Origin of the sequence: Variovorax sp. OV084, assembly GCF_900111625.1 — a bacterium.
Taxonomy (GTDB): domain Bacteria; phylum Pseudomonadota; class Gammaproteobacteria; order Burkholderiales; family Burkholderiaceae_C; genus Variovorax.
On record NZ_FOII01000001.1, the window covers coordinates 217,904 to 273,545 of the forward strand.

Annotated in this window: 55 protein-coding genes (1 of these 55 only partly in view); 26 read left to right on the forward strand and 29 right to left on the reverse strand. The window is 65.5% G+C overall.

Annotated elements, in window-relative coordinates; all coding sequences use genetic code 11:
* The 8 genes from BMW87_RS01140 to BMW87_RS01175 all read left to right on the forward strand — a co-directional run.
* A protein-coding gene (locus BMW87_RS01140) for an FAD-dependent monooxygenase (RefSeq protein ID WP_093073573.1) crosses the window boundary here: on the forward strand, positions 1-985 show its 3' portion. It extends 173 nt beyond the left edge of the window; 985 of the gene's 1,158 nt are visible here — the last part of the coding sequence; its start codon lies off the left edge, out of view; the stop codon is at positions 983-985.
* 35 nt (positions 986-1,020) lie between these two features.
* Positions 1,021-1,245, forward strand: coding sequence for a recombinase-like helix-turn-helix domain-containing protein (locus BMW87_RS01145; protein WP_093055826.1), 225 nt, complete (start codon positions 1,021-1,023; stop codon positions 1,243-1,245).
* A 12-nt stretch (positions 1,246-1,257) separates the two neighbouring features.
* Positions 1,258-2,295 carry an aromatic ring-hydroxylating oxygenase subunit alpha gene (locus tag BMW87_RS01150; protein WP_093073575.1) on the forward strand — a complete coding sequence of 346 codons (1,038 nt, stop codon included), beginning with the start codon at positions 1,258-1,260 and terminating at the stop codon, positions 2,293-2,295.
* 19 nt (positions 2,296-2,314) lie between these two features.
* On the forward strand, positions 2,315-3,283 hold the full coding sequence (locus BMW87_RS01155) for a PDR/VanB family oxidoreductase (protein ID WP_093073577.1): 969 nt from the start codon (positions 2,315-2,317) through the stop codon (positions 3,281-3,283).
* A 37-nt stretch (positions 3,284-3,320) separates the two neighbouring features.
* Positions 3,321-4,427 (forward strand): porin, encoded by a 1,107-nt coding sequence (locus tag BMW87_RS01160; protein ID WP_093073579.1) that lies wholly within the window; start codon positions 3,321-3,323, stop codon positions 4,425-4,427.
* A 42-nt stretch (positions 4,428-4,469) separates the two neighbouring features.
* Positions 4,470-5,804 (forward strand): MFS transporter, encoded by a 1,335-nt coding sequence (locus tag BMW87_RS01165; protein ID WP_093073581.1) that lies wholly within the window; start codon positions 4,470-4,472, stop codon positions 5,802-5,804.
* A gap of 653 nt (positions 5,805-6,457) precedes the next feature.
* Entirely contained in the window at positions 6,458-8,695 is a 2,238-nt protein-coding gene (locus tag BMW87_RS01170) for a M1 family metallopeptidase (RefSeq protein WP_093073584.1), read from the forward strand.
* A 69-nt stretch (positions 8,696-8,764) separates the two neighbouring features.
* On the forward strand, positions 8,765-9,178 hold the full coding sequence (locus BMW87_RS01175) for a hypothetical protein (RefSeq protein WP_093073586.1): 414 nt from the start codon (positions 8,765-8,767) through the stop codon (positions 9,176-9,178).
* A 19-nt stretch (positions 9,179-9,197) separates the two neighbouring features.
* On the opposite strand, the gene BMW87_RS01180 is transcribed toward BMW87_RS01175, so the two are convergent.
* From BMW87_RS01180 to BMW87_RS01195, 4 genes are all read right to left on the reverse strand, one after another.
* Positions 9,198-9,932 carry a transporter substrate-binding domain-containing protein gene (locus BMW87_RS01180; protein ID WP_093073588.1) on the reverse strand — a complete coding sequence of 245 codons (735 nt, stop codon included), beginning with the start codon at positions 9,930-9,932 and terminating at the stop codon, positions 9,198-9,200.
* A gap of 40 nt (positions 9,933-9,972) precedes the next feature.
* Positions 9,973-10,803 (reverse strand): substrate-binding domain-containing protein, encoded by an 831-nt coding sequence (locus BMW87_RS01185; protein WP_177192707.1) that lies wholly within the window; start codon positions 10,801-10,803, stop codon positions 9,973-9,975.
* A 99-nt stretch (positions 10,804-10,902) separates the two neighbouring features.
* Positions 10,903-11,103 carry a type II toxin-antitoxin system antitoxin gene (locus BMW87_RS01190; RefSeq protein WP_093073590.1) on the reverse strand — a complete coding sequence of 67 codons (201 nt, stop codon included), beginning with the start codon at positions 11,101-11,103 and terminating at the stop codon, positions 10,903-10,905.
* A gap of 24 nt (positions 11,104-11,127) precedes the next feature.
* Positions 11,128-12,024, reverse strand: coding sequence for an SPFH domain-containing protein (locus tag BMW87_RS01195; protein WP_093073592.1), 897 nt, complete (start codon positions 12,022-12,024; stop codon positions 11,128-11,130).
* A gap of 206 nt (positions 12,025-12,230) precedes the next feature.
* Here BMW87_RS01195 and BMW87_RS01200 point away from each other — a divergent pair, with 206 nt between their 5' ends.
* The gene (locus BMW87_RS01200) at positions 12,231-12,719 is read left to right on the forward strand and encodes a Spy/CpxP family protein refolding chaperone (RefSeq protein ID WP_177192708.1); all 489 of its coding nucleotides are present in this window, start codon (positions 12,231-12,233) and stop codon (positions 12,717-12,719) included.
* 24 nt (positions 12,720-12,743) lie between these two features.
* Here the strand turns inward: BMW87_RS01200 and BMW87_RS01205 are convergent, their stop codons facing one another.
* From BMW87_RS01205 to BMW87_RS01215, 3 genes are all read right to left on the reverse strand, one after another.
* Positions 12,744-13,514 (reverse strand): TIGR04325 family methyltransferase, encoded by a 771-nt coding sequence (locus BMW87_RS01205; protein ID WP_093073596.1) that lies wholly within the window; start codon positions 13,512-13,514, stop codon positions 12,744-12,746.
* 90 nt (positions 13,515-13,604) lie between these two features.
* Positions 13,605-14,504: a response regulator transcription factor gene (locus tag BMW87_RS01210; RefSeq protein WP_093055847.1), complete on the reverse strand. Its 900-nt coding sequence runs from the start codon at positions 14,502-14,504 to the stop codon at positions 13,605-13,607.
* Positions 14,482-17,877, reverse strand: a complete 3,396-nt coding sequence (locus BMW87_RS01215) for a hybrid sensor histidine kinase/response regulator (RefSeq protein WP_256216616.1) — start codon at positions 17,875-17,877, stop codon at positions 14,482-14,484. Before BMW87_RS01215 ends, BMW87_RS01210 begins: the two co-directional genes overlap by 23 nt.
* A 257-nt stretch (positions 17,878-18,134) precedes the next feature.
* On the opposite strand from BMW87_RS01215, the gene urtA reads away from it, so the two are divergent.
* The 9 genes from urtA to BMW87_RS01260 all read left to right on the forward strand — a co-directional run bounded on the left by urtA (position 18,135) and on the right by BMW87_RS01260 (position 26,967).
* A complete protein-coding gene (gene urtA, locus BMW87_RS01220; RefSeq protein WP_093055851.1) occupies positions 18,135-19,400 on the forward strand; it encodes an urea ABC transporter substrate-binding protein in 1,266 nt (421 codons plus the stop codon).
* Positions 19,401-19,485: 85 nt separating this feature from the next.
* Positions 19,486-20,400 carry an urea ABC transporter permease subunit UrtB gene (gene urtB / locus BMW87_RS01225; RefSeq protein WP_093073600.1) on the forward strand — a complete coding sequence of 305 codons (915 nt, stop codon included), beginning with the start codon at positions 19,486-19,488 and terminating at the stop codon, positions 20,398-20,400.
* Positions 20,401-20,548: 148 nt separating this feature from the next.
* Entirely contained in the window at positions 20,549-21,742 is a 1,194-nt protein-coding gene (gene urtC / locus BMW87_RS01230) for an urea ABC transporter permease subunit UrtC (RefSeq protein ID WP_093055855.1), read from the forward strand.
* A 25-nt stretch (positions 21,743-21,767) separates the two neighbouring features.
* Positions 21,768-22,511, forward strand: coding sequence for an urea ABC transporter ATP-binding protein UrtD (urtD, locus tag BMW87_RS01235; protein WP_093073602.1), 744 nt, complete (start codon positions 21,768-21,770; stop codon positions 22,509-22,511).
* A gap of 212 nt (positions 22,512-22,723) precedes the next feature.
* A complete protein-coding gene (urtE, locus tag BMW87_RS01240) occupies positions 22,724-23,413 on the forward strand; it encodes an urea ABC transporter ATP-binding subunit UrtE (RefSeq protein WP_093075114.1) in 690 nt (229 codons plus the stop codon).
* Positions 23,414-23,451: 38 nt separating this feature from the next.
* Complete coding sequence (fmdA, locus tag BMW87_RS01245; protein ID WP_093055859.1) at positions 23,452-24,684, forward strand: formamidase; 1,233 nt, start codon at positions 23,452-23,454, stop codon at positions 24,682-24,684.
* 14 nt (positions 24,685-24,698) lie between these two features.
* Positions 24,699-25,040 carry a zinc ribbon domain-containing protein gene (locus BMW87_RS01250; protein WP_093055998.1) on the forward strand — a complete coding sequence of 114 codons (342 nt, stop codon included), beginning with the start codon at positions 24,699-24,701 and terminating at the stop codon, positions 25,038-25,040.
* A gap of 157 nt (positions 25,041-25,197) precedes the next feature.
* Positions 25,198-25,548: an alpha/beta hydrolase gene (locus BMW87_RS01255; protein WP_093055861.1), complete on the forward strand. Its 351-nt coding sequence runs from the start codon at positions 25,198-25,200 to the stop codon at positions 25,546-25,548.
* Between the two features lie 123 nt (positions 25,549-25,671).
* Positions 25,672-26,967, forward strand: a complete 1,296-nt coding sequence (locus BMW87_RS01260) for an aspartate carbamoyltransferase (RefSeq protein WP_093073604.1) — start codon at positions 25,672-25,674, stop codon at positions 26,965-26,967.
* Positions 26,968-26,989: 22 nt separating this feature from the next.
* Here BMW87_RS01260 and BMW87_RS01265 read toward each other — a convergent pair whose 3' ends face one another.
* From BMW87_RS01265 to BMW87_RS01280, 4 genes are read right to left on the reverse strand one after another with little or no spacing between them, the layout of a single operon-like run.
* The gene (locus tag BMW87_RS01265) at positions 26,990-27,340 is read right to left on the reverse strand and encodes a VOC family protein (RefSeq protein ID WP_093073606.1); all 351 of its coding nucleotides are present in this window, start codon (positions 27,338-27,340) and stop codon (positions 26,990-26,992) included.
* Positions 27,337-27,639 carry a hypothetical protein gene (locus BMW87_RS01270; protein ID WP_093073608.1) on the reverse strand — a complete coding sequence of 101 codons (303 nt, stop codon included), beginning with the start codon at positions 27,637-27,639 and terminating at the stop codon, positions 27,337-27,339. Before BMW87_RS01270 ends, BMW87_RS01265 begins: the two co-directional genes overlap by 4 nt.
* Positions 27,636-28,112 carry a GNAT family N-acetyltransferase gene (locus tag BMW87_RS01275; RefSeq protein WP_218149734.1) on the reverse strand — a complete coding sequence of 159 codons (477 nt, stop codon included), beginning with the start codon at positions 28,110-28,112 and terminating at the stop codon, positions 27,636-27,638. Before BMW87_RS01275 ends, BMW87_RS01270 begins: the two co-directional genes overlap by 4 nt.
* A 40-nt stretch (positions 28,113-28,152) precedes the next feature.
* Complete coding sequence (locus BMW87_RS01280) at positions 28,153-28,836, reverse strand: class I SAM-dependent methyltransferase (RefSeq protein WP_093075120.1); 684 nt, start codon at positions 28,834-28,836, stop codon at positions 28,153-28,155.
* A gap of 187 nt (positions 28,837-29,023) precedes the next feature.
* Here BMW87_RS01280 and BMW87_RS01285 point away from each other — a divergent pair, with 187 nt between their 5' ends.
* Positions 29,024-29,401, forward strand: a complete 378-nt coding sequence (locus tag BMW87_RS01285; RefSeq protein WP_093073610.1) for a hypothetical protein — start codon at positions 29,024-29,026, stop codon at positions 29,399-29,401.
* A 28-nt stretch (positions 29,402-29,429) separates the two neighbouring features.
* Here the strand turns inward: BMW87_RS01285 and BMW87_RS01290 are convergent, their stop codons facing one another.
* From BMW87_RS01290 to BMW87_RS01340, 11 genes are all read right to left on the reverse strand, one after another.
* Positions 29,430-31,715, reverse strand: coding sequence for a glycoside hydrolase family 3 N-terminal domain-containing protein (locus BMW87_RS01290; protein WP_093073612.1), 2,286 nt, complete (start codon positions 31,713-31,715; stop codon positions 29,430-29,432).
* Between the two features lie 88 nt (positions 31,716-31,803).
* Positions 31,804-32,793: a tripartite tricarboxylate transporter substrate binding protein gene (locus BMW87_RS01295; RefSeq protein WP_093073613.1), complete on the reverse strand. Its 990-nt coding sequence runs from the start codon at positions 32,791-32,793 to the stop codon at positions 31,804-31,806.
* A 52-nt stretch (positions 32,794-32,845) separates the two neighbouring features.
* Positions 32,846-33,823 (reverse strand): D-2-hydroxyacid dehydrogenase, encoded by a 978-nt coding sequence (locus BMW87_RS01300; protein ID WP_093073615.1) that lies wholly within the window; start codon positions 33,821-33,823, stop codon positions 32,846-32,848.
* Positions 33,820-34,803 (reverse strand): Bug family tripartite tricarboxylate transporter substrate binding protein, encoded by a 984-nt coding sequence (locus BMW87_RS01305; protein WP_093055879.1) that lies wholly within the window; start codon positions 34,801-34,803, stop codon positions 33,820-33,822. Before BMW87_RS01305 ends, BMW87_RS01300 begins: the two co-directional genes overlap by 4 nt.
* A 32-nt stretch (positions 34,804-34,835) precedes the next feature.
* Positions 34,836-35,624, reverse strand: a complete 789-nt coding sequence (locus BMW87_RS01310; protein ID WP_093055881.1) for a class II aldolase/adducin family protein — start codon at positions 35,622-35,624, stop codon at positions 34,836-34,838.
* A gap of 29 nt (positions 35,625-35,653) precedes the next feature.
* The gene (tcuB, locus tag BMW87_RS01315) at positions 35,654-36,883 is read right to left on the reverse strand and encodes a tricarballylate utilization 4Fe-4S protein TcuB (protein ID WP_093073616.1); all 1,230 of its coding nucleotides are present in this window, start codon (positions 36,881-36,883) and stop codon (positions 35,654-35,656) included.
* Entirely contained in the window at positions 36,867-38,294 is a 1,428-nt protein-coding gene (gene tcuA / locus BMW87_RS01320; RefSeq protein ID WP_093073618.1) for an FAD-dependent tricarballylate dehydrogenase TcuA, read from the reverse strand. Before tcuA ends, tcuB begins: the two co-directional genes overlap by 17 nt.
* A gap of 77 nt (positions 38,295-38,371) precedes the next feature.
* Positions 38,372-39,298 (reverse strand): LysR family transcriptional regulator, encoded by a 927-nt coding sequence (locus BMW87_RS01325; RefSeq protein ID WP_093055887.1) that lies wholly within the window; start codon positions 39,296-39,298, stop codon positions 38,372-38,374.
* A 7-nt stretch (positions 39,299-39,305) separates the two neighbouring features.
* Complete coding sequence (locus BMW87_RS01330; RefSeq protein ID WP_093073620.1) at positions 39,306-40,184, reverse strand: bile acid:sodium symporter family protein; 879 nt, start codon at positions 40,182-40,184, stop codon at positions 39,306-39,308.
* 107 nt (positions 40,185-40,291) lie between these two features.
* Positions 40,292-41,059: a class II aldolase/adducin family protein gene (locus tag BMW87_RS01335; protein WP_093055891.1), complete on the reverse strand. Its 768-nt coding sequence runs from the start codon at positions 41,057-41,059 to the stop codon at positions 40,292-40,294.
* Between the two features lie 18 nt (positions 41,060-41,077).
* Positions 41,078-41,668 carry an HD domain-containing protein gene (locus BMW87_RS01340; protein ID WP_093073621.1) on the reverse strand — a complete coding sequence of 197 codons (591 nt, stop codon included), beginning with the start codon at positions 41,666-41,668 and terminating at the stop codon, positions 41,078-41,080.
* Positions 41,669-41,788: 120 nt separating this feature from the next.
* Between BMW87_RS01340 and BMW87_RS01345 the strand changes: the two genes are divergently transcribed.
* A complete protein-coding gene (locus BMW87_RS01345; RefSeq protein ID WP_093075123.1) occupies positions 41,789-42,511 on the forward strand; it encodes a Crp/Fnr family transcriptional regulator in 723 nt (240 codons plus the stop codon).
* A 15-nt stretch (positions 42,512-42,526) separates the two neighbouring features.
* On the opposite strand, the gene BMW87_RS01350 is transcribed toward BMW87_RS01345, so the two are convergent.
* The 5 genes from BMW87_RS01350 to BMW87_RS01370 form a co-directional block, all read right to left on the reverse strand.
* Positions 42,527-43,693: an ABC transporter substrate-binding protein gene (locus tag BMW87_RS01350; RefSeq protein ID WP_093073623.1), complete on the reverse strand. Its 1,167-nt coding sequence runs from the start codon at positions 43,691-43,693 to the stop codon at positions 42,527-42,529.
* Positions 43,694-43,806: 113 nt separating this feature from the next.
* Positions 43,807-44,577, reverse strand: a complete 771-nt coding sequence (gene trmB / locus BMW87_RS01355; RefSeq protein ID WP_093073625.1) for a tRNA (guanosine(46)-N7)-methyltransferase TrmB — start codon at positions 44,575-44,577, stop codon at positions 43,807-43,809.
* Entirely contained in the window at positions 44,574-45,536 is a 963-nt protein-coding gene (gene gluQRS / locus BMW87_RS01360) for a tRNA glutamyl-Q(34) synthetase GluQRS (RefSeq protein WP_093073627.1), read from the reverse strand. The genes trmB and gluQRS overlap by 4 nt, the downstream gene beginning before the upstream one ends.
* A 7-nt stretch (positions 45,537-45,543) precedes the next feature.
* Positions 45,544-46,647, reverse strand: coding sequence for an NAD(P)/FAD-dependent oxidoreductase (locus BMW87_RS01365; RefSeq protein ID WP_093073629.1), 1,104 nt, complete (start codon positions 46,645-46,647; stop codon positions 45,544-45,546).
* 130 nt (positions 46,648-46,777) lie between these two features.
* Positions 46,778-47,731 (reverse strand): LysR family transcriptional regulator, encoded by a 954-nt coding sequence (locus BMW87_RS01370; protein WP_093073631.1) that lies wholly within the window; start codon positions 47,729-47,731, stop codon positions 46,778-46,780.
* Positions 47,732-47,891: 160 nt separating this feature from the next.
* Between BMW87_RS01370 and BMW87_RS01375 the strand changes: the two genes are divergently transcribed.
* From BMW87_RS01375 to BMW87_RS34650, 6 genes are all read left to right on the forward strand, one after another.
* Entirely contained in the window at positions 47,892-48,593 is a 702-nt protein-coding gene (locus BMW87_RS01375) for a pirin family protein (RefSeq protein ID WP_093055906.1), read from the forward strand.
* Between the two features lie 75 nt (positions 48,594-48,668).
* On the forward strand, positions 48,669-49,088 hold the full coding sequence (locus BMW87_RS01380) for a DoxX family protein (protein WP_093055908.1): 420 nt from the start codon (positions 48,669-48,671) through the stop codon (positions 49,086-49,088).
* Between the two features lie 34 nt (positions 49,089-49,122).
* The gene (locus BMW87_RS01385) at positions 49,123-49,674 is read left to right on the forward strand and encodes a flavodoxin family protein (RefSeq protein ID WP_093055910.1); all 552 of its coding nucleotides are present in this window, start codon (positions 49,123-49,125) and stop codon (positions 49,672-49,674) included.
* 30 nt (positions 49,675-49,704) lie between these two features.
* Complete coding sequence (locus BMW87_RS01390; RefSeq protein WP_093073633.1) at positions 49,705-50,628, forward strand: pirin family protein; 924 nt, start codon at positions 49,705-49,707, stop codon at positions 50,626-50,628.
* Positions 50,629-51,012: 384 nt separating this feature from the next.
* On the forward strand, positions 51,013-52,812 hold the full coding sequence (locus BMW87_RS01395) for a LysM peptidoglycan-binding domain-containing protein (RefSeq protein WP_093073635.1): 1,800 nt from the start codon (positions 51,013-51,015) through the stop codon (positions 52,810-52,812).
* A 1-nt stretch (position 52,813) separates the two neighbouring features.
* A complete protein-coding gene (locus BMW87_RS34650) occupies positions 52,814-53,365 on the forward strand; it encodes a hypothetical protein (protein WP_143062551.1) in 552 nt (183 codons plus the stop codon).
* A 139-nt stretch (positions 53,366-53,504) separates the two neighbouring features.
* On the opposite strand, the gene BMW87_RS01400 is transcribed toward BMW87_RS34650, so the two are convergent.
* Both BMW87_RS01400 and BMW87_RS01405 read right to left on the reverse strand, forming a co-directional pair.
* The gene (locus tag BMW87_RS01400) at positions 53,505-55,079 is read right to left on the reverse strand and encodes a tripartite tricarboxylate transporter permease (RefSeq protein WP_093073637.1); all 1,575 of its coding nucleotides are present in this window, start codon (positions 55,077-55,079) and stop codon (positions 53,505-53,507) included.
* A 4-nt stretch (positions 55,080-55,083) separates the two neighbouring features.
* The gene (locus BMW87_RS01405; protein WP_176928806.1) at positions 55,084-55,614 is read right to left on the reverse strand and encodes a tripartite tricarboxylate transporter TctB family protein; all 531 of its coding nucleotides are present in this window, start codon (positions 55,612-55,614) and stop codon (positions 55,084-55,086) included.
* Between the last annotated feature and the right edge of the window lie 28 nt (positions 55,615-55,642).

Sequence of the window (55,642 nt, forward strand, 5' to 3'; positions counted from 1 at the left end):
CGGCCTCGGCGTGGGCGAGGCGGCCCGCGTGACGGCAGCACGCCCGTCGCACCGCATCAGCCGCACCTACGACACCGGCGAAGAAACCTCGCGCCTGGAGATGGCCGACTCAGCTGAGCAGCGCTATGGCGCGCCGCAGCTCACCATCCACCGCGCCGACCTGCTGGCCGCGCTGGCCGACATGTTCCCGGCGGAGCAGGTCGCGCTCGGCAAGCGCGCCGAGACCATCGCCGCCGATGAAGCCGGCGTGACCATCGCCTTCACCGACGGCACCAGTGCCCGCGTCGGCGCGCTGATCGGTGCCGATGGCATCCACTCCTGCGTGCGCACCGCGATGTTCGGCGCAGAGAGCCCGCGCTTCACCGGCATCGTCGCGTACCGCGCCGTGGTGCCCGCAGAGCGCGTGGCCGGCGTGCCCAACCTGGGAGCCTTCACCAAGTGGTGGGGCCCCAATCCGCAGAGCCAGATCGTCACGTTCCCGCTCAACCGCGGCAAGGACATCTTCATCTTCGCCACCACGCCGCAGGACACCTGGCACCTCGAGTCGTGGACCGCGCCGGGCAGTGTCGACGAGCTGCGCGAGCAGTACGTGGCCTACCACCCCGAGGCGCGTGCCCTGCTCGACGCCTGCGACACGGTGCTGAAGACCGCGCTGTACGAGCGCGATCCGATGCCCGCCTGGGCGCAGGGCCGCATGGCGCTGCTGGGCGACGCCGCGCACCCGATGCTGCCCTTCATGGCGCAGGGCGCGGGCATGGCCATCGAAGACGCGGTGGTGCTCTCGCGCCACCTCGAAGGCGTGGCCATGGCCGACGTTCCGGCCGCACTGCAGGGCTTCGAGAAGGCGCGCATCGAACGCGCCAGCCAGGTGCAGCTCGGCTCGCGCGGCAACAACTGGCTGCGCGAAGGTGGCAATGCCGACTGGGTCTATGGCTACGACGCCTGGACCGCGCCGCTCGCAACCCCGGCCATGGCCGCCGCCTGATTCACTTCACCTCGCTCGCCCCACGGAGGCTCACGATGCAACCCCAAGACCGCTACCTGCAACCGCACCAGGCGCGCCAGCGCCCCGCGACCACTTACGAAGACCTGCTGGGCGACGTGATCGAGCGCGCCTTCGGCGATGGCATCCACGACCTGCCAGGGCTCGTGCAGCGGCTCAACGACAGCGGCCTTGCCACGCCAGGCGGCCAGCCCTGGACCGAGGCGCTGTACCGCAAGGAAATGGCCGCGCTGGCCGCCTGAGGAGTACCCACCATGACCATCGCCATCCAACCCGTTCCCGCCGATCCTGTCGATCATCTTCTGGAGATCGGCCTGAAGGACCTCTGGTATCCGATCTGCCCCTCGCACTTCATCAAGGAGAACCCCATCTCCCTGCGCCGCCTCGGCCGCAAGATCGCGCTGTGGCGCGACGGCGAAGGCGTGCTGCATGCGCTGGAAGACCGCTGCCCGCATCGCGGTGCGCCGCTGTCGCAGGGCGTGGTACTGGGCGACCGCCTCTCGTGCCCGTATCACGGCGTCGAGGTGCGGCATGACGGTGTCGTCACGCGCGTGCCCGGCAGCCCCGGCTGCAAGCTCGAAGGCTCGAAGGCGACTCGGCACTTCCATGTGCAGGAGCGCGCGGGTGCGGTGTTTCTCTACAACTCGAAGGAACCGGTCGACATTGCGCCGCCGCTGGTGCTGCCCGAGCAACTGACCGACGACGCCGAGTATTCGAGCTTCCTTTGCTACACCGAGTGGAAGGGCGACTACCGCTACGTGCTCGACAACGTGATGGACCCGATGCACGGCACGTACCTGCACAAGCAGTCGCATTCGATGGCCGAGGGCGACTCGAGTGCGAAGTTCGGCATTCGTCCGACCGACATCGGCTTCGTGTTCGAGAAGGAAGGCCAGCGCAACGTCAACTTCGACTGGACCGAGTGGGCTGACACCGGCATCCACTGGATGCGCCTGGAAATTCCGTACCCCAAGACCGGCGGCCCTGGCGGCAACTTCATCATCATTGGAGCCTTCTCGCCGATCGTGAAGGGCATGACGGCCACCTTCTTCTGGCGCGTGCGCAAGCTGGAGCCGGGCTGGCAGCGCGACACCTGGCGCTTTCTCTACAAGAACCGGCTGGAAGCGCGCCACTGGCACGTGCTGGAGCAGGACCGCGTGATGCTCGAAGAGATGGAGCCCGACGCCAACCAGCACGAGAACCTGTACCAGCACGATCTGGGCATCGTTCGCCTGCGTCGCCACATGCGCAACCTGGCGCAGGCCCAGCTGGCGGAAGCCGCAACAGCCTGAGCGGGAAGCGAGCATCGCCATGTCTTCTCCCACGCTCAACGCCCTCGTGCACACCATGCGCTACGAGGCCGACGGCATCGTGAGCGTCGAGTTCCGGCCGGCCACGCCTGCCGTGGACTTTCCTGCCTTCGAGGCCGGCTCCCACATCGACCTACACCTGCCCAACGGGCTTGTGCGCAGCTACTCGCTGTGCAACCCATCGAGCGACCGCCAGCGCTACGTGGTGGGCGTGCTCAACGACCGCAAGAGCCGCGGCGGCTCGCGCTACGTGCACCAGCAGCTGCGCGTGGGCATGACGCTGCCCATCTCGGCGCCCCGCAACAACTTCAAGCTGGAGGAGGGCGCGGAACGCTCGGTGCTCGTGGCCGGCGGCATCGGCGTGACGCCCATCTGGTGCATGTTGCAGCGGCTGGTGGCCATCGGCAAGCCGGTCGAGATCCTGTACTGCGCACGCACCCGCAAGGAGGCAGCCTTCTGCGACGGCATCGAAGCGCTGGCGAAAGAAAAGTCGGTGCAGCTGACCTGGCACTTCGACGACGAGAAGGGCGCGCCGCCCAACCTTGCCGAGCTGTTGTCGGGCAAGGGCAGCGCCAGCCACTACTACTGCTGTGGCCCCACGCCGATGCTCGATGCCTTCGAGAAGGGCTGCGAGCAACTGGGCTACACCAACGCGCACATCGAACGCTTCGCCGCCGTGCATGTGGAGGCGCCCAGCGCCACGCAGAGCTACGTGGTGCAGTGTGCGAAGAGCGGCAAGAGCGTCGAGGTGCCGGCGGGCAAGTCGATTCTCGACAGCCTGATCGACGCCGGCCTCAACCCCGACCACAGCTGCAAGGAAGGCGTCTGCGGCGCCTGCGAAACGGCTGTGCTCGAAGGCGAGGTCGACCATCACGACGGCATCCTCACCAAGATCGAACGTGCGTCCAACAAGACCATGATGATCTGCGTCTCCCGCTGCAAGGGCGAGAGGCTGGTGCTCGACATCTGAGGCCCGCGGCCAGAGAAAAACCACTCCCGAAAATCCAATGAAAAACTACTTGATCGCGCTGGCTGCGGCCAGCACGGCTGGCGGAGCGCTGGCCCAATCTTCCCTCACGCTCTTCGGCGTGGTCGACGCAGCCGTCACCTACACCAAGGGCAGCGGCAACGGTTCGGCCCACAAGACGCAGCTGACCAACAGCGGCAACATGTTCAGCCGCCTCGGTTTTCGCGGCACGGAAGACCTGGGCGGCGGCTACTCGGCCAACTTCTGGCTGGAGATGGGTCTGCAGAACGACAGCGGCACGGGCTTTCCGTCGAACTCCAACAACCAGGCCAGCGGCAACGGCACCGCGGGCGTGCTGAGCTTCAACCGCCGCTCCACCGTGAGCCTTGCAGGGCCGTTCGGCGAGCTGCGGCTGGGGCGCGACTATGTGCCGGCGTTCTGGAACACTGCCATCTTCGACCCCTTCGGCACGGGCGGCGGCATCGGCGCGAACCAGATCTACTTCTCGGGCCTCGGTGGCCTCGTCGCGCCCACGGGCACGCGTGCCTCGAACAGCATCGGTTACCTGCTGCCGGCCAGCCTCGGCGGCTTCTACGGGCAGGTGATGTACGCGATGGGCGAGAACGATTCCAACTCGGTGCTGCCTGGCACGCGGGTGTCGAACGAGCATGACGGCGACCACACGGGCGCGCGCTTCGGCTACCAGAGCGGCGGGCTCAACATCGCGCTGGCCACCGGCCGCACGCGCTATGCGAGCGGCGACCTGCGCGTGACGAACCTCGGCGCGTCCTATACCTTCGATGCGTCGCTCATGAACCTCAAGCTCACGAGCGAGCTGTACAAGGAGTCGAAGGGCTCGACCGATGCCAAGGGCGCGCTCGTCGGCTTGCAGCTGCCCATCGGGCCCGGCGAGATCAAGGCCTCGTATGCGCGCTACCGGCTGGAGCCTGTCGGTGCAGCGCTGAAGCCAACCTCGTCGAAGCTGGCGATCGGCTACGTGCACAACCTGTCGAAGCGCACCGCGCTGTACGCCACCATCGCGCGCATCAGCAACAGCAATGGTGCGTCGCAAGCTCTTTCGGGCGCTATCACCGCGCCGAACCGCGCCTCCAGCGGCACAGAGTTCGGCATGCGCCACATGTTCTAGGCGCACAGGCGCGTCACCACTCCCACATCGGCAGGACAGGTCATGCAGAGCAACAGCATCGGCAGTAGCAAGAACTTTCGTTGGTACGGTGTCATCACGCTGTTCGTGATCGTCGCGATCTCCTACGTGGACCGCATCAACATCGCGGTGCTGATCACCGATGCCGCGTTCCTGAACCATGTGGGCATCGCGGCCACCGACCGCGTGAGCCAGGGCTTCCTCGCGACGGCCTTCATGCTGGGCTACGGCGTGTCGGCTTTCGTGCTCACGCCGTTCTGCTCGGCGCTGTTCGGTGTGCGGCGCAGCCTGGTGTACGGCCTGATCCTCTGGGGCGTGGTGACGTGGGCCTCGCCGATGTTCCACAGCTACGGCATGCTGCTGGCCTCGCGCATCCTGCTGGGCGTGTCGGAGGGGCCGCTGTTCTCGCTGGCCTCTGCGTACATCAAGGCGCATTTCCGCAGCGACGAGAACGGCAAGCCCAATGCCTTCGTGAACATGGGCACGGGGCTGGGGCTGGCCATTGGCTATCCGCTGGTTGGCTATCTGCTCACGCAGTTCGCGTGGGACACATCGTTCCACGTGCTCGGCGTGTTGAACATCGTGCTCGGCATTCCGCTGGTGCTGGCCTTCGTGCGCATGCCGCCGGTGCATGCCGATGGCGTGAAGCCTTCGTCGTTCGGCGAGGCGATGGCGCGCGTGGGCGGCATCGTGAAGGGCGCGCTGCACACGCGGCACCTGTTCCTCATCACGCTGCTGACCTCGGCCGCGCTGGCCTACCTCTGGGGCAGCAGCAACTGGCTGCCGACGTATCTGCGCGAAGCGCGAGGCTTTTCGATGCGCGAGATGGGCTGGCTGGCCTCGCTGCCGCAATACGCCACGGTGCTCGCGGTGTTCGTGGGCGGCGTGCTCATCGACAAGGTCGGGCGCGAGCGTGTGCCCTTCATCTTCATGGGTGCGAGCTTGGGTGTGGCGCTGTCGGTGCTGATGGCCATCAACGCACGCGATCCATACGCGGCGGCAAGCTGCCTAGTGGCGGCCAACTTCTTCTGGGGCCTCCAGAGTCCGGCCATTCCGAGCACGGTGCAGTACTGCTCGCGGCCCGAGCACACGGCCAGTGCGTTCGGCGTGACCAATGGCGCGGGCAGCCTTGTGGCGGGCTTCATGCCGGCGCTGATGGGCGGCGTGATCGGCGCGGTGTCGCATGTCTCGGGCACCGCGAGCACGGCCGCTGCATCGGCGGCATCGGCCTCCGGTTTCTTCGCGGGCTTCGCGCTGCTGATCGGCACGCAGGTCGTGGTGTTCGCATGCGGCCTCTTGTTGTGGCTGCGCGACCGCATGCACGGCGCTGCAGCAGTCTCAGGTTCACAGCTTTCCTGAGCTTTTCTAAGGCTTGTACCTTCGTACTGTGGCCACGCAGTCACAGTGCATGGGGCCGATTTCTGTCATCTGCGTGAGCAGGTGTTTCGACGCTAGAACCATCTACATAGCGCACGGCGTGCGCTGCATGTCATGACGCCATTCGGCCTATGGCGCGCGAACATTTTGAGAGAGAAAAGTTCCGCGATTCGTTGAGCTGACTTGTTCGTTCAGCTAAAACTGGCGCACATCAATGGACGAGGGAATGCGCGTGAAATCAACGACAAGAGCCGCAGAAAGTCTTGCCATAACCGACATGGTTCGTGCTGCTTCCGCTTCGCGGAAACGCACCGCGCAGATGCGCCGGCACTGAGCGCGAGCCTTCGCACTACAGCCCCGCGCTTGCATCCCATCACCCCGCGTCTGACGGGAATGGAACCTCTTACGCCTCGCATCCTGGGACCACCGCCTCGCACGCGGTGTGACCTTGCATGACTGTGCGGTCCTGACGAACGAAAGCGTTCGCCGGGAGGGCAGTGTGTTGCCCGTTTTTCTTCCCAGATAACCCCGTTGTTCATCTCATCACCGCGCGCGTTACGCGCATCGCCGGCTATCCGCCGGGCGCATGCGGGACGGCGCATGTTTCTTCTTACCAAGAGTACTCAGAGGCGATCATGAAAAAATTCAGTACCCCGGTGGTCAATTATCTTGCCATCACCGCAGTGACCCTTGCCGTTCTGACGGCATGCGGCGGCGGCGGAGACAGTGGCGGCGCTTCGCTCGGCGGTGCCGGCACCGGCCTCAGCGCACCCTCGGACTCCGTTGTTTCGGCACCCGTGTCCGACCCCACCTCGAAGACGCCCGACGACGGCGTGCCCAATTCGGCGAATGCCGCCGTCGCAGCGGTCGATCGTTCGGCCAAGCCGATGGAGCTGCCCGACACCGTCTGGCCCAGCAACTACAAGCTGTGGTTCCGTCCCGATGCGGCGCTCAAGACTTTCGTGGGCCGTGGCGATGTGGAGATCGAAGTGCTCAAGCCGGTCGACGCCATCGTCGTTGCCGCGCACAACCTGAACTTTGCAAAGGGCCGCACCACGCTGCGCAAGGTGTCGAGCCCCGCCGAGGCGATTCCGCTGATTCCCACGCCGCAGACGCTGGGCGACTTCGTGCAGCTGCGCCTGAACGACGGCCAGATCGCAAAGGGCAAGTACCTGCTGCACATGGAGTGGGACGGCAAGATCCAGTTCTCCGACGCCGAGTACTGCCCGCCCGCGGAGGTGGCGCGCAACCCGTTCTGTTCGGCCGCCACAGGCATCTTCAAGGTGGGGCTCTCAACGCCCGAGGGCGTGAGCAGCGATGCCATCGTGACGCAGGGCGAAACCAACTACGCGCGGCAGTGGTTCCCGGGCTGGGACGAGCCGGCCTTCCGCCACACCTTCGAGATCTCGGCCGAGGTGCCGGGCGACTGGAAGACGGTGTCGAACGGCGCACAGACCGAGGCAACGAAGCTGCCCGACGGCTACCAGCGCGTGGCATTCGAGAAGACTCCCTCGATGCCGATGTACCTGACCTTCTTCGGCGGCGGCAAGTTCGACATATTGGCCGACAACTTCAAGAACCCGCTCGACGGCAGCGACATGCCGCTGCGCTGGTTCACGCCGCCGGGCCGCGCCGACTGGGCCAAGTTCGCGATGGAGTGGACCAAGGTGTCGATGGACTACTACTACAAGTACACCGGTATCCCGCTGCCCTTCAAGAAGTTCGACACCGTCGCGGCCAACGACAGCTACAACAACAAGCCCAACACCGGCTTCGGTGGAATGGAGAACTGGGGCTCGATCTTCGAGTTTGCCGATTCGGTGCTCACCAAGCCGGGCGACACGCCCACGCTGTACTCGGTGACGGTGGTCACGCACGAGGTGGCGCACCAGTGGTTCGGCGACCTGGTCACGCTCGACTGGTGGGACAACGTGTGGCTCAACGAGTCGTTCGCGCGCTGGTTCGAAAGGCGCACCACGATCAAGTTCCACCCCGAGTACTACAGCTTCTCCGACTACGTGCTGGACAAGCACAACGTGATCGTGGCCGACCTGAAGAACACGGCGGTGCCGGTGCAGCGCAACCTCAACGACGCGGGTTCGTTCGGCTTCATCAGCCCGTCGATCTTCGTCTACAACAAGGGCAGCCACGTGCTGGAGACCATCCAGAACTACATCGGCGAAGAGGCGATGCAGAAGGGCCTGCAGATCTACCTGAAGGACTACGCGTACGGCAACGTCACGCCTTCGCGGCTGTGGAGTTCGCTGGAGAAGGCCACCGACAAGAAGGTGAGCGACATCGGCGACAGCCTCATCCGCCAGACCGGCATTCCGCTGCTCACGGTCGACGCGCAGTGCGCGGGCAACAGCACCTACGTGAACATCACGCAGGAGTCGTTCCCCAACCAGAACGTGTACCCGGCCTCGACCTGGACCGTTCCCGTCACGCTGGCATACGGCGACGCGATGGAAAAGCGCCAGACCTTCGTGATGTCGAACAACAGCACGCAGATCGAGCTACCAGGCTGCACGGCCGTACTGGCCGGGCCGACCGGGCAGGACTACTACGTGAGCAACTACAGCGCGCAGTCTTGGAGCGCACTGCTGGCCAAGGCGCAGAGTTTTGCAAGCAACAAGCCGCTGCTGCTGAATATCGAGCGCGATGCGTTCCGGCTGCTGAGCGTGGGGCGCATCACGCAGGCGCAGTACGACCAGATCAAGGGTGTGGTCAACCTGCCGGCGACCTTGCTGGCCAAGACGCAGGTGAGCCAGCAGAAGATGGCGGCGGTCGATGCCGGGGTCGAGAAGGAAGAGTACCCGCATGCGCTGCGCTTCCAGGGCAGCCTGAAGCTGCGCGAGAACGACAAGCGCTGAGCATTGTTTGAACCGGCGCGCGCCGCCCGGCATATCGGTCGGTGCGCGCCTCATCGCACGAGGATCAACATGAACACAGCATTGAAATGGCTGGCCGCCGGGGCGTCGGCATTGCTGCTTGCCGCATGCGGCGCAAGCAGCAGCAGCGGACCCGAGGCCGAACTGGTCGGCACCTACGCCGTCAAGCAGAACGGCGCGCTCAAGGAACTGATCAAGATAGAGAAGCAGGGCGACCGCTACGTGATGCGCGACAAGGTGCGCACGCCCGAGTGGAGCGAACCGAAGATGCAGATGAAGCCGGTCACGCGCGAGCAATGGGCTCGCATCACCACCGACAAGGAGGGCACCGCCTTCGTTGGCATGGCGAGCGAGCAGCTAGGCATCTTCAAAGTGCCGGCGGGCTGGAAGAAGAACGGCTTCCAGACTTCGACGGGCTACTTTCTCTTCTACTCGCGGGGGCCGGTGGAGGCGTACAAGCTCTGACGGCTGAAGCGCCGGTAGGTCAGGCCGCGGGTGCCACGCTCGCGCCCTCGATGCGATGGCGCTTCAGCGCATCGGCCACGAAGCCGCTGGCCTTCATCTCTTCGACGAAGGCGGCGAGCAGCGCTTGTGCCGCGGCGCCGCGGCTGGCCGGCGTGCCCATGGCCTGCTGGATCACCATGAAGCGGCCCGGGAGCACGCGCACGCCGGGTGCGCGCTGCGCTTCGCCTTCGAGCATCTGGCGGATGCCGGCCGCCACTTCGACTTCGCCTGAACGCAGTGCTGCAAGCGCCGGGCCCGCGCCCTGCAGCCGCACGATCTCGGCTGCCTTGATCTCGCGCGTGAGGAACAGGTCGTAGGCGCTGCCTGAGCCGACCGAGATGCGGTGGCCCTTCGCATCGACCTGCGCGTTGTCGGCGAGCGCCGAAGCTTCGGGCACGAGGTAGCTACCCTCGATCAGCACATAGGGCGCGGTGAACAGCAGCCCTTCGCTGCGTGCCGGGTCGATGGCGAAGAAGCCGATGTCGGCCTTTTCGTTTTTTACAGCCTCGACCGAAGCCGCCGCCTTCTCGAACACCACCAGCTCGACGCCCACACCGAGCCGCCGTGCGAACTCTCGCGCCAGATCGATCGAGACGCCTACCGGCTCGCCGCTGGCCGCGTCCTTGTTGGCCAGGATGGGGTTGCCGAGGTTGATCGAGGCGCGCAGCGTGCCGCCGGGCGCGAAAGCGGAAACGAGGGCGGGGGAGATCGTCATGGCGTGTGTCGTCGATGAGAGCTGGGGGATGCGCGTCAGTTTACGGCGCGGTCAGTGGCTCCAGCCCCGTCTTGGCAATGGTGGGCGCGGCAGCGGGCGAGTTGAGATAGCGGATCAGCTGCCGTGCCGCATCGGGTTGTTTCGATGCGGTGGCCACGCCGGCAGAGAACACCGTCACCTGCTGCACTTCTGCCGGCAGCGGGCCGATGTAGTCGATGCCGGCGATGGGCAACAGCTCGCTCACCTGCTGCAGGCCGAGCGCTGCGTCGCCGCGCGCTACCACCGTGCCGACGCGCTCGCTCAGGATGCGCTTGCTCTTGGGCTTGACCTGGTCTTCGATGCCGAGCTTCTTGAGCAGCTCGGTCTCGTAGTAGGTGCCGCTTGCGCTGGCCGAGTAGGCGATGGACGGGGCCGCGAGCAGCGTGCGCTTCAGTGCATCGACGGAACTGATGTCTGGCTTGGGTGCGCCCTTGCGCACTGCGAAGCCGATGGCCGAGCGCACCAGGTCGACCTGGCTGCCGGGCACGACCTTGCCCTGTGCGACGAGTGCATCGAGCGCGGGGCGAGCGAGGATCACAACGTCGGCCGGCTCGTTGCGCGCGAGGCGGCTGGGGATCGAGTCGTCGGCATTGCCCATCGAGGCGCCGTATGCCGTTTTCACGGTGCGGCCGCTGCTGCGCTCGAACTCGGGGCGCAGGTCGTTGTAGGCGGCGGTGAAGCCGCCCGAGGTCATGACGTGGATGTCGCCGGTGGCGGGCTTGCTGCCGCCGCCGAGGCCGCCGCAGCCGGCGAGCGCGAGGGCTGCAATCAGCGGAAGGGCTGCGCGGCGGGTGAGGGTGCGAAAGGAAGAAGAAAGAATGGGCTTCGTCACGATGTCTCCAGGAGGAAGGAAGCGGCGGCGTGAGCGCTGCCTGCTACTGCCATCGTAGAAGCCGGGGCTGTCATTCGGCCTTCAGCGGATTCGGGGTTATCACTGAGGGGACGACGCAGGCTCGTCGGGCTTGCCTGCGTCCGCGGCGGGCAGCCTTCCTCGCCTGGCCAGCCCTTCGCGCAGCAGGAACTCGACCTGCGCGTTCGCGCTTCGCAGCTCCTGCGCCGCCAGGCGTTCGATCTCGGCCCACAGGGCCGGATCGATGCGCAGGGGGTAGGATTTTTTTCCGGGACTGGCCATCGGGTGCGGGTAGAGAGACGGGCTTCAGGTGTACAGCGTACCGGTGTTGACCACGGGCTGCGTCTCCCGGTCGGAGCACAGCACCACCAGCAGGTTCGACACCATCGAGGCCTTGCGCTCGTCGTCCAGCACCACGAGATTGCGCTCCGACAGGCCCTTGAGCGCTGCCTCGACCATGCCGACCGCGCCCGCCACGATCTGGTGCCGCGCACTGACGATGGCCACCGCCTGCTGGCGGCGCAGCATCACCTGCGCGATCTCGGGGGCGTAGGCGAGGTGGGTGAGCTTGGCGTCGAGCACTTCGACGCCCGCGCTGGCAAAGCGTTGGTTCAGCTCGTCCTTGAGTGCATCGGCCACCGTGTCGAGCCCGGCGCGCAGCGTGGTTTCTTCGCTCTGCAGGTCGTCGCCGCTGTCGTAGGCATAGAGAGTGGCAAGGTGGCGGATGGCTGCTTCGGCCTGGATGGCGACGAACTTGTTGTAGTCGTCGATCTCGAACACGGTCTGCGCCGTGTCGTAGACCCTCCATACCACCGCCGCGCCGATCTCCACCGGGTTGCCGCGCTTGTCGTTCACCTTCAGCGGCGGTGTGTTGAGGTTGCGTGCGCGCAGCGAGATCTTCTGGCCGCTTTGCAGCGGGTTGGTCCAGCGCAGGCCCTCGGTGCGGTCGGTGCCCTGATACTCGCCGAACAGCGTGAGGATGATGCCCTCGTTGGGCTGCAGCATGTAGAGGCCAGGGATCAGCACGAGGCCGATCACGATCAGCAGAATGCTCATGGGCAGCGGCATCAGGCGCTGCACCAGCGCCCATATGCCGACAGCGATCAGCAGCAGCACCACGGCCGACACGCCGTAGCCGTTGATCGACCGGTAGGGGCGCTCCTTGCGGACCTTGCGCGGTGTTGTGGGGGTCTTCTCTTGCATGTAGCCTCCGTTAAAAGTGATATCACTTTAATATCTTTTTGAAGGCCGTCAAGATGTTTTCGATGCCGATGAAGCGCTGCCTCGATCCAGAAGTAAAGACGGCCTGCTTTACCCCGGGTTTACGGGCTCGCAACGCCCGGGACAGCTGCCGCGCCTGAAATGCGCGGTGGTCCTTCGAGGGCCAGGCATCGAAAGAACCCGCAATGATGATGAATCGACCCCTGCAGCGCTTCGCGCTTGCCGCTGCCCTTGTCGCCGTGAGCGGCCATTGCTTTGCGCAATTCGGCGGTGGCGGTGGCGGTGGCATGGGCGGAGGCCGGCGCGGTACGCGGCCCGACAGCACGACGAGCCCGCGCACAGGCGACGGCCTGTCCACGCCGGCAACCGCTGCGGGCAAGATCCGCGACAAGCTCTACGACTTGCGCGTGCAACTCATGATCACGCCCGAGCAGTCACAGCTGTGGGACCGCTTCTCCGATGCGGTGTGGGACATGGCCAGCCGCGCCGGCATGACTGCCGCGGCGCCACCAGACGACCTGACCGCCGTGCAGTTCGCGCAGCAGCGCGCCATGCAGGCACAAGACCGTGCCCGGCGCACGCAGGCAGTAAGCGATGCGTTGTCGAAGCTCTACGACGCAATGACGCCCGAACAGCGCCACACGGCCGACCAGAACCTGCCGGCCGTCATTCCCTGACCGGGCCGATGCATCGGCGGGCGATCAGGTGATGAGGTCGAAGCAGCAGCCCGCGTAGTACGGCTTGTCCCCGCCGTCGACGAAGGGCACCTCGATAGGCTTGCCCTCGTTGCGCCACACATCGCGCTTCCTGTAGCCGGAGCGCGCGAGGTCGGCCAGGAGTTCGTCGTGGTGCTGGATGCGGTACGGGCACACGGCCACGCCGATGCTGTTGAGCGTGTAGATCGTGCGCTCGGGGTGCACGGCCGTGGTGTTCATGACGATGCGCCTGGGCTTCACGGCCAGTGCGGAAAGAATCGCGTCCATGCGGGTCGGCAGGTACTGCAGGCTGCCCGACACATACAGCACGTCGCAGCCGCTCGCATCGCGGTAGTCGGTGGTGAAGCCGAGTTGCTCGGTCGCTTCGCGCTTGACGGCCATCGCTCGGCCGCTCTCGACCACGCCAGGCACGTCGCACACCGTCCAGCGCAGGGTGTCGGGGTAGCTCAGCACGCGGCGGAAGGCGTAGTACTTGATGCCGACGTGTCCGCCCAGGTCGAACACGCGCGTCAGGCCCGCGTCGATGGAGCGGCCCAGCCAGAAGAGACCGGGATAGTCGTAGAAATAGATCTGCGGGCTGTAAAGCTCGCCCGCGTCGGCATTGGCGTAGCCAACGGCCTTGGAGGGCGGTGCGCCAGCCTCGGCCGCCGCGAAGCTCTCGAACGAACCCATGAACAGGTTCTCGTCCGTGTTGTTCAGGAACTTGCGCCTGTACGCACTTTCGCGGGGAGGAAACTGCAGAAGGCTTGAAAGCATCTATTTCTCCGGTGGCATGCCCATTCTGGGTGCAACCAGAGCATTCGAGGGCTATAGCCCAGTGCCGTTGGGGCGGTTACCCCATGGGGGTTACATACCGCTCGCCAGCGCCGCCGCAGCCGCCCGCGTTTCCACCCCCAGCTTCTCGAAGATGTGCTCCAGGTGCTTGTTCACCGTGCGTGGGCTGGTGCCCAGGATCTCGCCGATGTCGCGGTTGGTCTTGCCTTTGGCGAGCCAAGACAGCACCTCGGTCTCGCGCGGCGTGAGTGCGGCGTCGGCCAGGCGGGCGGCCGGCCCTTCGCGCTGGATGGCGAAGAGCAGCATCGTCTCGCCGAGTGCCGCCGCGCCGAGGTTGCGCACCGACAGCCGCATGCCCGTGGCGGTGCCTATGGCAATGGCCGCGCCCGGTGCGAGAGCCGGTTCCAGCGAAGCGGGCAGCAGGCCCGGCGCCACCGGGTCTTCCAGCGCATGCAGCCACAGCGCGGCCTGCGGCGAGCGCCACGCGATGCGCCCGCGCGTGTCGATGAACACCACACCCATGCCGGCCACGTCGACAGCGTCTCGCGCCATGCGCGTGATGCGCGCGTTGCGCGCATGCGTGTGCAGCCGCGCCAGCACCTCCTGCGCGCGGATCGGCTTCACCACGTAGTCGACGCCGCCGCATTCGAAGCCCTCGACCACGTGCGAGGTTTCAGAAAGCCCCGTCATGAACAGCACCGGAATGTGCGCCCATGCCGGGTTGGCCTTGATGCGCCTGCAGGTCTCGAAGCCCGAGAGGCCGGGCATCAGGCCGTCGAGCAAGATTGCGTCGGGCACCACCAGTTCGAGCCGCTGCAGCGCGGCCTCGCCGTCGGCCGCCACCAGCACGGTGTAGCCGCTGGCCTCCAGCGTGTCGCACAGCATGCCGAGGCTGCTGGGTGCGTCGTCCACCACCAGCACCACGGGGCGTTCGGATGATGATGGCGATTCAGGGGGCGAGGGTGTCTGCATCTTCGGCCAGTGCGTTGCGGAGGTTGTCGAGTTCGAAGCGCGTGACCATGCCGCGCAGCCAGGTGCAGGTCGATGCCGCTGCGGGCGAGGCGGCCGCCAGCCGGTCGAGCGCCGTGTGCAGGCCGCGCACATGGCCCATCTGCACGAGGCGCATGAGCTCGGCGCGGTCGTCTTCCGAAAGGGCAAGCTGGCGCGGGCGCTGCGGCACGTCTTCTGCAGCGGCGGGCGGCAACGCATCGCTGCCCGACAGCCATTCGAGGCCGAGGTGCCGCTCCAGCGTGGCGATCAGCGCCGACTCGATCACCGGCTTGCCCACAAAGGCCTGGCAGTCCGCCGCGCGCAGCCGCTCGCTCTGGTTCTCGAACATGTTGGCCGAGACGATGATGATCGGGATGTCGCGAAAGCCCGAGGCGCGCACCGACGCGGCGGTCTGCCAGCCGTCCATGTCGTCCATCGTCAGGTCGAGCAGGATGGCCGAGGGCAGCTCCTCGCGCAGGCTGTCGAGGCATTCGGTGCCGCTCGCAGCCTCGCGCACCTCGAAGCCCAGCGGCGCGAGCATGCCGGCGAGCATCTGGCGCTGCACGGGCTGGTCGTCCACCACCAGCAGCGTGCGGCGCGCGCCGATATAGCCCGACACGGGTTGCCGCAGCGCGCCGGCCTTGCTGGCCTGCGGGCCGGGGTCGGCCACTTCGCGCAGGTACACGCGTACGCTGAAGGTGCTGCCTTGCGAAGAGGTCGAGGCCAGCTTGAGCTCGCCGCCCATCAGCGAAGTGAGCAGCCCGGTGATCGTCAAGCCCAGCCCCGTGCCGGGCTCGCCGCGACGGCGGCCCGCCGCACCGCGCTCGAAGGGCAGGAAGATGCGCTGGTGGTCCTGCGCCGCCACGCCGATGCCGGTGTCGACCACGTCGAAGCGCAGCACCTCGCGCCGCGCATCCACATGCAGCGTGACGGTGCCGCTGTCGGTGAAGCGCACCGCGTTCGTCAGCAGGTTGATGAGAATCTGCCGCAGCCACTTCGCATCGGCATGCACCCATGGCGGCAACTGCCCGGCGTGCGTGAAGACGAAGGCCAGGCCCTTGTTCTCCGCCTGCGGCCGCACCATGTGCACGAGCTGGTCGAGAAAGGCCGGCAGCGCGAGCGGCGCGGGCTCCAGCTGCAGCCTGCCGGCCTCGATGCGCGCCAGGTCGAGCAGGCCGTCGATCAGGCCCAGCATGTGCTCGCCGCTGCGGTGAATGGTCTGCACCGCCTCGCGCGGCGGCGTCACGGCGTCGCCCTTCAGCAGGATCTGCGAGTAGCCCAGGATGCTGTTGAGCGGCGTGCGCAACTCGTGCGTCATGCCGGCCACATAGCGCGTCTTGGCCTGGTTCGCGGCCTCGGCGGCTTCCTTGGCGGTCTGCAGCGCAGCATCGGTGCGGCGGTGCGCCTCGATTTCGAGGGCCAGCAGGTTGTTGTGGCGGTTCGATTCTTCCTGCGCCATCTGCCGGCTTTCGCTGCCCAGCACCACCCACCACGCGGCCACAGCGGCCACGACGGAGAGCAATGCGAACACTTTGAGAAAGGCAGTGGCCATGACCGAATCGCTGGTGCCCGCCAGCGCCTCCTGCGCGTAGACCACGCCGACCACGGTGGCCAGCAACGCGATGAGCGAGGCGGCTATCAGCAGGTAGTGCGCCACGCGGAAGTTCAGCCGCGCCGACAGCGCCGGCGGCAGCAGCGCCTGCAGCCAGCCGCTCATCTGCTCGGCCGCGCGCGAGTTTGTCTTGCAGCGGTCGTGGCAGCGCGATTCGAGCGTGCAGCACAGCGAGCAGATCGGCGCGCTGTAGGCAGGGCAGTGCGCCATGTCTTCAGACTCGAAGCTGTTGTCGCACACCGAGCACTTCACGCTCTGGCCCGGCTTCCAGCGGTCGATGTCTGTGCGCGCGAGGTAGTAGCGCCCGCGCGTACGCCAGGCCAGCAGAGGCGACACGGCCATGGCCGTCACCAGCGCGATGAAGGGCGAGAAGGCGCGGGCCCAATGCCCCAGCACGCCGGAGTAGGCCAGCATGGCCAGCGCAGCCGCCACCAGCATCGCCATCAGCCCCACCGGGTTGATGTCGTACAGGTGCGCGCGCTTGAACTCGATGGTCTTCGGGCTCCAGCCCAGCGGCTTGTTGATGACCAGGTCGGCCACCAGCGCGCCGACCCATGCGATGGCGATGTTGCTGTAGAAGCCCAGCACGTGTTCCAGCGCCGCGAATACGCCCAGCGCCATCAGCAATATCGCGATGACCACGTTGAACACCAGCCACACCACGCGCCCCGGGTGGCTGTGCGTGAGCCGCGCGAAGAAGTTAGACCACGCGAGCGAACCTGCGTAGGCGTTCGTCAGGTTGATCTTCATCTGCGAGATCACCACGAACAGCACCGTGATGCCCAGCACCCAGGCCGGGTCGCGCAGCACGTACGAGAAGCCCGTGAGGTACATCTGCGTGGGCTCGATCGCGTGGTTGGCCGGTATCTCGTGCTGCAGGGCCAGGAAGGCGAGGAACGCGCCACCCATCATCTTCAGCATGCCCGGCACGATCCAGCCCGGCCCGGCGATGAGCACCGCGGTCCACCAGCGGCCACTGTTGGCGGCGGTCTTCTCTGGCAGGAAGCGTAGGTAGTCGACCTGCTCGCCGATCTGCACCACCAGCGAGAAGGCCACCGTGGCGGCGGCGCCGAACATCAGCGGATCGAAGCCGCTGCTGTCTGAGGTGCGTCCGACCAGGCTGGTGAAGTCGGCGTACAGCTCGGGCTTCTTCACCAGTACCGCGATGAACGGGCAGACGAACAGCACGATCCAGATCGGCTGCGTCCACAGTTGCAGCCCCGATATGAGCGTGATCCCCCGCGCCACCAGCGGAATGATGACGATCGACGACACCATGTACAGCAGCCATAGCGGCCAGTCGAGGTACATCTGCAGCGCCAGCGCGAGGATGGCCGCCTCCAGAGCGAAGAAGATGAAGGTGAAGCTCGCGTAGATCAGCGATGTGAGCGTGGAGCCAAGGTAGCCGAAGCCCGCGCCGCGCGTGAGCAGGTCCATGTCCACGCCGTGCCGGGCCGCGTAGTACGAGATGGGCAGGCCCGTGAGGAAGGTGATGAGCCCCACCACCAGGATGGCCCACAGCGCATTCGAGAAGCCGTAGCTCAGCGCGATGGCGCCGCCGATGGCCTCCAGTGCCAGGAACGAGGTGGCGCCGAAGGCCGCGTTGGCCACGCGGAACTCCGACCACTTGCGAAAGCTGCGCGGCGTGTAGCGCAGCGCGTAGTCCTCCAGCGTTTCGTTCGCGACCCAGGCGTTGTAGTCGCGGCGGATGCGAAAGATCTTCTGTCCGGAGACGGATTGCATGGCTGGTTCTCGCGGCGGCGGTGGCATGGGGCAGGTACAGCAAGAAGCGCTCCCTGTGCTTCTTTACCCTCGATGTTTTCCACCGATGTCTGGCTCGCGAGTCTGCGGGCAGGGCCGGCTCCCGCCGCTACGTTGAATGACGTATTCGCGCAAACCCGGGTGATTTCTAAAGTACCAGCCATGGTGCTCGAGGCACCGTCCGATGCACTGCGATGGTGCGCGGCTCTACTTTCCAACAACCTGCCTGGAGTTTCCTGATGTCGCGTGATTCAGATCTTTCTCTCGATGCCCTGGCATTGCGCCGCCGCCGTCTGCTGCAGGGCGCCGCCGCGCTGCCCGTGATGGGCCTGAGCGGCCTGAGCTTCGGCCAGGGGCAATTCCCCACGGCCAAGGTCAACACCACCAAGCTCGCCGTGACCGACACCGAGGTAACGGTGGGCCAGCTGCATTCGTCCACCGGCACCATGGCGATTTCGGAGACCGGCTCCATCCAGGCCGAACAGCTCGCCATCGACCAGATCAACGCCATGGGCGGCGTGCTGGGCCGCAAGATCAAGGTCATCAAGGAAGACGGCGCCTCCGACTGGCCGACCTTCGCCGAGAAGTCGAAGAAGCTGCTGGTCAACGATCACTGCGCGGCCGTGTTCGGTTGCTGGACCAGCGCCTCGCGCAAGGCCGTGCTGCCTGTGTTCGAGAAAGAGAACGGCCTCTTGTACTACCCGACCTTCTACGAAGGCCTGGAGCAGAGCAAGAACGTGATCTACACCGGCCAGGAAGCCACGCAGCAGATCATCTGGGGCCTGGACTGGGGCGCGAAGGAAAAAAAGGCCAAGACCTTCTTCCTGGTGGGCTCCGACTACATCTGGCCGCGCACCTCGATGAAGATCGCGCGCAAGCACATCGAGAACTTCCAGAAGGGTTCGGTCAAGGGCGAGGAGTACTACCCGCTGGGCCACACCAACTTCAACTCGCTGATCAACAAGATCAAGGTGGCCAAGCCCGACTGCATCTTTGCGGCCGTGGTGGGCGGCTCGAACGTGGCCTTCTACAAGCAGCTCAAGGCTGCGGGCATCACGGGCGACAAGCAATTCCTGCTGACGCTGGCCGTGACGGAAGACGAAATGACCGGCGTGGGCGGCGAGAACTTCGCGGGCTTCTACTCGTCGATGAAGTACTTCCAGACGCTGGACAACGCGAACAACAAGAAGTTCGTGGAAGCCTTCAAGGCGAAGTACGGCAAGGACGCGGTGATCGGCGACGTGACGCAAGCGGGCTACCTCGGTCCGTGGCTGTGGAAGGCGGCGGTGGAGAAGGCCGGCAGCTTCGACGTGGACAAGGTAGTCGCGGGTTCGCCGGGCATCGAGCTGAAGACGGCGCCAGAAGGCTACGTGAAGCTGGATGCGAACCACCACTTGTGGAGCAAGGCGCGTATCGGGCAGGGGCAGCTCGATGGCACGTTCAAGGTGGTGGCGGAGTCGGCTGAGCTGATCAAGCCGGATCCGTTCCCGAAGGGCTACCAGTAAGCCAGCAAGCAGGCCGTCGGCCCTCACCCCAACCCTCTCCCGCTGGCGGGAGAGGGGGCAACTCCAACATTCCGGACTTCCCGCCATGACTCTGTCGGACATGATGAACATCGGCCTCATGCAGGGCTTCGCGGGGCTGAGCCTCTTCGCGGTGCTGCTGCTGATGGGGCTGGGCCTGGCGATCATCTTCGGCCAGATGGGCGTGATCAACATGGCGCATGGCGAGTTCATGACCATCGGCGCCTATTCGATCTACCTGGCTGCACGCATCACCGAAAGCCTGGCGCCGGCGTTCATGCCGTACTACTTCCCGATCGCCATCGGGCTGGCCTTCGTCTTCGCCTTCGTCACCGGATGGATCGTGGAGTGGGTGCTGATTCGCCACCTGTACAAGCGACCGCTCGACACGCTGCTCGCCACCTGGGGCGTGAGCTTGGGTCTGCAGCAGATCTTTCGCACCTTCATCGGCCCGAAGGAAGTGAGTCCCACGCTGCCCGAATGGCTCATGGGCTCGTGGACGCCGCATGAAGGCCTGGACATCCCGATCAACGGCCTGTTCGTATTGGCGCTCACAGCGCTGGTCACGGGCGGCGTGCTCATCGCTCTGCACAAGAGCCGCTGGGGTCTGCGGGTGCGCGCCACAGTGGCCAACCGCACGATGGCCAACGCCACCGGCATCGACACGAAGAAGACCGACCGCCTGACCTTTGCCATCGGCTGCGGCATTGCCGGCATGGCGGGCGCGGCCTTCACCACCATCGGCTCGACCGGGCCGACCTCGGGTTCGCTCTACATCGTCGACGCCTTCCTGGTCGTCACCTTCGGCGGCGCGGCCAGCCTCTTCGGCACGGTGGTTTCGGCCTTTGGCATTGCGCAGACGCAGTCGATCTCCGAGTTCTTCATGACCGGCTCGATGGCCAAGGTGCTGACGCTGTCGCTGATCGTGCTGATTCTGATGATGCGCCCCCAAGGCCTGTTCGCCGTCAAGGTCCGCCGTTGAAGGCACGCATGAACCTACTGCGCGACCCGATCTCGCATCTGCGGTCCTCGCCGCACGAGAGTGCGGCTCCGGTCCTCAATGCGACCTCGGGCCGCTCGCTACGGTTCCTGCGCGCATTCAACTCCTCTTTTTTGCTTTGGAGTCATCGATGAATTTCATCAAGGCCTCGATCCAGCGCTACCAGCTCGGCAGCCTGCTGCTCCTGGTGCTGCTGCTCGCGGTGGTGCTGCCGCTGTCGCTCGACATCTTCCGCCTCAACCTCGTGGGCAAGTACCTCACCTACGCCTTCGTGGCCGTGGGGCTCGTCATGGTGTGGGGCTACGGCGGCGTGCTGAGCCTGGGGCAGGGCGTGTTCTTCGGCATCGGCGGGTATGCGATGGCGATGTTCCTCAAGCTCGAAGCCTCCGATCCCATCACGACCAAGATCCAGTCGACGCCTGGCATTCCGGACTTCATGGACTGGAACCAGATCACCGAGCTACCCACGCTGTGGCTGCCCTTCAAGAGCCTGCCGCTGAGCCTTGCGCTGGTGGTGCTGGCGCCGATGGCACTGGCCTGGCTCGTGAGCTTTGCGATGTTCAAGCGGCGCGTGGGAGGGGTGTACTTCGCGATCATCACGCAGGCGGTTGCGCTCATTTGCACCGTGCTCATCATCGGCCAGCAGGGCTACACGGGCGGCGTGAACGGCATGACCGACCTGAAGACGATGCTGGGCTGGGACACGCGCACCGACAGCGCCAAGTACGTGCTGTATTACGTCTGCGTCGGCTTGCTGGTAGCGAGCATCCTGCTGTGCCGCTGGGTGCAGACCAGCAAGCTGGGCACGCTGCTGCTTGCCATGCGGGACAAGGAAGACCGCGTGCGCTTCTCGGGCTACGACGTGTCGAACTTCAAGGTCTTCATCTTCTGCCTGGCGGCCGGGCTCTCGGGCATCGGTGGTGCGATGTTCGCGCTGCAGGTGGGCTTCATGTCGCCGAGCTTCGTGGGCATCGTGCCCTCGATCGAGATGGTGATCTTCTGCGCGGTAGGCGGGCGCATGAGCCTGGTGGGCGCGGTGTACGGCGCGCTGCTGGTGAATGCGGGCAAGACGCTGTTCTCCGAGAGCTTTCCGGACCTGTGGCTGTTCCTGATGGCCGGGCTCTTCATCGGCGTGACCATGGCCTTCCCGATGGGGCTTGCCGGAGTGTGGGAAGAAAAGATCCGGCCGTGGTGGAAGTCGCGTCGCCAGGCGCTGCGCGATGCAGCCGTCAAGCCGCCGGTTGCAGCCGCACCAGTGGCGCCGCCGACAGCATCACAACCCGAACCCACGCTGCCCGAAGGCGTCGGCAGCCAGCGCGCCTGACGACTGAACCCGGAGCCACACCCTCATGAGCAACACCGACTTCGCGCTCGCCGTGGAAGACCTCACCGTCTCCTTCGACGGCTTCAAGGCCATCGACGACCTCACGCTGTACATCGACCGCAACGAGCTGCGCGTGATCATCGGCCCCAACGGGGCAGGCAAGACCACGCTGCTCGACCTGATCTGCGGCAAGACGCGCGCAAGCGCGGGCAGCATCAAGTTCAAGAACACCGAGCTCACGAAGATGGCCGAGCACAAGCGCGTGCGGCTGGGCATCGGCCGCAAGTTCCAGACACCATCCATCTACGAGAACCTGAGCGTGTTCCAGAACCTGGAGGTGTCGTTCCCGAAGGGCCGCTCGGTGTTCGGCGCGCTGGCTTTCAAGTGCGACGATGAGGTCAAGGCCAAGGTGCAGGCGATTGCGGAAGAGATCGGCCTGGCCGACCGTCTCGACACAGAGGCCGGCCTGCTGAGCCATGGCCAGAAGCAGTGGCTTGAGATCGGCATGCTGCTGATGCAGGAGCCCGAGCTGCTGATGCTCGACGAGCCCATCGCCGGCATGAGCGCGCGCGAACGAGAGCTCACGGCCGACCTGCTCAAGCGCATCTGCCAGAACCGCGCGGTGATCGTCATCGAGCACGACATGGCCTTCGTGAAGCAGATCGCGCACAAGGTCACCGTGATGCACCAGGGAAAGATCCTTGCCGAGGGGCCTATGGAGAAGGTGCAGGCTGATCCCAAGGTCATCGATGTTTATCTGGGGCACTAGATGAAGGGCCGTCGTTCAGGGTGCGATCACGCCGACGGGGTACCTTGCTCCGCGAATGTCCCCCGCCCTTCGGGCTCCTCCTTTATTTCGCTGCGCAAGGCACCCCATCGACGTGATCGTTGGACAGAGCAGTCGTTGATCAGTCGTGCACCAGCGGCCTGTGCAAGCACCCCGAACACAACCCGAGAGAGTCCAAAGATATGAGCAACCTCATGCTGAAGGTAGAAGACCTGCACGTAGCCTACGGCCAGAGCGAGGCCCTGCACGGCATCTCCTTCGAGGGCCATGCCAACGAAACCATCGCCATCATGGGCCGCAACGGCATGGGCAAGACCACGCTGTTCAAGAGCCTCATGGGCGTGCTGCCGTTGAAGAGCGGGCGCATCGAAGTGGCGGGCCAGGACGTGTCGCGCGACGAGAGCTTCCGCCGCGTGGCAAAAGGCATTGCCTACGTGCCGCAGGGCCGGATGATCTTTCCGACACTGACGGTGGAAGAGAACATCCAGACCGGGCTCGAGAACTCGAAGACCCGCCGCATTCCCGAAGAAATCTACGCGCTGTTCCCCGTGCTGTGGGACATGAAGAGCCGCAAGGGCGGCAACCTCTCGGGCGGCCAGCAACAGCAGCTTGCGATTGCACGCGCCCTCGTCACCGACCCCAAGGTGCTGCTGCTCGACGAGCCCACCGAAGGTATCCAGCCTTCGATCATCAAGGACATCGCCAAGGCACTCAACGAGATCCGCAAGCTGCGCGGCATCACCATCGTCGTGTCCGAGCAGGTGCTCAGCTTTGCGATGGACGTGGCCGATCGGCTCTTCGTCATCGAAGGCGGCCGCCTCGTGCATGAGACCGCGCGCGACAAGACCGACGTGGACCACATCAAGGCCTACCTCTCCGTTTGATTTCCGTTCAACCACAACCCAACCAGGAGCCACTGCAAATGACGGACACGCTGATCAAGGTCGATCTGACCAAGTCGCCCACCGAGAACGAGTTGATTCACAACCGCTGGCACCCGGACATTCCGATGGCCTGCTGGGTCAACCCGGGCGACGACTTCATCCTCGAGACTTTCGACTGGACCGGCGGCTTCATCAAGAACAACGACAGCGCCGACGACGTGCGCGACATCGACCTGAGCACGGTGCACTACCTCTCGGGCCCTGTGGGCGTGAAGGGTGCAGAGCCCGGCGACCTGCTGGTAGTCGACCTGCTCGACATCGGCGCCAAGCAGGACAGCCTCTGGGGCTTCAACGGCTTCTTCTCGAAGAAGAACGGCGGCGGCTTTCTCACCGACCACTTTCCCGAAGCGCAGAAATCGATCTGGGACTTCAAGGGCATGTTCACCAGCTCGCGCCACATTCCGGGCGTGAACTTCGCGGGCCTCATCCACCCCGGCCTGATCGGTTGCCTGCCCGACAAGCCCATGCTCGACATGTGGAACGAGCGCGAGAAGGCGCTCATTGCCACCGACCCCGATCGCGTGCCCGGCCTTGCCAATCCGCCGTTCGCCGGCACCGCCCACATGGGCAAGATGACCGGCGAGGCGAGGGCGAAGGCCGCCGCCGAGGGTGCGCGCACCGTGCCGCCGCGCGAACATGGCGGCAACTGCGACATCAAGGATCTGTCGCGCGGCTCCAAAGTGTTCTTCCCCGTGTACGTCGACGGCGCAGGCCTCAGCGTGGGCGACCTGCACTTCAGCCAGGGCGACGGCGAAATCACCTTCTGCGGCGCTATCGAAATGGCCGGCTGGGTGCACATGAAGGTCACGCTCATCAAGGGCGGCATGGCCAAGTACGGCATCAAGAACCCGATCTTCAAGCCCAGCCCGATCACGCCGCAGTACAACGACTACCTGATCTTCGAAGGCATCTCCGTCGACGAGAGCGGCAAGCAGCACTACCTCGACGTGAACGTCGCCTACCGCCAGGCCTGCCTGAACGCCATCGAGTACCTGAAGAAGTTCGGCTACTCGGGTGCGCAGGCCTATTCGATTCTTGGCACGGCGCCGGTGCAGGGCCACATCAGCGGCGTGGTCGACGTACCCAACTCGTGCGCCACGCTGTGGCTGCCCACGGGCATCTTCGACTTCGACATCAATCCGAACGCCTCGGGCCCGGTGAAGATGATCGACGGCAGCATCAGCATGCCGCTGTCGCACGACCTGCGTTGAAAGACAGCCAGGCCATGCCCACTTACGACTACGCCTGCGGGCAATGTGGCGGCTTCGAGGCGCTGCGGCCTTCGGGCCTGCGCGACGAGCCCGCCGCATGCCCCGATTGCGGATGCGCCTCGCCGCGCGTACTTTCAGCCGCACCGCGGCTCGCGCTGATGGCCTCGGGCACGCGCCGCGCCATGGAGACCAACGAGCGCGCACGGCATGAGCCCGGCAGTTCGCGCGACTACGCGCGCTTCAAGCATCCGGCGGGCTGCGGCTGCTGCAGTTCGGGCAAGCGGGGTGCGACGGTGACGGCGCCCAACGGGGCCAAGTCCGCGCCTTCGAGGCGGCCGTGGATGATCAGCCACTGAGGCTGCCGTTTCATGGGGCAACCCCTATTGACCGGCTTCTTTTCAAGGCCCTGATTGTTTCAATCCTGTGAACGCCGTGGTTCATTTCGACGGCGTTTTTCAGGGCTCTTCAGGATCAAACTTCTCCTCACCAACCCATCACTTGAAGGAGATTGAAATGAATGCCTCGAAGATCCTCGCCGCTGCTGCCCTCTCGCTCCTGGCTGCTGCCGGAGCCCACGCAGAAACCTACGACGGCGTGCACGTCGTGAACTCTTCTGTGACCCGCGCTGAAGTCGCACCGCAAGCCGTTGCCGCCGCTCGTGCTGGCAACGAATACAGCGATGCCTCGGGCGCTGGCGCACAAGCCTTTACCTCGACCGCCAATCGCGCGACCGTGCAAGCCGAAGCCGTTGCCAAGGCACACGACCCGTTCGCCAGCCTCGACCGCCGCGCGTTCTACCGCGACGAAGTGCCGGCTGCGTACAAGAAGCCCAGCGTGTCGTTCACGCGCCAAGCTGGCCTGTAAGCACCGACCACGACACCTTCGGGTGTTGCAAAAGAAAGAACGGGCCCTCGGGCCCGTTTTTTCATGGCCGATCACTTTGTGGTTGTTGCCAAAATATACGCATTGAGTATATATTTGCGGCCCATGAACATGCCGCAACAGGTGCTCCTTCGCGACGCGATGCGTCAACTCAACATGACGCGTGATGCTTTCGCAGAGCGCATCGGCAGCCGCAGAAGGGCGCTCGACGCCTGGCTCCTGCCCGACGAATCCAATGAATTCAGGGCCATGCCCGAAGTCGCACGGCGCTTCGTGAGCGAAATCCTGGCTTCAGACGGGCGGCGCAGTGAATATACGCAAAGCGCACATGAAGGTGCCTTGCGCCAGGCGCTGGCCACTGAAGGCTCGCACCACCTGCTGTCGGTCAGCCAGTTCAACCGCGACGCCATCGACGAACTGTTCCAGTTGGCCGACGTGATGCAGCCCATCGCGCGCCGACGCAAGGTCAGCCGCGTGCTCGAAGGGGCCGTGCTGGCCAATCTGTTCTTCGAAGCCAGCACGCGCACCCGCGTGAGCTTCGGCGCGGCGTTCTGCCGGCTGGGCGGCTCGGTGTGCGACACCACGGGCTTCACTTTTTCGTCGATGGCCAAGGGCGAATCGATCTACGACACCAGCCGCGTCATCAGCGGCTATGCCGATGCGATCGTGGTGCGGCATCCGGAGCAGGGCTCGGTCGCCGAATTCGCGCGCGCCACCAACGTGCCGGTCATCAACGGCGGCGATGGCCCGGGCGAGCACCCCAGCCAGGCGCTGCTCGACCTGTACACCATCCAGCGCGAGTTCTCGCGCCTGGGCAAGCTGGTCGACGGCGCGCACATCGCGATGGTCGGCGACCTGAAGTATGGGCGCACCGTGCACTCGCTCATCAAGCTGCTCGCGCTGTACCGCGGCCTGAAGTTCACGCTGGTCTCGCCGCCGTCGCTCGCAATGCCCGCGGAAATCGTGGAGGCCGTGAGCCGCAACGGCCACGTCGTCGAGACCGCCGCCACGCCCGCGCAGGCGCTTGCTGGCGCGGACATCATCTACGCCACGCGCATCCAGAAAGAGCGCTTCGCGAACGACGAAGTGCTGGAGGGCTTCGACAACGCGTTCGAGATCAACCGCGCGCTCATCGAATCGGCCTGCAAGCCCGAGGTGGTCGTGATGCATCCGCTGCCGCGCGATGGCCGCCCCGGCTCGCACGACCTGAGCGTCGACCTGAACAACGACCCGCGCCTGGCCATCTTCCGCCAGACCGACAACGGCATCCCGGTGCGCATGGCGATCTTTGCCACGCTGCTGGGCGTGGAAAAACTCGTCAGCCGCTCGATGCGCGATGCTGCCTGGACGCCGCCCTCGCATATCGGGCCGGACGACAGCGTGTTTCACGGGCTCGATTGAGGCTCGCGAGAGCGCGTGGCCGTCAGGCGTGCGCGAGGATGTTGACCAGCTTGCCGAACGGATCGCGCACGTAGAAGCGGCGCACGCCCCAGGGTTCGTCCGCCGGGCCGTATTCGATGGCGAAGCCCGCGGCCTTCATGCGTTCGAAGGCCGTGTCGATGTCGTCGACCTCGATGGACAGATCGGGCACTGGCGTACCCGAGCCGCCTTCCGACGCGAAGCTGACCTGCAACGTCATCTCGGCCTGCGAGCCGTAGGTCTGGATCCAGCCGTGGTCCATGAGCAGATCGAGGCCGAGGATGTCCTTGTAGAAGACAGCCGCACGCGCGGGCTCGGGCGTTGCGAAGTTGGCGACCAGTCGTTTGACTTTCATGGGGTAGGTTTTCTGATCGTGAAGGTTTGGAGTTGGCCGTCGCGCTCGACGTGCAGCAGGCCGCCTTCGACGCGGATGCCGATCCAGCGTTCGATGCGCCCGTCCGAATGGATGATCTCGATGCTGTCGTCGGATATCAGGCGGTAGTTGAACAGCGGCCCGGCCAAAGGGCCGTTCTTCTTGCCGATCGTCGCGGTCACTCGGCCCGTCGATCGAAAGCAGTAGCTGTTGACCAGCGTGTCGGACACGAGGTCGAGGAAGTGGTCGATGGGGAGGGCGTGGTTGGGCGTGATCGTCATGGTGTTCGGATGCCCGCATCGTCGCGCTGGAAGTCTCTGCGGTACTTGACGAAGCCTTTCTTCTTCGAGCCTGCAAAGCCGCAGTGCTCGAAGAACCGGTGTGCTTCGCCGCGCTCGACTGAACTGAGCAGCATGATCTTGGAGCAGTCGTGCGCGATGCATTCGTCTTCGATGTGCCGCAGGAGTGCCGCTCCCGAGCCTTGGCCGCGAAACGCCTCGCCGACAACGATGTTCTCGACCACGGCGAAGGGCTGGGCCCTGTACATCACATCGGTGCAGAAGTTCAGCAAGGCCGTCGCGCGCAGCACGCCCTCATGCTCCAGAACAAGCAGCGCCGTTCGAGAGTCGTTCGCCAGTTCGGCGATGTGCTCCGGCAGGACGCACACGCGCGTGTCGCCGATCAGCTCGCAGTACAGCGCCTCGATGCCCTTGGCATCGTCCGGTCTGGCGCGTCGGATGTTCGTTGTCTCCACAAGGCAGCCTTCCGATTCAGAAGCGGCCGAATATAGAGCCTCAAACAGTCGCACGCCGGTACGTCAGCAACCGCCCCCGATACGCCGCCCGGCTCACGGTTGCGATCTGGTCCAGCCGCTCCTCGCACATGCCGAAGCCTTCGTCCGCCATTTGCCTGTTGAATGCCGACCGGTTGCCCCGGTCCGGGTCGACGATCCACACCTCGGCGGCGGGGCTGGTGTGGCGGGCGATGAAGGCGGCGAGCAGGCCTTCCGCATCGCGCTCGTACAGCAGGTCGCTGCCGATCACGAGGTCGAACAGGCCGTGCACGTCGCCGTCGGCGCCGGTCTCCTGCATGCCCCAATGGCCGCGCCTGTATTTCATGGGCGGCAAGGCGTTCAGCCGAAGGTTCTCCAGCAGGAAGCCGCCAGCGAGCGGGTGGCAGTCGCTCGCTGTCATGTCGTTGCCGCGCCGATGGCCGACCAGGCTTGCTAGCGCGAGGCCGCAGCCGATCTCGAGCACGCGCGCGCCCAGCACCACGGGGTGCAATGCCATGCGCGCGGCCAGTTGCGCGCCCGAGGGCCACAGCAGCCCGAACATTGGCCACGAGGCAGAAGAGATTCCCTGCGCGGCAGCCGTGCCCAAAGGGTCCGAGAACTGTTGCCGATCGAGCAGCGATTGAATGACGAGGTCGTCGGCACCCGCGATGGCGATGCGCTCCAGCTTGAGTAGATAGCCCGGCATCGAAAGGGGCAGGGTCTCGCGTGCGAGGCCCCGGTGCAGCAAAGGTGGGCCAGTATGCGCCCTTGCCGGTTGCGCGCCTTCTCACGCTCATCTAAGCAAACTCTCACTGCTGCGTAAGCGGCCTCTCACGGCCTGGTAAGTACCGCGTCCTAGAGTGAATTCATCGTCATCACTCAAGGAGACAACCATGAGATTTCGTATCGCAACCCTCTGCATTGCCGCCGTTCCGGCGCTGGTGCTGACATCGCTCGCGCACGCAGGCGGGCTGGCCGATCCCGACTATCCGCAGATCTCGCATTCGACCCAGTCGCGCGATGCGGTGGCCGAGGACGCCATGCGCGCCAACAACGGCATTCACGCAACAGAGGTTCTGGAATCGCAGGTGCAGGCGCCTGTGTCGGGCGCCGACCGTGCGCAGGTGCAGGCCGAGGCGATTCGCGCGAACACCGGCATCCATCCGACGGAAGTTCTGGAATCGCAGGTGCAGCCGCCGGTGGCTTCTGCGAACCAGCCGGATGCGGCGATGACACACGCCACCAACACAACTGGCGCGACCACCTACTGAGCCGCCGCGGCGCCTTGCACGCCCGGCGTCAATCGCGCGTGAGCACGAAGCGCCTGCGGATGCCGTTTGCGGCCGAAGGCGCCACCCACAGGTCGAACTCGCCGGGTTCGACGGTCGGCTTCATGTCGCGGCCGATGAACGCAAGGTCGTCGGCCGTGAGCGTGAACTCGACGACCGCTGAAGCTCCCGGCGCGATGCCGATCTTGCGAAAGCTCTTCAGCTCGCGCACCGGCCGCGTCACGCTTGCCGCGCGCTGGCCGATGTAGAGCTGCACTACTTCTTCCGCGTCGCGCTGGCCGGTGTTGGTGACGGTGGCGCGCACGCGCAGCGTTTCCGACATCGGCAGCCGCTCTGTACTCAGCTCGACGTTGTCGTAGCGCACCGGTGAATAGCCGATGCCGAAGCCGAAGGGGTAGAGCGCTTCGTTCGTCGCGTCCAGGTAGCGCGTCTTGAATGACGTGCCTGGCGCGTTCTCGGGCGACGGCCTGCCGGTGCGCTTGTGGGCGTAGTAGTAGGGCACCTGGCCGGCCGTTTGCGGAAAGCTCACGGGCAGGCGGCCCGAGGGGTTGAAGTCGCCGAACACGACGTCGGCGATCGCGTTGCCGGTCTGCACGCCGAGGAACCACGTGACGAGGATGGCGCGCGCATTGCGCACCGCGCCCTTGAGCGCCATCGCTCGGCCGTTGCTCAACAGCACTATCACGGGCTTGCCAGTGGCGGCCACGGCCTCGGCCAGGTCTTGCTGTGCTTGCGGCAGCCCGATGTCGCTGCGCGAGCGCGCCTCGCCCGACATCTTCTCGCTCTCGCCGATGGCGAGCACCACCACGTCGGCATCGCGCGCGGCCGCCACCGCGGCGTCGATGCCGCCGGGCAGCGTCGACTCGATGCCCGAGCCGCGCACCACGTTCACCGACGAGTTGGGCCCCAGCGCCCCGCGCAGGCCCTGGTCGATGCCCACTGGTGCCGACTGTCCGGGGAACAGGCTCCACGCGCCCATCAGGTCGACGGTGCCCTCGGCGAAGGGCCCGATCAGCGCGATCTTCGTGCCGGCCTTGGGCAGCGGCAGTAGCATGCGCTCGTTCTTCAGCATCACGATGGAGCGGCGCGCGCTCTCGCGGGCCAGTGAGATGAATTCGGGGTTCTCGGGGCGCTGCGAGGCGGGTGGGCCGTCGAGCCCGTGCATCGGGTCGTCGAACAGGCCCAGCTTCTGCTTGACGCGCAACACGCGGCGCACGGCCTCGTCGAGCCGCTCCATCGGCACTTCGCCCGAGGCCACGAGGTCGGGCAGGTAGCGCATGTACAGGCCGCTCTGCATGCTCACGTCGGTGCCGGCCATGAAGGCCTGCTTGGCGGCCTCGCGCGGGTTGGCGGCGTAGCCGTGCTCCACCAGCTCTTCGTCGGCCGTGTAGTCGGAGACCACGAAGCCCTGGAACTTCCATTCGTCGCGCAGCACGCCTGTGAGCAGCGAGTGGTTGGCGGTGGAGGGCACGCCGCCGATTTCGTTGAAGGCGCTCATCACCGAGAGCGCGCCGGCATCCAGCGCCGCGCGGAACGGCGGCAGGTACACCTCGCGCAGCGTCTGCTGCGAGATGTCGCTCACGTTGTAGTCGAGCCCGCCTTCGCCCGCGCCGTAGGCCGCGAAGTGCTTGGGCGTGGCCAGCATCGAGTCGGGCCGCGAAAGGTCCGACCCCTGGAAGCCGCGCACGCGCGCGGCGGCGAACTGCCGCGAGAGGTATACGTCTTCGCCCGCGCCTTCGAGGCCGCGGCCCCAGCGTGCGTCGCGCGCGATGTCGACCATGGGCGCGAAGGTCCAGCGGAAGCCGTCGGCCGTGGCCTCGACCGCCGCGGCGCGCGCGGTGCGCTCGGCCAGGTCCGGCTCCCAGCTGGAGGCCTCGGCCAGCGGCATCGGGAACATGGTGCGAAAGCCGTGTATCACGTCCGCGCCGAAGATCAGCGGAATGCCCAGGCGCGACTCGTTCACCGCAATCTGCTGCAGCCGCCGCTTGCCTTCGAGGCCGGCGTTGTTGAACAGGCCTGTGAGCCGGCCGGCGCGCACGTCGGCAGTCTCCTGCTGTGCATTGCGCCAGCCGGCCTGGGGGTTGTTGGGAGTGTCGATGTCGGCGGGGCCGTACAGGGTGAGCTGGCCGGCCTTCTCCTGCACTGTCATACGGGCGATGAGAGCCTCGATGCGGGCCTCGGGCGTCAGCGCTGCATCTGCCGCGGCAGGGGCAGCGGATGCAGGGGGAAGCAGGAGCGCGAGGGAGAGAAGGGCGGAGGCGGGAGCGAGAAAGGAAGCCGGGGTTCTGATGCGCATGGCCTCCTATTCTGCAGATAACGCCGCCATGCCCTCTCGGCGGGTTTCCGCGCTGGCCGTAGGTCTTCTCCGATAGCCGGGGCCGTGCTTACTCTGCGGTGGCGCCCGAATCCTTCGCTACCTTCACCCATTTCGTCGTCTCGCTGCCGATGAAGGTTGCGAGCTCGGCCGGCTTCATGCTGCCGCCCGTCACGCCCTGTTCCTCGAAGCGTTTCACCACGTCAGACTGCTGCAGCACGCGCGACACCTCGGTGTTCAGGCGCTGCACCAGTTCGGGCGGCGTGCCGTGCGGTGCCATGAGCGCGAACCAGGTGGTCATGTCGTAGCCCTTGAGGCCGGCCTCGTCGAGCGTGGGTACGCCGGGGTAGGCGGGCGAACGTGTCTTCGTGGTCACGGCCAGCGCCTGCACCTTGCCGGCGCGGATGTGCGGTGCGGCCGAGGGGCTGGTTTCGATGGCCATCTGGATCTGCCCGCCCATCAGGTCGGCCATCATCGGCGCGCCGCCCTTGTAGGGCACGTGCACGATGTCGGTCTTCGTCATTGAACGAAACAGCTCGCCCGAGATGTGCTCCGTGCTGCCGTTGCCCGCCGAGCCGTAGTTGACCTTGCCCGGGTTGGCCTTGATGTAGGCGACGAGTTCGGCCACCGATTTCACGGGCACCTTCTCGTTCACGATCAGCACGTTGGGCGTGGATGCCACCAGCGCCACCGGATCGAAGTCGCGCTGGAAGTCGTAGGGCAGGCGCTTGTAGAGGCCCGGCGCGATCGAATGTGCGATGGTGGCCATGAACAGCGTGTAGCCATCGGCCGGCGCCTTCGACGCGATGGCCGCGCCTACAGTGCCGCCCGCACCGCCGCGGTTGTCGATGATGACCGGCTGCTTGAGCGCTTCCGACAGCTTCTGGCCCACGGTGCGCGCGACGATGTCGGTAGTGCCGCCCGCCACGAAGGGCACGACGAGGGTGATGGGCTTGGCGGGCCAATCGGCCGCGCTGGAAGACGCCGCGGCGGTGGCCAGCAGCAGGGCGGCCATGCAGGTGCGCAGAAAAGTCGAGGGGTGCGGGAGGGAGGATTTCATGGTCTGGATGTCGTGGCGTCGTTGTTATTGGCTATTGAAAAGAGCGCGCGCTTCACGCCACGCGGTTCAGCAGCGGCTGGTTGCGTACCCAGCGCCGCAGGTTGTCGAGAAAGATCGCTGCCACGCGGGCCTCATTGCCGTCCGAATGGCCGGCGCTGTGGGGCGTGACGATCACGTTCGGCAGGCTCCATAGCGGCGAGTCGGCCGGCAGGGGCTCGTGCGCGAACACGTCGAGATACGCACCGGCCAGCGCGCCGCTGCGCAATGCATCGATGAGCGCCGGCTCGTCGATCACTTCGCCGCGAGAGACGTTCACGAGCCGCGCACCGGCGGGCATGCGCGCCAGCACCGCCGAATCGATGAGGCCGCGCGTGCGATCGCTCAGCGGGCAGGCCAGCAGCAGCCAGTCCGCCTTCGGCAGCACTGTGTGCAGCTGTTCGTAGCTCACACTCTGGTGGGCTGGCGCGGCGGCCGAGGCCTCGCTCCCGCGCACGGACACGACACGAAGCCCGAGCGCCGCGAGCAGCGCACCGAGGCCTTGCCCGATCGGCCCCCAGCCGACGACCACTGCCGTCTGCCCCGCAAGATCACGCGGCAGGCCACTGCCCATGAGCGGCGACCAAGTGCGTGCGCGTTGCGCGGCCAGCAGCTGTGGAAACTGCCGCGCCAGCATCAGCACGCCTGCCAGCGCGGTCTGCACGACCACGCCGGCGTTGGCGCCCGACGAGGTCGTAACCTCCACGCCGCGCGCCCGCAGCTCGCCGTACACCGGCCGGTCGGCGCCCGCGGAATGCGCGTGCACCCAGCGCAGCGAGGGCGCGTGGCGCATTGCGTCGTGAAAGGCCTGCGTGTGCGGCAGCACCTCGTGCTTGGTCGACAGGCCGGTGACGTCGCGCGAGACAAAAGCTACGTCGGCGTCGTCGCCCGGGTTCACCACCACGTGGGTGCGGTCGCCGAGCGCCGCGGGCAGGCCGGGCGCCGTCTGCGCCGCGGCTTGCGGCGTCATCAGGATGCGCAGCGGCGAGCTCATTCGGCCGTCGCACCCGATTCGCGCACGATCGCCTTCCACTTCTCGTACTCCTGGCGCGTGAACTTGCCGAACTGCTCGGGTGTGCCGCCCACCGGGTCGGCGCCCTCGCGGATCATCTGCGCCTCGAGCGAGGGCAGCGCCTCGTTCACCGACTTGTTGAGCAGCGCGATCACCGGGGCTGGCGTGCCCTTGGGCGCGAAGAAGCCGAACCACGAGCCGGCGGAGAAATCGGGGAAGCCCTTCTCGGCCACGGTCGGTACGTCGGGCAGCGAGCGCGAGCGCTTCTGGCTGCTCACCGCAATGGCCCGGAGCTTGCCCGCCTTGATGTGCGCGATGACCGATGGAATGGTGGCGAACATGAATTGCACGCGGCCCGCGAGCAGGTCGTTGAGCGCGTTAGCGCCCTTGTAGGGCACGTGCAGCGTCTCGGCCCCGATGCGCTTGCTGAGCATGTAGCTCGACAGGTGCGACGAGGTGCCGACGCCGGTGGAGCCGTAGTTCAGCTTGTTGGGGTTGGCCTTGGCGTAGGCGATGAATTCCTCCAGCGTCTTCGCGGGCACCTCGGGGTTCACCACCAGCACGTTGGGCACGTCGGCGATCTGCACCACCGGCACAAGGTCGGTGAGTGGGTCGTAGGGCAGGTTCTTGTAGAGCGTCTGGTTGACGGCCATCGGGCCGACCGAATTGACGATCAGCGTGTAGCCGTCGGCCGGTGCACGCACCACGAATTCGGTGCCGATGTTGCCGCCGCCACCGGGCTTGTTGTCGATGATGAAGGACTGCTTGAGTTTTTCCGACATGTGCTGCGTGACGGCGCGCGCGAGGATGTCGGTGGTGCCGCCGGCTGTGAAGGCGACGACCACGCGCACGGGCTTGCTCGGGTAGGCCGTCTGTGCGGTGGCGTTGAGGCCGGCGGCCAGCAGTGCCGTGGCGCAGAAGAGCTTTTGCAAGAAGCGGGAAGAAGGCTTGTCTCGTGTCATTGTTGTGTTCTCGTGGGTAGTCGGTCTGGTGTTCAGTCGCGAAAGCCCGGGTCCATCCGGTCGAGCTTGCGCAGCAGCGCAGGCCATTCCATGAGGCCGTAGGGTCGGCGCGTGCCGGGCTGGTAGTTGTTCCAGGTTTCCTCCAGCACTTGCTGCGGCACGGCCCTTAGCAGCGTGTTGCAAGACATCGCACCGATCTGCGCGCGGCAGGCCAGCTCGAGCCGGTGCATCCAGTTGAAGGCTTCGCCCACGCTGCGGCCCACCACCAGCGCGCCGTGGTTGCGGAAGATCACGGCCTCGCGGTCGCCCAGGTCGGCCAGCAGCGAGGCCTGCTCCTCGGTGTTCAGCACCACGCCCTGGTAGTCGTGGTAGCCGATCTTCAGGAATCGCATGGCGGTTTGCGTGAGCGGCAGCAGGCCGCATTCGAGCGACGACACCGCCATCGACGCCCAGCTGTGCGTGTGGATCACGCAGGCCACGTCGGGCCGTGCCGCGTGCACGGCGCTGTGGATCACGTAGCCGGCCTTGTTGATGCCGTAGTCCAGCTCGCCGAAGTCGGGCTTCGAGAGGATGTTGCCGTCCTGGTCGACCTTGATGAGGCTGGAGGCGGTGATCTCCTCGTACATCATTCCGTAGGGGTTGATGAGGAAGGCGCCTTTCTCGCCCGGCACGTGCGAGGAGATGTGGTTGGCCATCATGTCGGACATGCCATAGAGGTCCACCAGCCGGTAGCAGGCCGCGAGGTCGATGCGGGCCTGCCATTCGGCATCGGAGCATCGGCCCTTCATGGAGGGAATCTGGAGTACGCCGGGTTGTGTCATGGGGTTTCGTTCGGATGCATGGGGTTCATTCAGTCGGCGCCAAGCTGCAGGCGGTTGGGCAGGCGCTTCTCGATGGCGAACTTCAGCAAGGCGGCCGAGCGGAAGATGCCGTGCGCGAACTTGCCGTAGGGCAGGGTGAGAAACAGCGCCATCACCACGCCCAGGTGCACCGCCAGCAGCAATGCCATGAAGGGCGTGTCGCGCCACGCCAGCAGCGCAAGGCCGGTGATGCTGGTGAGCAGCAGCAGGGCGATGAAACCGCGGTCCATGGGGCGCTGCGCCGCGTCGCCGTGCGCCGGGTCGCGCCGCAGGTTCAGCCACAGCAGTCCGACCGGGCCCACCACCAGGCCGATGCCGCCCGCGGTGCCCAGCAGCACGGGCAGGCTGGTGAGCGCATAGGGCGCATGCAGGCTGAACAGGTAGTGGTACAGCGTGGCCACGCAGGTCGACGCGAAGCACAGCATGAAGCCGTAGAAGGTGAAGTGGTGGAAACGCCGGCGCCACAGGGTGAAGCGGTCGTCTTCGTTGTTGCAGCCTTCGCCGTGGCCGCCGCCCAGGTACTTCAGGCGCAGCGCGTCTTGCGCGGCCTCGGCGCTGGCTGCGTTGCGTACGCCGGTCACTTCGGCAGGCACGTTGTCGCGCGACGGCGATACCTCGCGCCAGAAGCGCCGCACGCCCATGGCCAGCGCGAACATCACGAAGAGAAACACCGCGCCGAACACCAGCGCGAGAAAGTTGTGCGGAAAGATCGCGTAGAAATTGCCCGCGAGCGGCTCGTGCAGCAGCGAGCCCGACATCGCCACTGCCAGCACCAGGAAGAGCGCGAGCCCACCGGCCAGAGCGAGCGCAACCGTGAGGCCCGCGCGCTGGTAGAGCGCACCCATTGCAGGCGGCCAGGCGTAGTCGTGATACGTCTGCATGCGCACCTGCGCCATCGCCTGCGGCACGTTCACCGCGAACTCGTGCGGCGGCGCGTATTGGCAGGCGTGCAGGCAGGCGCCGCAGTTGTGGCACAGGTTGGCGAGGTAGTGCGTGTCGGCCTTGCCGAATTCGAGCCGGCGCGTCATGGCCGGGAACACGGCGCAGAAGCCTTCGCAGTAGCGGCAGGCGTTGCAGATCTGCAGGATGCGGGCGACTTCGCCTTCGCTCGCTGTCAACGGAAGGGCGGGCTGTATCGGGATCACGCGCGACGTGGCACCGCCACCGATGCCGTCGGCATCCGCACGGGCGCGTGCGACGAGATCAGTGAGCTGCTGCAAGGGCGGTCTCCGGGGATTTCTTCGAAAGGTTCTTTGCCGCGTTCGCGGCCTGCGTGCCGGCAATGCGCCCGAAGGCCGTGCCGATGCTCATGCCGACGCCCGCCGTGTAGCCTTTGCCGAGCACGTTGCCGGCCATCATTTCGCCGGCCACGAACAGGTTGGGGCTGGCCCGGCCGCCGAAGCGCACGGCTGCTGTTTCGTCCACCTTCAGGCCGAGGTAGGTGAAGGTGATGCCGGGGCGCACGGGGTAGGCGTAGAAGGGCGCTGTGTCGATGGGGCGCGCCCAGTGCGTCTTGGCTGGCGCGAGGCCTTCGGTGTGGCAGTCGTCGAGCGCGGTGTGGTCGAAGCGGCCCACATGGCAGGCGGTGTTGTAGTCCTCCACCGTGCGCACGAAGGTGGCTTCGTCGCGGCCGATCTTGCGTGCCAGTTCGCCGAGCGTGTTGGCCTGCGTGCCGGGGAACACCGGCGGCATGAAGCGCCCGACCGCTTTCTGGTCGATGACCGACCAGGCAATCTGCCCCGGCTGCTGCGCGACGAGCCGGCCCCAGATGGCGTAGCGCTTGGGCCAGAAATCTTCGCCCTCGTCGTAGAAGCGCTTCGCCTCGCGGTTGACGACCACGCCGAGCGACACGCAGTCGATGCGCGTGCAGATGCCGCCGTCGTACAGCGGTGCGCGCGCGTCGATGGCCACCATGTGGCCCTGCGACGGATCGCCGATGCTGTCTGCGCCCGCGGCGATCATGTGCTTCAGCAGCACGCCCTGGTTGAAGCGCGTGCCGCGGATCAGGAAGTTGTCGGCCGGCCACTCGCCGCGCTCGTTCCGGCCCCAGGCCTCGCGCAGCCACTCGCGGTTCGACTCGAAGCCGCCGGCGGCCAGCACGCAGCTTCTTGCGGCGATGCGCTCGCCGGCTTCGGTGCGCACGGCCATGAAGCGGTCGCCATCGAGTTCGACCGAGGCCACGGGCGTGTCGTAGCGAATCTGCACGCCCAGCCGTTCGGCGCTGCGGAAATAGGCGTTCACCAGCGCCTTGCCGCCACCCATGAAGAAGGCGTTGGTGCGCGCCACGTGCAGCGCGCCCGACAGCGGCGGCTGAAAGTGCACGCCGTGGCTGCGCATCCAGTCGCGGCAATTCGACGAGGCGCGAATCACCAGGCGCGCCAGATGCTCGTCGGTGAGGCCGCCGGTCACCTTCAGCAGGTCTTGCCAGTATTCCTCTTCAGAGTAGGCCTCGATCAGCACGTCCTGCGGGGCGTCGTGCATGCAGCGCAGGTTGCGCGTGTGCTGCGAGTTGCCGCCGCGCCATGCCTTGGGCGAGGCTTCGAGCAGCAGCACCGAGGCGCCGGCCTCGCGTGCCATCAGGGCGGCGCACAGCGCGGCATTGCCGCCACCGACAACCAGAACATCTATCACTCGTGGGTCTCCTTGGAATACGGGAGACTCTAGGCACGCCGGCCTTCAGGCGAAAGGCCGATCCGGGCAACGGGTGTTCAGTTTTCGAGAAGACTTGCTCCTGTCCAACTGCCATCGCGCACCAGGGCGCGCGCCGTGTCGGCCATCACCACGCGGGTGGCCAGCGCGGCGGGAGAGAGCTCGTCGTCCGACAGGCTCACGAGCAGGTTGCGGCGGCCCACGTGCGCGTCGGCGATCTGCGTGAGCTGCAGGTCGTCGCGGTCGTGCCGTGCGGTAGCGGCGCCGGGTTGGATGGTGGCGCCGTGTCCCGCGCGCACCGCATCCATCAGCAGCGCGAGGCCGTCGACCTCGGCCACGATGCGCGGCGCGATGCGCGCCCGGGCGAAGGCCGCCATCAGCGTGGCGCGCAGGCCATGGCTGCCGCTGGGCAGTATCAGCGGCAGTTCGGCCAGTTGCGACAGGCGCACGCGGGCACCGGTGGGGCGCTGCGGCAGCGTGGGGGATGCAATGACGAAGAGCTTCTCGGCCAGCAGCGGGGTCACGCTCCAGCGCCGCGGCGTGTCGGTCTGGAACAGCACGGCCAGGTCGAGCTGCCGCGCCTGCAACATGGTCGTGAGGTGACCGGACAGCGCTTCGACCATGTGCAGCCGCACCTCGGGGTAGCGCTCGCGCATGGCGCGCATCAGCGGCACGCCGAGCACCGTGGCGGTGGTGGGTGCCAGGCCCACGCTCACGTGGCCCGAGAGCCGCGCCTGCTGCGCGGCGCGCACCGCGTCGTCGGCATGGCGCAGCGTGAGCTGGGCCTGGTGGAGAAAGGCCACGCCCGCATCGGTGGGCGCAACGCCGGTCGAGCTGCGCTGCAGCAGCCGGGTGGACAACTCGCTTTCGAGCCGGCTGATCTGCTGGCTCAGCGCCGAGGTGACGACGCCCAGCTCGACCGCCGCGCGGCCCATGCTGCGAAGCTCGCAGACCTTGACGAAGTAGCGCAGTTGCCGGAGTTCCATCGCCCGATCATCGCGCAGGCACGGCGGCCGGTGCGGGCCGGCGCAACAGCAGCCAGCCGAACAGCGGCGCGGTGATGTACATCACCACCGAGTAGATGGCCGCCGGCAGCGCGAGCTGGAAGCTGCCGAGCACGCTCACCGCGATGAAGATCGCGAGCGTGGAGTTGTGGATGCCGATCTCGTAGCTGATGGCGGTGGCCAGCGGCTTGTCGAGGCCCGCGGCGCGGCTCAGGTAGTAGCCCGCGAGCAGGCTCACGAGATTGAACAGCAGCACCGGCACACCGATCTCGGCGAAGGTGGCGGCCATGGTCTTCCACTCGTTGGCGATGGCGAGCACCGTCACCACCGCGAGCACGACGCCGCTGAAGATCTTGGTCGGCTTTTCCATGCGCGCCGCGAAGCCGGGGCTGCGCGAGGCCACGAACATGCCGATGGCCACCGGCACCAGCACGATGGCGATCACCTCCACCAGCTTGCGCGTCTGCAGCGGCACCACCTGGCCGCCTTGAGCGAAGTGCCCGATGGCCCAGTTCGCGATGAGCGGCAGCGTGACGATGGACAGCAGCGTGTTCACGGCCGTGAGCGAGATGTTCATCGCCACGTTGCCGCCGAACAGGTGCGAGAACAGGTTGGCCGAGATGCCGCCGGGCGAGGCCGCGAGCAGCATCAGCCCGACCGCGAACACGGGCGACAGGCCGAAGCCCACGATGATCGCGTAGCAAGCCAGCGGCAGGCCGATGACCTGCAGCACGAGCGCGATGGTCACGGCCTTCGGGTGCTTGAAGAGGCGCCTGAAGTCGGCGAGCGAAAGCGAAAGCCCGAGCCCGAACATCACAAGCGCGAGCGCGCCGAACAGGAAGCGGGTAACGATGACGGTGGCGTCCATTGGGTTTGTCTCCTCGGTGGTTCTTGTAGTTTTGATGCGTAAAAAAATAGCCGCCAGCACCTGTCGTGCAGGCGCTGGCAGCCGTGGAAACCGGGGTCGACGCTGTCTTATTGTTTGTAGCTGTCGTCGATGCGGTCGAGCTTGCGGATCAGCGAGGGCCAGACGAACTGGCCGCCCAGGCCACCGGTCTGCACCTTCATCGCCTGGCCTACGCCCTCGACGATCTTCGGGTTGACTTGCGTGAGTTCGCTGCCGCCCGATTGCGCCGCAATCTGGATCTGGCAGGTGTTCTCGAAGGTGTACATCGAAAGAAAGGCGTCGGCAATGGTCTTGCCGCAGGTCAGCAGGCCGTGGTTGCGCAGCATGAGGAAGTTGGCGCTGCCCATGTCGGCCTGCAGGCGCGGCTTTTCGTCGTCGCGGAAGGCCACGCCTTCGTAGTCGTGATAGGCCAGCGAGGCCAGCACGAAGGTCGATTGCTGGCTGATGGGCAGCACGCCGTTCTTCTGCGCGCTGACGGCGATGCCGGCCTTGGTGTGGGTGTGCAGCACGCACTGGATGTCTTCGCGCGCGGCATGCACCGCGCTGTGAATGACGAAGCCCGCCGGGTTCACGGGGTAGGGCGAGTCGATGATCTTGTTGCACTGCTGGTCGACCTTGACCAGGCTCGACGCGGTGATCTCGTCGAACATCAGGCCGTAGGGGTTGATCAGGAAGTGGTGCTCGGGGCCGGGAATGCGCGCGCTGATGTGCGTGAACACGAGGTCGCTCCAGCCGTAGAGCGCTACCAGGCGGTAGCAGGCGGCGAGGTCGACGCGAAGCTGCCACTCCTCGGCGGAGACGAGCTTCTGGATTTCGGGTTGGGAGAAGGCGTTCATGGTTTCCTCTTGTCGATGTCAGGCGGCCGCGGGTTCGGTCAGCGCGGCCTTGTAGATGCTCTGCTTCGGCTGCGCCATCACGCGGCGCAGCATGGGCTCGAACTCGCTGATGGGCAGCGTCTCGGCCTTGGGGTCGAAGGCGGGGTTGTCGTAGAGCGCGCAGAACTCGGCCGTGCGCTCGTAGTGCGGGTGGTCCTTGAAGTTGTCGCGCATGTCGCGGTCCAGGCCGATGTGGTGAAAGAAGTAGTGGCCCTGGAAGATGCCGTGGTTCTGCACCATCCAGTGGTTGGCTTCGCTCACGAAGGGCTTGAGGATGGCGGCGGCGATGTCGGGGTGGTTGAAGCTGCCCAGCGTGTCGCCGATGTCGTGCAGCAGCGCGCACACCACGTACTCCTCGTCGCGGCCGTCGCGCAGGGCGCGGGTGGCGGTCTGCAGCGAGTGGGTGTAGCGGTCGACCGGAAAGCCGCCGTAGTCGCCTTCGAGAATCTGCAGGTGCTTGATCACGCGCGCCGGCAGGCCGGTCGTGAACTGCATGAATTCGCCGCCGATCAGTTGCCAGTCTTCGCGCGTGCTTTCCTGCATGCTCTTGAAACTTGCGCGTGCGTTCATCGCTGGGGTCTCCGTTCTTGTGGGGTGCCGGCCACTGTATGCCTGCGCTTGACCTTGAACTGTCAAGAATTTGACAATGTGGGGTTCTGGTAAACCCCCGCCTCGCAGCGGTTCATGCCCATGGCTGCCTCCTCTAGACCGCGTCTTTCCGCTGCGCACCGCGCCGCGCTGGAGGGCAATCCGTGGTTCATGAGCATGCCGCGCGCCCAGCGCGAGGCGCTGCTGGGCGCGGCCGAACTCCACCACGTGCGGCGCGGCGCAATGGTGTTTCGCCAGGGCGATCCCATTCACGCGGCGGGCGGCGGCTTCTACGGGTTGGTGGCGGGCACCATCAAGATTTCATCGCTGCGCCAGGACGGGCGCGAGGCCATCCTCGCGGTGCTGGAGCCCGGCAACTGGTTCGGCGAGATCACGCTGATCGACGGCTCGCCGCGCACGCACGACGCCACCGCGCTCGAGGCGCTCGACCTGCTGATGGTGCCACCCGAGGCCTTCGGGCAGCTGATGCGCGATGTGGTCTTTTCCAACGCCATCGCCGCGATGCTGGCGGCGCGCGTGCGCATGCTCTACGGGTTGACCGAAGATGCCACGCTGCGCAGCCTGCGCGCCCGCGTGGCGCATCGGCTGCTGGTGCTGGCGCGCGGCGATGCCACGCAGTCGGTGCACCTGCGGCACGAGCTGCAACTGCCGCAGGAAGCGCTGGCGATGATGCTGGGCGTGACGCGGCAGACGCTGTCGAAGGAGCTCAATGCGTTGGCGGGCGAGGGCGTGGTCGCGCTGGGCTACGGGCGCATCGAGCTGCTGTCGCTCGATGCGCTGCAGAAGCTGGTAAGCACGGGCTAGGGTCGCCTGCTGCCGTCAGCGCAAGACCCGGCCGTCGGCGGAGATGCTGATCAGGTCGATGTTGCGCACGCTGTCGCGCAGGCCCGGGCGCAGGTTGATGCGGAAGCCGCCCACGTCGTAGTCGGTCATGCCCGACATCACGCGCTGCAGGCTCGCGGTGTTGAAGCCGCGGCCGGCGCGGCGCACCGCTTCGCCGGCCGCCTTGGCCGCGATGAAACCCTCGAGGCCCTCGTATGACGCGGTCTGGTCGGAGTTGTCCACGGCCGCGAGGTATTCCTTGACGATGGGAATGGCCGAGGGCCGCGGCGACGGCACCACCTGCGAGATCACGATGCCGCCGATGTCCTTGCCCAGCGTGGCGTAGAGCGGGTCGATGCCGACGATGGAAAAAGCCATGAAGCTGCCCGAGTAACCGCTCTTGCGCAGCGCGCGGATGGCGTTGGCCGTGGTGCCCGAGAGCGACACCAGCACGATGGCCTGGGGCGATTGCTGCTGCACGGTCTTCAGTGCTGCATCGAGCTTGTTGCCGGTGGGCGGCACCAGCGCGCTCGCGACCAGCGGTGTGAGCCTGAGCTCGGTGATGGCCTGCTCGACGGCCGCCAGGCCGGCGCGGCCCATGGCGTCGTCGTCGCCCACCAGCGCGATGCGGGTCTGCCCCACGGTGGCGCACTGCTTCACGATCTTCAGGGCCTCGTCGATCATGCCGGGCCGCACATGGAACACGTTGGGGTGTTCGGCGCCGCGCAGCGTGTCGGAGGCCGCGAAGGGCGCGAACAGCAGGCTGCCCTGCTGCGTGGCGACGTTCGCGCCGGCCTCGCTGCTGGCCGTGCCGACGAAGCCGAAGAGCATGTCGGCCTTGTTGGTGGTGAGCAGGGTGCGCGCGTTGGCGGCGGCGCGGGCCGCGTCGTAGCCGTCGTCGAGCTGAAGCAGCTTCAGCTGCAGGCCGGTGGCGGCGTTCTTGTCGTTGAAGTCGCTCACCGCGAGGCGGCTGCCGGCGGCGAAGGCGGTGCCTATTTCGTAGGCACTGCCGGTGAGAGGCACCGATTGCCCGAGCAGCACGACACGCGGTGTGCCGCCCGCCGCGCGCGTGGACTGGGCCATGACCGGTCGGACGATGCCGCTTCCCAGCGCCAGTGCGCCCCACGCCGCCTTGCTCAACCATTCCCTGCGAGATGGGTTCATTGGACACCTTCTTTCACATTAGTAAAAAAGTGTAGCAATAACGGGGCCAGGGGGGAAGTCGGGTGCCGGGGCGGAATTCCCTGATGAGAGGGCCCGGGAAGGGCCGAGGCCGTTCAGGCGGCGCGTTCGAACACCAGGTCCCACACCCCATGCCCCAGCTTGATGCCGCGGTTCTCGAACTTGGTGAGCGGGCGGTATTCGGGCTTGGGCGCGTAGCCCTCGGCGGTGTTGCGCAGCAGCGGCTCGGCCGCAAGCACTTCGAGCATCTGCTCGGCGTAGGGCTGCCAGTCGGTGGCGCAATGGATGTAACCGCCGGGGCGCAAGTGCTGCGCCAGCTTGGTCACGAACTCGGGCTGGATCAGGCGGCGCTTGTTGTGGCGCTTCTTGTGCCACGGGTCGGGAAAGAACACATGCACGCCGGCAAGTGTGCCGGGCTGCAGCATGTGGTCGAGCACGTCGACCGCGTCGTGCGCGCAGATGCGGATGTTCGACAGCGACTGCTCGCCGATGCGCTTGAGCAGCGCGCCCACGCCGGGTTCGTGCACTTCGCAGCAGAAGAAATTGGTTTCGGGCAGCACGGTCGCGATGTGCGCCGTGGCCTCGCCCATGCCGAAGCCGATTTCCAGCACGGTCGGGCCGGCGCGGCCGCCGAAGGCCGCAGTCAGGTCGAGCGGTTCGGGCTTGTAGGGCACGAGAAACAGCGGGCCCAGTTCGGAGAAGGCGCGTGCCTGGCCTTCGGTGGTGCGGCCGGCGCGCTTGACGAAGCTCTTGAGGCGGCGGTGCAGCGGGTGCGGCTTGGCCGCTTCTTCTTCGTCGCTGGCGTCTGGAGTGGGCGCATCTTCGCTGCGCGGGATGTCGTTGGGCACGGTGTCGGGAAAGTTCATGGAGGCCGCGAATTGTAGAGAGCGCGCCATTCGGGCACCCAACCGGCCAGGGCGTCCGCGCAGTTGGCGCCCGTGGTGCGCCGCAATCCGAGCACGCGCGCGGCGCTGTCGAGCGCGGCCAGCGCGGCGGCGGGGGAGCCTGTGTCGATGGATGTTGCGCCGTTCTGCTTCGACAGCTTGTCGCCGTCGGCGCCGCGCACCAGCGGCGTATGCAGGTAGCTGGGCGTGGAAAAGCCCAGCGCGCGCTGCAGCAGGATCTGGCGGGCGGTGTTGTCGGTGAGGTCTTCGCCGCGGACCACGTCGGTCACGCCCTGTTCGGCATCGTCGACCACCACGGCGAGCTGATAGGCCCAGGGGCCGTCGGCGCGGCGCAGCACGAAATCGCCGACCTCACGGCTCACGTTCTGGTACTGGCGGCCGAGGCGGCGGTCGGTCCAGCAGAGTTCGCTGCCCGTGCCGGAATCGGCCGCTTCATCCCAGGGCACGCCCGGCGTGGGCGGCCGGTCGGCCTCGAACTTTTCGGTGGCGAAGCGCCAGGCCCGCGCGGGCTTGCCGTGCAGCCCATCGCGGCAGGTGCCGGGGTAGACGCGCTCGCCGTGGCGCTCGTGCCGTTGGCCGAGTCGCGCGAGGGCTTCGTTGATGTCCTTGCGCGAGCAGCCGCAGGGGTAGGCGAGGCCGCGCGCCTGCAGCCGGGCCAGCGCGGCTTCGTAGCGCGCGGTGCGCTGCGTCTGCCACACCGGGGTTTCGTCGGGCAGCAGGCCGCAGTCGGCCAGTTGCTGGAGGATGTGTTCGCCCATGTAGGGCAGGCAGCGCTCGGTGTCGGCGTCTTCGATACGGATCAGCCAGCGCGCCTGCGGACCGCGGGCGCGCACGTCGAGCCAGCTCGCGAGCGCGGCCACCAGCGAGCCCGCATGCAGCGGGCCGGTGGGCGAGGGCGCGAAGCGGCCGGTCTCCCTCATCTCCCGATCAGATGACGTCGAGCGCGAGCGACAGGCCCGAGAGGAAAGCGTCTTCGACGCGGTGGCCGGTGCACCAGTCGCCGGCCACGCCGATGCGGGCCTTGCTGTCCCAGAGGTGCGTCGTGCCCACGGGCACCTGCGTCTGCGCTTCGTTCCAGCACAGGGCCTGGGCGTGCGCGGGCGTGGCATGGATGCCGGTGATCTCGGCGAAGGCGCGCAGCAGCTTGGCTTCGACGCGCGCGGGCGTGTCGCGCAGGTGCTCTTGCGACCACGTGGCGCTGGCCTGCAGCGTCCAGCGCTCGATGGGCTCGCGGCCGGGCTTGGACGATTCGCGCGCCAGCCACGCCACGCGGTGGTGGGTGCTGCGGGCTGCATTCCATTGCGGGCCAAGGTGCGACATGGTGGGCTGGTTGGCCTGGGGGTAGGCGACCATCAGCGTCCAGCAGGGCGCGATGCGCACGGGCTCGATCTTGCGGCTGAGCGTGGCCGAGAGCTTGCCGTCGCCCAGCAGCGCGCGGGTGCGTGCGGGCGGCACGGCGAGCAGCACGGCGTCGAAGCCGGAATACACGTGTTGCGAATCGTCGGCGCCCGCGGTGCGCAGTTGCCAGCGCTTCGCATCGAGCGCATCGGGCTCGATCTGCGTGACCTGCGTGCCGGTAATGAGGCTGTCGCCCAGCGGCTTGGCCCAGTGGGCGGCCAGCGCGTCCATGCCGGGCTGCGCCACCCAGTGGGGCTCGAGCGAGGGCAGGGCCGCCTCGGCCACGCGGCCGTGGGCGTCGAGCACGCGCACGAGGTTGGCGCTCCAGCGCTTGCACAGGCCGGGCGTGCTTTCGAGCGCCAGCGCAAAGCGCGGGTCGCGCACGGTGAAGTATTGCGCGCCGCTGTCGAAGCGGCCGAAGGCGGTGTCGATGCTCGCCATGCGCCCGCCGGCTGTGGCCTCGCGTTCGAACAGCGTGACCTTGTGGCCGGCCTGCACCAGCGTTCGTGCACAAGCCACCCCGGCGATGCCGGCGCCGATGACGGCGAAATTGCGCGGCGCGCGCGGGGTGGCCGGGGTTCGGTGACGGTCGGCGGCCTTGGCCGGCTTCTTTGCAGTTGCGCGAGTGCTCATGACGAACTCTTTTCTTCTGGATGGAATGCGGTTGGATGTGTCTGCACTCTACATCGGTCCGAGAGCCGCTTCGCCTGAGGACACACCCTTAGCGGCGCTGCGCGAATCCTCGGCAATACTCGTCAACCCCTCATCGACCCCGATGCCGCTCGAGCAGCGCACGCCGCGTGCCTTCATGCTCGAACTGCGCCAGCCACCATTCGAGCGCCCGCCCCGGCTTGCCCGCGCTGCGCACGCGCCATGCGCAATGCATCGTTCCCATTGGCGGCATGCGCTCGGTCTTCAGCTCGACCAGATGCCCGGCCTCGATGTACGGCCGCGCCATCGGCTCAGGCAGAAAGCCGCCACCCAGCCCGTGCAATTGCGCCGCGATCTTGGCCTGCATGCTCGGCACGGTGAGCACGTCCTGCCCGCCCATGAGGTTTACCGTCATGCTCGGTCCGTGCCGCGCCGAATCGGCCGCGGCCACCGCGCGGTGCTGCCGCATCACCGCGTCGCTCAGAGGCTGGGCCAGGCGCGCCAGCGGATGGTGGGGCGCCACCGCATAGACGAAGCGCAACTCGCCGATCGGCCGGGTACGGATGCCCGTGGCGGTGAGTGCCAGGCTCGCGGCATCGAGCACCGCGCCGATGGCCAGGTCGGCCTCGCCGCTGGTCAGCGCCTCGATGGTGCCCAGCAGCGTTTCGTCGCGCAGCTTGAGCCGCGTGGGCGGCTCCAGCGCGAAGAAGGCTGTGGCCAGGTCGAGCAGCGGGTCGCGCGCGATCACGCTGTCGACCGCGATGGTCAGCATCGGCTCCCAGCCGGTGGCCACGCGCTTCACGCGGTTGGCCACCGCGTCGATCTCGTTGAGCAGCCGGTCGGCCTCGCGCAGCAGCTCGGCACCGGCCTCGGTCAGCCGCGCCTGGCGGGCGCTGCGGTCGAACAGCAGCACGTCGAGCGCGTCCTCGATCTGGCGCACCCGGTAGCTCAGCGCGCTGGGCACCAGGTCGAGGGCGCGGGCGGCGGCGGCAAAGCTGCCGGTGCTGGCCACGGTCTGGAGCATGGAGAGGGCGTCGGGGGTCAGCACGTCACGGGGGCTGGGCATGGTGGCTCCATTGATCAAATTATTTGAATGGTGCCATCAAACTGCGGCGTCTTTCCGAATGGGGTGCGGACCTAAAGTTCTTTACATCCGCTGCGCATCCGGCGCGGCATACGAAAAAGGCCCGCACACCCCCACAGGGCAGGGCCGAAGGAGTTCGACGATGTTGCAAGTCCGTAAATCACAGGAACGCGGTTATGCCGACCATGGCTGGCTGCGCTCGTTCCACAGCTTTTCTTTCGCCAACTATTACGACCCGGAGCACATGGGCTTCGGCAACCTGCGGGTGATCAACGAAGACCGTGTGGCGGCGGGCGCCGGTTTCGGCACCCACGGCCACAAGGACATGGAGATCATCAGCTACGTGCTTTCGGGCGAGCTGGCGCACAAGGACAGCATGGGCAACGTGGAAAGCATTCCACCCGGCGACGTGCAGCGCATGAGCGCGGGCCGCGGTGTGATGCACAGCGAGTTCAACCACAAGGCAGACGAGACCACGCACTTCCTGCAGATCTGGATCCAGCCGAACGTGCGCGGCATCGAGCCCGGCTACGAGCAGAAGAAGTTCAGCGACGCCGAGAAGCGCGGCAAGCTGCGCCTCGTGGCCTCGCCCGACGGCACCGATGGCTCGGTGACGGTGCATGCCGATGCGCGCCTGTTTGCCGGCCTGCTCGATGGCGAAGAAAAAGCCAGCCTGGCTCTCGACCCGAAGCGCAAGAGCTACGTGCACCTGGTGCGCGGTGAGCTCGAAGTGAACGGCCAGAAGCTCGTGGGCGGCGACGCCGCGATGCTGGAAGGCGAATCGCAATTGACGCTGGGCGCCGGCAAGGACGCCGAAGTGCTGGTGTTCGACCTGGCCGCCTGATCTCCCTTGCCGGGCGCTTGCCGCCCGGCTTTTCTTTTCCCTTTTCAATTTCAACAACCGAGGAGTTTTTCAATCATGGCAACTACAACCACTGCACCCAATTCGGCACAAGACACGCTGGCCCTGATCGGCCGCATCCTGATCGCCTACCTGTTCATTCCCGCCGGCATCGGCAAGCTCATGGGCTTCGGCGGCACCGTTGGCTACATCACGTCCGTCGGCCTGCCGCTGCCCGAAGTGGGTGCGGCCATTGCGATCATCGTCGAGCTGGGTCTCGGCATCGCGCTGCTGCTGGGTTTCAAGACGCGCTGGACCGCGATCGTGATGGCAATCTTCACCGTGGCGACCGCGCTGTTCTTCCACAAGTACTGGTCCGCACCCGACGCCATGAAAATGATGCAGCAGATCAACTTCAACAAGAACATCGCCATTGCAGGCGGCCTGCTTGCCCTCGCAGGCTTCGGTGCCGGCCGCTTCAGCATCGACAAGCGCTGATCGCAACACCTCACCCACTCAGGAGCACCCAAACATGGCAAACATCGTCGTCGTCTTCCATTCCGGCTACGGCCACACCCAGCGCGTGGCGCAAACCGTGGCGGACGGCGCGGGCGCCCAACTGCTCGCCATCGACGCGGACGGCAACCTGCCCGAAGGCGGCTGGGAGCTGCTGGCCGCGGCCGACGCCATCGTCTTCGGCTCGCCGACCTACATGGGCGGCGTGAGCTGGCAGTTCAAGAAGTTCGCCGATGCGTCGTCGAAGGTCTGGTACACGCAGGGCTGGAAGGACAAGCTCTTCGCCGGCTTCACCAACAGCGCCACCATGAACGGCGACAAGGTCACGACCATGACCTATCTGTGGACGCTCGCGATGCAGCACAGCGGCATCTGGGTCAGCATGGGCATCCTGCCGAGCAACAGCAAGGCCGCCACGCGCGACTCGATGAACTACGTGGGCGGCTACGGCGGCCTGCTGACGCAATCGCCGTCCGATGCGAGCCCGGCTGAAATGCTGAAAGGCGACTTCGACACGGCCCGCGCATTCGGCGAACGCATTGCCACAGTGGCAAGATCGCGCGAATAACCGGCAACCCGCCACCCCACGGAGAACACGATGACCGACACCGCCCCCGAGACCCAACTGCTCAAGCCGCACGACAAGGACCTCGGCGGTGGCTTCAAGGTGCGGCGCCTGCTGCCCGCGGCGCAGCGCCGCTCGGTCGGCCCCTTCGTGTTCTTCGACCATTTCGGCCCGGCCACCGAGCAGCCGGGCAGCGAGCACGATGTGCGGCCGCATCCGCACATCGGCCTCTCGACGGTCACGTATCTTTTCAAGGGCGCGATGATGCATCGCGACAGCCTGGGTAGCGTGCAGGAGATTCTTCCCGGCGCCATCAACTGGATGACCGCCGGCAAGGGCATCGTGCACTCCGAGCGCAAGCCCGATCGCCTCAAGGCCGACACCTACGTGAACCACGGCCTGCAGCTGTGGGCCGCGCTGCCGCAGGCGCATGAAGAAACCGAACCCAGCTTCGAGCACACGCCGGCCGATGCGATTCCCGAGCTGGTGGAGCAGGGCGTGGCGGTGCGCGTGCTGGTGGGCGAAGCCTTCGGCGCCCGCTCGCCGGTCAAGACGCTTTCGCAGACCGTGTACCTCGACATCGCCTTGCCTGCAGGCGGGCGCTTCGAATTGCCTGCGCTCGCATCCGAGCTGGCCATCTACGCAGTCGATGCCGATGTCAGCGTGAATGGCGAGCCGGTCGAAGCGCACACCATGGCCGTGCTGCCTGATGGGCAAGGTGCGGTGCTCACGGCGAACGCCGCCGCACGCCTGATGGTGATCGGCGGCGAGCCGCTCGACGGCCCGCGCTACATCACCTGGAACTTCGTATCGAGCCGGCGCGAGCGCATCCTCGAAGCAGGCTCCGATTGGGCCGCCCAGCGCATGGGCCACGTGCCCGGCGAGACCGAATTCATTCCACTGCCCGGCAAGCCCTTTGGTGTGCGCGAACCCGACACGGGCACCACGCCGGTTTAAAGCGAGCTGCACTGCGTCGGCGTGACGCGAGTTGCGCGAGCAGTACGGATGACGCCCGAGATATATGCCTGCCGGGCGTTTGCCCGGTGGGCATTTCTCATTGCGGCGGCTGCAAACTACTTCGCACTCTCGTCGGCTTTGTCTGCCGCCTGACGGCGGGCAACCATTGTTTGCAATGGTGCTGGGCCCGCACGCCCCAGACTGACGAAACGATCACTCGCTCAGCTACAGCTCCTCGCTGACCCTGCCGAACAACTTCGGCGGCATTCATATGCGCGCGCTCAAAGTACGTGTGATCTGAAAAAAATTTTGGCATCAATCATTTCCTCTTGGAATATGCGGGCCAGATTATTTGAATTGGATTTTTAAACGGAAGAAGTGAGTATGGCAAAACTGATTTCAGCGACTTACCATCCGAACATCGAGGTCGCCGAATTTATTTGTGAAGACGGCCGGCATTTGCTCAGGCACGGCGGAACGTTGCCCTGGCGAATCAATAATCCGGGAGATCTGACTGCTCGGATGGTGGATGGAATACCTTCTCCGAAAAAAGCCAAAGGCTATGTGGGCTTCGCTACAACTAGATCCGGGAGAACATTTCTTATCTTTCCAGATGAGGAGGCCGGGCGCATGGAGTTGAAGGCGAATTTGAAGAGAATGCACGGAGACCGGACAATTTCGGAGGCAATTCCTGCTTATGCACCCAAGAAAGAAAACAATACTCAAAAATATATAGATGATCTGCTGAAAATCAGCGGTGTGCCGGGAGATAAGAAGATTCGTGACTGCAGTGATGCCGAGTTGATCAAAATAATGAATGGCATCACAGAAATAGAGGGCTATCACGCCAAACCGGAAACTCGAAAGGAAACCTGGGTTGAAGTAAGCCGGATCAATGCAACCAATGGCATCCAGCCTCTGAAGGATACGGAAATAATAATAGAGATGGGTGGCAAGGAGGAAAGAATAAAATCCGATGTGACGGGGCGCTTTCCTCCAGTGATTCATCCTGCGGACAAATCAGCAGTGCATGTCAAAGTGGTCAACCCAAAGACCAATGAAGTGGTGAAAATTGGAGAGATTCAGGGCGAAACAGGAAGGGACTTCAATCTCTTGTCGAGAACCAGAAAATGGAAAGGCGTGGCGGGCTCTGAAAAGATAAATAATTCCAAAACAGAAATCAAAAGACCAATGCGCTATGTAGTTCAGCCTGGAGACAATCTGGGGAAAATTTCAAAATTTTATCGAACCACCATTGCCAAAATCAAGGCTGAAAACAATCGACTTGGCGACAAGATTTTTCCCGGTGAAGTACTGCTGATTCACGGGGGCGGGGAGGAAAGGTCAACCGGCGGCGCGCGGCCGTCGAAATCCAGCCTGACAGGAGCAACTCAGGCCCCACGTCCCGCTCCTCCTTTGATACCCCCGATTCCTTCCAGCACAGAGCCGTCGGACTCAGTGCGATCCAAAGAGGGAGCAGGTAAAGTTTTGGCTCTTATAAATCCGATGCCGGGGCGAGCCCCTTGGATGCCAATTGCCATTGCGGAAGCCAAACTCAGGCGTGGAAAAGTGGAGCAACTGATAGAAAAAGAGATCAACTATCACGCAGAAATCAAGGACGGTTCAATATCCATGTCCGATCGGGCTTGGTGCGCGGCTTTTGTGAACTGGTGCTTGTCAAAGGCGAACTACCCTATTGAAAATGCGGGCTATGCGGACCGCAAGGCCACAATGGGGCGCGCGCACGGGTTTTATGAAATGAATGAGAGATTGAAAATCAGAAACCCTTTATTTGTCGAGCTGGAAGAGCCAATATATGGAGCTATTGCCATGGTCAAGAATAGCAAGACCGGACATGGAAGCCATGTGGGCTTTGTCTATGCTAAAAGCGGATCCAAAAATTTGATATTGCTGGGCGGCAATCAAGGAGATCAGATAAATTTCTCTCCTTTTAGGATCGATCCAGTTGAACCGCACGAAGAAAAAAGAAAGGATGGGAAGATCGTCAAAATAAAAGGCCGGCCTAATCGTTTGAATTTTTTTGTTCCAGTCGCTTATTACGAGCAAGCAAAAAAAGATCTTTCCAGTCCGGGAATCGAACAAGCTGATGCGGCCGAGATAAACAAGGAAATGGGAATCGAAGGAGTGGAGATTGACAAAAATAACTCTCCAAGGACCACGTAGCATGAAAAAATATCGAAATCTTGTCGAAAAATCGGTGGACTGGTGTCGATTGCTTGCCGGCGTGTTCCTTCTGCTTTTTATACCCTCTGCGGCTACGGCTGGGGCGGCAAATGGTCCTTATGTTGTGTGGGTGAATCTTGATAAATCTTCCGGCGGAAAAAGAATTGACAAAATAATAAAAAATTTCGCCAATAAAAAATCAACCGATTGTGATGGGCAATGGCTGAGAGGGCCTCTGTTATATATGGAGAAGCGGCCCAGGCTCATCACTGATGATTTGATTGATGATGTTTTTCTAAAGAAGAGTTCGAGTCAAATGAGGAGTCTGAATTTGGCATTGAAAAATTATAAAGATGATGGGATGATGAATTCACTCGGACTGGATGGAGTCATCATTTATGCAAATCGAGGAAATGCCCGGATGATGAGCTTGACAACCGGTAAAAGAAAAATCGAAACGGTGACGTTTGAGGCGGACCGCTCCCTGCCGGAGGCCGCGGATATCGAGGCCGCGTTTTGTGCACTCTTGCCCCCCATCACACGACGTCCATGAATCGGGAGTCGACCCCGCGTGGGACGCAGTGCGACTACACCGCTTAAGGCAACGTCCGCCCCAATGAAAAATGCCCCGCTCGTGCGGGGCATTGCGGTCTGGATTTCCTCCTATTGGATTTCCATTGAGTCAGGTGGTCTCACTTACCTCCGCCCCCCATCGAGGCAGCCTCAGCAGGCGGCGTCCCCTCTGGCAGCTTCGGCAACTCGACCATGCCTTTGCGACCGCCACGGCCGCGCCAGGCCGAGTAGCCCACGCCCAGCAGCAGCAGCACGCACAGCCCGATGAAGGTGCCGCTGATCGGCCGTGTCACGAACACCGACATGTCGCCGCGCGAGAGCAGCAGCGCGCGGCGGAAGTTCTCTTCCACCATCGGCCCGAGCACGAAGCCCAGCAAGATCGGCGCGACCGAGAATTCCAGCGACATCAGCAGGGCGCCGACGATGCCGAACACCAGCACTTCCCAGATCTGGAACAGGCTGTTCTGCGTGCTGTACACACCCGTCGCAATGAAGAACATCGCGGCCGGGAACAGGTACTTGTAGGGCACCTTCAGCAGCTTCACCCACACGCCGATGAGCGGCACGTTCAGGATCACGAGGATCACGTTGCCGATCCAGAACGAAGCGATCAGGCCCCAGAAGATGTCCGGATGCTCGGTAATGAGCTGCGGGCCGGGCTGGATGCCCTGGATCAGCAGCGCACCCAGGATCAGCGCCATCACCGCGTCGCCCGGAATGCCCAGGCTCATCGTCGGGATGAAGTCGACCTGCGTCTTCGAGTGGGCCGAGGCCTCGGGGCCGGCCACGCCTTCGATCATGCCGGTGCCGAACTTGTTCGGCGTCTTCGACACCTTGCGCTCCAGCGCGTAGGCGATGAAGGTGGTGATGGTCGGGCCCGTGCCGGGCATTGCGCCGAACACCGTGCCGACGATGGTGCCGCGGATCATCGCGGGGAAGGCGCGCTTGAGCTCTTCCTTGCTCGGGCGCATGTCGCTGAGCTTGAGCGTGCCGGTGTCGCCGATGGTCTTCATGCGGTTCACGTTGAGCAGGAAGTCGGCCACGCCGAACAGGCCCATCGAGATCGCCACCAGTTCGAGGCCGTCGCTCAGCTCGGGCAGGCCGAACGCGAAGCGGAAGCTGCCGCTGTTCACGTCGGTGCCGACCACGCCGCACAGCAGGCCGAACAGCGTCATGGCCACGCCCTTGAGCGGCGAGCCGCGCGACATGGTGGAGCCGGCGAGCAGGCCCAGCAGCATGATCGAGAAGATCTCGGTCGGGCCGAACTTGAACGCGATCTGCACCAGCAGGGGCGAGGCGAAGATCATCACGATGATGCCGACCGACGCCGCGAAGAACGAGGCGATCATCGTCACCCCTAGCGCGACGCCCCCTTTGCCCTGCTTGGTCATCGGGTACCCGTCCAGACAGGTCACCGCATGCGGCGGGTGCGACGGCATGTTCATCAGGATGGCGCCGATGGCGCCGCCGTACTGCGAGCCGTAGAAGATGCCGGCCAGCATCAGGATGGCGGGCACCGGATGCATCACGTAGGTGAGCGGCAGCAGGATCGAGATGGCCTGCAGCGCGCCCATGCCCGGCAGCACGCCGATCAGGTTGCCCACCAGCACGCCGAAGAAGGACCACATCAGGTTCGAGCCCTGGAAGGCCACGCCGAAGCCGAACCAGAGGTCGTGGAGCGATTGACCGATCATGGTGTCAGCCTCCCCACTGGAACAGGGGCAGCTGCAGCTTGAGCGCCCACCAGAAGATCACCACCGCGATGAAGCACATCGCCAGCGACAGCAGCAGCGCCTCGGTCAGCGTGTTGTCTCGGTCGCCGAGCGCCGAGATGAACACGATGGCGAAGGTGGCCGGCAGCAGGCCGCCGTACTCGCCGAACAGCAGGAACGCGAGGATGCCCAGGATGATGCAGATGCCGCCGCGAATGTCGGGCATGCCGCCCGGATGGCCGTGCGACGCGGCTTCTTCGCTTGCGCCTTCAGCTTGCTTGTCACCGCGCGCGGAGACAGCGATCAGCAGCCCCGTGAGCGCCAGCAGCGCGCCGAGCGCGACCGGGAAGAAGCCCGGCCCCATGTGCGCAAGCTCGCCGACGCGGTAGCCGATGCCGGCATAGACGGCGGCCAGTCCGATGACGATCAGCAGGGCGCCGCCGTAGTAATCTTTTTTGAATTTTGAAGCGGGCCGAAGCGCGTGCGAGGCCGGATCTTCACCGAGCTGGTGCTGCATTGAGTCTCCTTCGATTGGAAGGAGCGCA

Bases quoted from the DNA above. Each gene is read 5' to 3' on its own strand.
- BMW87_RS01310 (WP_093055881.1), bottom strand. From the start codon at position 35,624: ATGACACAACCCGGCGTACTCCAGATTCCCTCCATGAAGGGCCGATGC.
- BMW87_RS01200 (WP_177192708.1), top strand. From the start codon at position 12,231: ATGATGAATCGACCCCTGCAGCGCTTCGCGCTTGCCGCTGCCCTTGTC.
- BMW87_RS01195 (WP_093073592.1), bottom strand. From the start codon at position 12,024: ATGCAAGAGAAGACCCCCACAACACCGCGCAAGGTCCGCAAGGAGCGC.
- BMW87_RS01405 (WP_176928806.1), bottom strand. From the start codon at position 55,614: ATGCAGCACCAGCTCGGTGAAGATCCGGCCTCGCACGCGCTTCGGCCC.
- BMW87_RS01370 (WP_093073631.1), bottom strand. From the start codon at position 47,731: ATGCCCAGCCCCCGTGACGTGCTGACCCCCGACGCCCTCTCCATGCTC.
- BMW87_RS01180 (WP_093073588.1), bottom strand. From the start codon at position 9,932: ATGACGATCTCCCCCGCCCTCGTTTCCGCTTTCGCGCCCGGCGGCACG.
- BMW87_RS01400 (WP_093073637.1), bottom strand. From the start codon at position 55,079: ATGATCGGTCAATCGCTCCACGACCTCTGGTTCGGCTTCGGCGTGGCC.
- trmB (WP_093073625.1), bottom strand. From the start codon at position 44,577: ATGAACTTTCCCGACACCGTGCCCAACGACATCCCGCGCAGCGAAGAT.
- BMW87_RS01190 (WP_093073590.1), bottom strand. From the start codon at position 11,103: ATGGCCAGTCCCGGAAAAAAATCCTACCCCCTGCGCATCGATCCGGCC.
- BMW87_RS01295 (WP_093073613.1), bottom strand. From the start codon at position 32,793: ATGAAATCCTCCCTCCCGCACCCCTCGACTTTTCTGCGCACCTGCATG.
- urtD (WP_093073602.1), top strand. From the start codon at position 21,768: ATGAGCAACACCGACTTCGCGCTCGCCGTGGAAGACCTCACCGTCTCC.
- BMW87_RS34650 (WP_143062551.1), top strand. From the start codon at position 52,814: ATGAAAAAATATCGAAATCTTGTCGAAAAATCGGTGGACTGGTGTCGA.
- BMW87_RS01270 (WP_093073608.1), bottom strand. From the start codon at position 27,639: ATGACGATCACGCCCAACCACGCCCTCCCCATCGACCACTTCCTCGAC.
- BMW87_RS01285 (WP_093073610.1), top strand. From the start codon at position 29,024: ATGAGATTTCGTATCGCAACCCTCTGCATTGCCGCCGTTCCGGCGCTG.
- BMW87_RS01380 (WP_093055908.1), top strand. From the start codon at position 48,669: ATGGCAACTACAACCACTGCACCCAATTCGGCACAAGACACGCTGGCC.
- BMW87_RS01265 (WP_093073606.1), bottom strand. From the start codon at position 27,340: ATGAAAGTCAAACGACTGGTCGCCAACTTCGCAACGCCCGAGCCCGCG.
- urtC (WP_093055855.1), top strand. From the start codon at position 20,549: ATGAATTTCATCAAGGCCTCGATCCAGCGCTACCAGCTCGGCAGCCTG.
- BMW87_RS01215 (WP_256216616.1), bottom strand. From the start codon at position 17,877: ATGCAATCCGTCTCCGGACAGAAGATCTTTCGCATCCGCCGCGACTAC.
- BMW87_RS01350 (WP_093073623.1), bottom strand. From the start codon at position 43,693: ATGAACCCATCTCGCAGGGAATGGTTGAGCAAGGCGGCGTGGGGCGCA.
- gluQRS (WP_093073627.1), bottom strand. From the start codon at position 45,536: ATGAGGGAGACCGGCCGCTTCGCGCCCTCGCCCACCGGCCCGCTGCAT.
- BMW87_RS01255 (WP_093055861.1), top strand. From the start codon at position 25,198: ATGAATGCCTCGAAGATCCTCGCCGCTGCTGCCCTCTCGCTCCTGGCT.
- BMW87_RS01250 (WP_093055998.1), top strand. From the start codon at position 24,699: ATGCCCACTTACGACTACGCCTGCGGGCAATGTGGCGGCTTCGAGGCG.
- BMW87_RS01280 (WP_093075120.1), bottom strand. From the start codon at position 28,836: ATGCCGGGCTATCTACTCAAGCTGGAGCGCATCGCCATCGCGGGTGCC.
- BMW87_RS01365 (WP_093073629.1), bottom strand. From the start codon at position 46,647: ATGAGCACTCGCGCAACTGCAAAGAAGCCGGCCAAGGCCGCCGACCGT.
- BMW87_RS01340 (WP_093073621.1), bottom strand. From the start codon at position 41,668: ATGAACGCACGCGCAAGTTTCAAGAGCATGCAGGAAAGCACGCGCGAA.
- BMW87_RS01345 (WP_093075123.1), top strand. From the start codon at position 41,789: ATGGCTGCCTCCTCTAGACCGCGTCTTTCCGCTGCGCACCGCGCCGCG.
- BMW87_RS01385 (WP_093055910.1), top strand. From the start codon at position 49,123: ATGGCAAACATCGTCGTCGTCTTCCATTCCGGCTACGGCCACACCCAG.
- BMW87_RS01335 (WP_093055891.1), bottom strand. From the start codon at position 41,059: ATGAACGCCTTCTCCCAACCCGAAATCCAGAAGCTCGTCTCCGCCGAG.
- BMW87_RS01290 (WP_093073612.1), bottom strand. From the start codon at position 31,715: ATGCGCATCAGAACCCCGGCTTCCTTTCTCGCTCCCGCCTCCGCCCTT.
- BMW87_RS01375 (WP_093055906.1), top strand. From the start codon at position 47,892: ATGTTGCAAGTCCGTAAATCACAGGAACGCGGTTATGCCGACCATGGC.
- BMW87_RS01325 (WP_093055887.1), bottom strand. From the start codon at position 39,298: ATGGAACTCCGGCAACTGCGCTACTTCGTCAAGGTCTGCGAGCTTCGC.
- BMW87_RS01205 (WP_093073596.1), bottom strand. From the start codon at position 13,514: ATGCTTTCAAGCCTTCTGCAGTTTCCTCCCCGCGAAAGTGCGTACAGG.
- fmdA (WP_093055859.1), top strand. From the start codon at position 23,452: ATGACGGACACGCTGATCAAGGTCGATCTGACCAAGTCGCCCACCGAG.
- BMW87_RS01165 (WP_093073581.1), top strand. From the start codon at position 4,470: ATGCAGAGCAACAGCATCGGCAGTAGCAAGAACTTTCGTTGGTACGGT.
- urtA (WP_093055851.1), top strand. From the start codon at position 18,135: ATGTCGCGTGATTCAGATCTTTCTCTCGATGCCCTGGCATTGCGCCGC.
- BMW87_RS01160 (WP_093073579.1), top strand. From the start codon at position 3,321: ATGAAAAACTACTTGATCGCGCTGGCTGCGGCCAGCACGGCTGGCGGA.
- urtE (WP_093075114.1), top strand. From the start codon at position 22,724: ATGCTGAAGGTAGAAGACCTGCACGTAGCCTACGGCCAGAGCGAGGCC.
- BMW87_RS01145 (WP_093055826.1), top strand. From the start codon at position 1,021: ATGCAACCCCAAGACCGCTACCTGCAACCGCACCAGGCGCGCCAGCGC.
- BMW87_RS01390 (WP_093073633.1), top strand. From the start codon at position 49,705: ATGACCGACACCGCCCCCGAGACCCAACTGCTCAAGCCGCACGACAAG.
- BMW87_RS01300 (WP_093073615.1), bottom strand. From the start codon at position 33,823: ATGAGCTCGCCGCTGCGCATCCTGATGACGCCGCAAGCCGCGGCGCAG.
- BMW87_RS01175 (WP_093073586.1), top strand. From the start codon at position 8,765: ATGAACACAGCATTGAAATGGCTGGCCGCCGGGGCGTCGGCATTGCTG.
- urtB (WP_093073600.1), top strand. From the start codon at position 19,486: ATGACTCTGTCGGACATGATGAACATCGGCCTCATGCAGGGCTTCGCG.
- BMW87_RS01170 (WP_093073584.1), top strand. From the start codon at position 6,458: ATGAAAAAATTCAGTACCCCGGTGGTCAATTATCTTGCCATCACCGCA.
- BMW87_RS01305 (WP_093055879.1), bottom strand. From the start codon at position 34,803: ATGACACGAGACAAGCCTTCTTCCCGCTTCTTGCAAAAGCTCTTCTGC.
- BMW87_RS01150 (WP_093073575.1), top strand. From the start codon at position 1,258: ATGACCATCGCCATCCAACCCGTTCCCGCCGATCCTGTCGATCATCTT.
- BMW87_RS01260 (WP_093073604.1), top strand. From the start codon at position 25,672: ATGAACATGCCGCAACAGGTGCTCCTTCGCGACGCGATGCGTCAACTC.
- BMW87_RS01330 (WP_093073620.1), bottom strand. From the start codon at position 40,184: ATGGACGCCACCGTCATCGTTACCCGCTTCCTGTTCGGCGCGCTCGCG.
- BMW87_RS01210 (WP_093055847.1), bottom strand. From the start codon at position 14,504: ATGCAGACACCCTCGCCCCCTGAATCGCCATCATCATCCGAACGCCCC.
- BMW87_RS01395 (WP_093073635.1), top strand. From the start codon at position 51,013: ATGGCAAAACTGATTTCAGCGACTTACCATCCGAACATCGAGGTCGCC.
- BMW87_RS01155 (WP_093073577.1), top strand. From the start codon at position 2,315: ATGTCTTCTCCCACGCTCAACGCCCTCGTGCACACCATGCGCTACGAG.